The sequence below is a fragment of the Pedobacter psychroterrae genome, assembly GCF_004331695.1.
Taxonomy (GTDB): Bacteria; Bacteroidota; Bacteroidia; order Sphingobacteriales; family Sphingobacteriaceae; genus Pedobacter; species Pedobacter psychroterrae.
This window is the reverse complement of record NZ_SJSL01000001.1, coordinates 346,028-403,698: the sequence shown is the minus strand read 5'-3', so window position 1 is coordinate 403,698 and position 57,671 is coordinate 346,028. Positions and strand designations below refer to the sequence as shown.

General features: G+C 39.1%; 51 protein-coding genes (2 of these 51 running past the window's edge). 44 read left to right on the top strand and 7 right to left on the bottom strand.

The genetic code is table 11. The annotated features are described in order from the left end of the window. The 3 genes from EZ437_RS01735 to EZ437_RS01725 form a co-directional block, all read left to right on the top strand. Positions 1-241, top strand: the final stretch of a protein-coding gene (locus tag EZ437_RS01735) for a hypothetical protein (protein ID WP_131592634.1). The gene continues 470 nt to the left of window position 1, outside the view; only the last 241 of its 711 coding nucleotides appear in the window; its start codon lies beyond the left edge, outside the window; it ends in the stop codon at positions 239-241. Between the two features lie 28 nt (positions 242-269). Beyond that, on the top strand, positions 270-1,958 hold the full coding sequence (locus tag EZ437_RS01730) for a hypothetical protein (protein WP_131592632.1): 1,689 nt from the start codon (positions 270-272) through the stop codon (positions 1,956-1,958). A gap of 390 nt (positions 1,959-2,348) precedes the next feature. Beyond that, positions 2,349-3,455 carry a C1 family peptidase gene (locus tag EZ437_RS01725; protein ID WP_131592630.1) on the top strand — a complete coding sequence of 369 codons (1,107 nt, stop codon included), beginning with the start codon at positions 2,349-2,351 and terminating at the stop codon, positions 3,453-3,455. Between the two features lie 161 nt (positions 3,456-3,616). On the opposite strand, the gene EZ437_RS01720 is transcribed toward EZ437_RS01725, so the two are convergent. Beyond that, entirely contained in the window at positions 3,617-4,060 is a 444-nt protein-coding gene (locus tag EZ437_RS01720) for a helix-turn-helix domain-containing protein (RefSeq protein WP_131592628.1), read from the bottom strand. Positions 4,061-4,480: 420 nt separating this feature from the next. On the opposite strand from EZ437_RS01720, the gene EZ437_RS01715 reads away from it, so the two are divergent. The 5 genes from EZ437_RS01715 (at position 4,481) to EZ437_RS01695 (ending at position 12,614) form a co-directional block, all read left to right on the top strand. Then, positions 4,481-5,053: an RNA polymerase sigma-70 factor gene (locus EZ437_RS01715; RefSeq protein WP_131592626.1), complete on the top strand. Its 573-nt coding sequence runs from the start codon at positions 4,481-4,483 to the stop codon at positions 5,051-5,053. 88 nt (positions 5,054-5,141) lie between these two features. Then, complete coding sequence (locus EZ437_RS01710) at positions 5,142-6,281, top strand: FecR family protein (protein ID WP_131592624.1); 1,140 nt, start codon at positions 5,142-5,144, stop codon at positions 6,279-6,281. Positions 6,282-6,401: 120 nt separating this feature from the next. Beyond that, on the top strand, positions 6,402-9,923 hold the full coding sequence (locus EZ437_RS01705; RefSeq protein ID WP_131592622.1) for a SusC/RagA family TonB-linked outer membrane protein: 3,522 nt from the start codon (positions 6,402-6,404) through the stop codon (positions 9,921-9,923). 15 nt (positions 9,924-9,938) lie between these two features. Further along, positions 9,939-11,318 (top strand): RagB/SusD family nutrient uptake outer membrane protein, encoded by a 1,380-nt coding sequence (locus EZ437_RS01700; protein WP_131592620.1) that lies wholly within the window; start codon positions 9,939-9,941, stop codon positions 11,316-11,318. Beyond that, the gene (locus tag EZ437_RS01695) at positions 11,319-12,614 is read left to right on the top strand and encodes a TlpA family protein disulfide reductase (protein ID WP_131592618.1); all 1,296 of its coding nucleotides are present in this window, start codon (positions 11,319-11,321) and stop codon (positions 12,612-12,614) included. It begins immediately after the preceding gene. Between the two features lie 63 nt (positions 12,615-12,677). Here EZ437_RS01695 and EZ437_RS01690 read toward each other — a convergent pair whose 3' ends face one another. The 3 genes from EZ437_RS01690 to EZ437_RS01680 all read right to left on the bottom strand — a co-directional run bounded on the left by EZ437_RS01690 (position 12,678) and on the right by EZ437_RS01680 (position 14,778). Beyond that, positions 12,678-13,055 carry a hypothetical protein gene (locus EZ437_RS01690; RefSeq protein ID WP_131592616.1) on the bottom strand — a complete coding sequence of 126 codons (378 nt, stop codon included), beginning with the start codon at positions 13,053-13,055 and terminating at the stop codon, positions 12,678-12,680. A gap of 10 nt (positions 13,056-13,065) precedes the next feature. Continuing rightward, positions 13,066-13,524: a MauE/DoxX family redox-associated membrane protein gene (locus EZ437_RS01685; protein WP_131592614.1), complete on the bottom strand. Its 459-nt coding sequence runs from the start codon at positions 13,522-13,524 to the stop codon at positions 13,066-13,068. 255 nt (positions 13,525-13,779) lie between these two features. Continuing rightward, positions 13,780-14,778, bottom strand: a complete 999-nt coding sequence (locus tag EZ437_RS01680; protein ID WP_131592612.1) for a helix-turn-helix transcriptional regulator — start codon at positions 14,776-14,778, stop codon at positions 13,780-13,782. Between the two features lie 323 nt (positions 14,779-15,101). On the opposite strand from EZ437_RS01680, the gene EZ437_RS01675 reads away from it, so the two are divergent. From EZ437_RS01675 to EZ437_RS01665, 3 genes are all read left to right on the top strand, one after another. Continuing rightward, positions 15,102-15,983 carry a LytTR family transcriptional regulator DNA-binding domain-containing protein gene (locus EZ437_RS01675; RefSeq protein WP_131592610.1) on the top strand — a complete coding sequence of 294 codons (882 nt, stop codon included), beginning with the start codon at positions 15,102-15,104 and terminating at the stop codon, positions 15,981-15,983. A 646-nt stretch (positions 15,984-16,629) separates the two neighbouring features. Further along, positions 16,630-17,271: a DUF6266 family protein gene (locus EZ437_RS01670; RefSeq protein ID WP_131592608.1), complete on the top strand. Its 642-nt coding sequence runs from the start codon at positions 16,630-16,632 to the stop codon at positions 17,269-17,271. A gap of 6 nt (positions 17,272-17,277) precedes the next feature. Then, a complete protein-coding gene (locus tag EZ437_RS01665) occupies positions 17,278-17,535 on the top strand; it encodes a helix-turn-helix domain-containing protein (RefSeq protein WP_131592606.1) in 258 nt (85 codons plus the stop codon). A 52-nt stretch (positions 17,536-17,587) separates the two neighbouring features. Here EZ437_RS01665 and EZ437_RS01660 read toward each other — a convergent pair whose 3' ends face one another. Beyond that, complete coding sequence (locus EZ437_RS01660; RefSeq protein ID WP_131592604.1) at positions 17,588-18,757, bottom strand: ATP-binding protein; 1,170 nt, start codon at positions 18,755-18,757, stop codon at positions 17,588-17,590. Between the two features lie 313 nt (positions 18,758-19,070). Here EZ437_RS01660 and EZ437_RS01655 point away from each other — a divergent pair, with 313 nt between their 5' ends. From EZ437_RS01655 to EZ437_RS01635, 5 genes are all read left to right on the top strand, one after another. Beyond that, positions 19,071-19,715, top strand: coding sequence for a DUF6266 family protein (locus EZ437_RS01655; protein WP_131592602.1), 645 nt, complete (start codon positions 19,071-19,073; stop codon positions 19,713-19,715). A 187-nt stretch (positions 19,716-19,902) separates the two neighbouring features. Then, a complete protein-coding gene (locus tag EZ437_RS01650) occupies positions 19,903-20,274 on the top strand; it encodes a hypothetical protein (RefSeq protein WP_131592600.1) in 372 nt (123 codons plus the stop codon). Beyond that, on the top strand, positions 20,253-20,831 hold the full coding sequence (locus tag EZ437_RS01645; protein ID WP_225869468.1) for a C40 family peptidase: 579 nt from the start codon (positions 20,253-20,255) through the stop codon (positions 20,829-20,831). Before EZ437_RS01650 ends, EZ437_RS01645 begins: the two co-directional genes overlap by 22 nt. Further along, positions 20,828-21,199, top strand: a complete 372-nt coding sequence (locus EZ437_RS01640; protein ID WP_131592598.1) for a hypothetical protein — start codon at positions 20,828-20,830, stop codon at positions 21,197-21,199. The genes EZ437_RS01645 and EZ437_RS01640 overlap by 4 nt, the downstream gene beginning before the upstream one ends. Before the next feature lie 2 nt (positions 21,200-21,201). Continuing rightward, positions 21,202-22,038, top strand: a complete 837-nt coding sequence (locus EZ437_RS01635; protein WP_131592596.1) for a hypothetical protein — start codon at positions 21,202-21,204, stop codon at positions 22,036-22,038. Position 22,039: 1 nt separating this feature from the next. On the opposite strand, the gene EZ437_RS01630 is transcribed toward EZ437_RS01635, so the two are convergent. Further along, the gene (locus EZ437_RS01630) at positions 22,040-23,008 is read right to left on the bottom strand and encodes an MraY family glycosyltransferase (protein ID WP_131592594.1); all 969 of its coding nucleotides are present in this window, start codon (positions 23,006-23,008) and stop codon (positions 22,040-22,042) included. Between the two features lie 67 nt (positions 23,009-23,075). Between EZ437_RS01630 and cmk the strand changes: the two genes are divergently transcribed. Further along, complete coding sequence (cmk, locus tag EZ437_RS01625; protein ID WP_131592592.1) at positions 23,076-23,756, top strand: (d)CMP kinase; 681 nt, start codon at positions 23,076-23,078, stop codon at positions 23,754-23,756. 19 nt (positions 23,757-23,775) lie between these two features. Here the strand turns inward: cmk and EZ437_RS01620 are convergent, their stop codons facing one another. Continuing rightward, the gene (locus tag EZ437_RS01620) at positions 23,776-24,501 is read right to left on the bottom strand and encodes a tyrosine-protein phosphatase (RefSeq protein ID WP_131592590.1); all 726 of its coding nucleotides are present in this window, start codon (positions 24,499-24,501) and stop codon (positions 23,776-23,778) included. A gap of 199 nt (positions 24,502-24,700) precedes the next feature. On the opposite strand from EZ437_RS01620, the gene EZ437_RS01615 reads away from it, so the two are divergent. The 27 genes from EZ437_RS01615 to EZ437_RS01485 form a co-directional block, all read left to right on the top strand. Further along, positions 24,701-25,471: a polysaccharide biosynthesis/export family protein gene (locus EZ437_RS01615; RefSeq protein ID WP_131592588.1), complete on the top strand. Its 771-nt coding sequence runs from the start codon at positions 24,701-24,703 to the stop codon at positions 25,469-25,471. A gap of 8 nt (positions 25,472-25,479) precedes the next feature. Continuing rightward, entirely contained in the window at positions 25,480-27,876 is a 2,397-nt protein-coding gene (locus tag EZ437_RS01610) for a GumC family protein (RefSeq protein ID WP_131592586.1), read from the top strand. 7 nt (positions 27,877-27,883) lie between these two features. Continuing rightward, complete coding sequence (locus EZ437_RS01605; RefSeq protein WP_131592584.1) at positions 27,884-29,185, top strand: nucleotide sugar dehydrogenase; 1,302 nt, start codon at positions 27,884-27,886, stop codon at positions 29,183-29,185. A 2-nt stretch (positions 29,186-29,187) separates the two neighbouring features. Next, positions 29,188-30,183, top strand: a complete 996-nt coding sequence (locus EZ437_RS01600) for an SDR family oxidoreductase (RefSeq protein ID WP_131592582.1) — start codon at positions 29,188-29,190, stop codon at positions 30,181-30,183. 6 nt (positions 30,184-30,189) lie between these two features. Beyond that, positions 30,190-31,377 carry a UDP-N-acetylglucosamine 4,6-dehydratase gene (locus tag EZ437_RS01595; RefSeq protein WP_131592580.1) on the top strand — a complete coding sequence of 396 codons (1,188 nt, stop codon included), beginning with the start codon at positions 30,190-30,192 and terminating at the stop codon, positions 31,375-31,377. After that, on the top strand, positions 31,377-32,519 hold the full coding sequence (locus EZ437_RS01590; protein ID WP_131592577.1) for a LegC family aminotransferase: 1,143 nt from the start codon (positions 31,377-31,379) through the stop codon (positions 32,517-32,519). The genes EZ437_RS01595 and EZ437_RS01590 overlap by 1 nt, the downstream gene beginning before the upstream one ends. Positions 32,520-32,540: 21 nt before the next feature. Further along, a complete protein-coding gene (neuB, locus tag EZ437_RS01585; protein WP_131592575.1) occupies positions 32,541-33,557 on the top strand; it encodes an N-acetylneuraminate synthase in 1,017 nt (338 codons plus the stop codon). Then, positions 33,554-34,657: a UDP-N-acetylglucosamine 2-epimerase gene (gene neuC, locus EZ437_RS01580; RefSeq protein WP_131592573.1), complete on the top strand. Its 1,104-nt coding sequence runs from the start codon at positions 33,554-33,556 to the stop codon at positions 34,655-34,657. Before neuB ends, neuC begins: the two co-directional genes overlap by 4 nt. After that, positions 34,654-35,700 carry a nucleotidyltransferase family protein gene (locus EZ437_RS01575; RefSeq protein ID WP_131592571.1) on the top strand — a complete coding sequence of 349 codons (1,047 nt, stop codon included), beginning with the start codon at positions 34,654-34,656 and terminating at the stop codon, positions 35,698-35,700. Before neuC ends, EZ437_RS01575 begins: the two co-directional genes overlap by 4 nt. 1 nt (position 35,701) lies before the next feature. Continuing rightward, a complete protein-coding gene (locus EZ437_RS01570) occupies positions 35,702-36,391 on the top strand; it encodes an acylneuraminate cytidylyltransferase family protein (RefSeq protein WP_131592569.1) in 690 nt (229 codons plus the stop codon). Beyond that, on the top strand, positions 36,378-37,658 hold the full coding sequence (locus EZ437_RS01565; RefSeq protein ID WP_131592567.1) for a lipopolysaccharide biosynthesis protein: 1,281 nt from the start codon (positions 36,378-36,380) through the stop codon (positions 37,656-37,658). Before EZ437_RS01570 ends, EZ437_RS01565 begins: the two co-directional genes overlap by 14 nt. After that, positions 37,655-38,644, top strand: a complete 990-nt coding sequence (locus EZ437_RS01560; protein WP_131592565.1) for a polysialyltransferase family glycosyltransferase — start codon at positions 37,655-37,657, stop codon at positions 38,642-38,644. The genes EZ437_RS01565 and EZ437_RS01560 overlap by 4 nt, the downstream gene beginning before the upstream one ends. 12 nt (positions 38,645-38,656) lie before the next feature. Continuing rightward, positions 38,657-39,772, top strand: a complete 1,116-nt coding sequence (locus EZ437_RS01555; RefSeq protein WP_131592563.1) for a CapA family protein — start codon at positions 38,657-38,659, stop codon at positions 39,770-39,772. Continuing rightward, positions 39,769-40,800 carry an ATP-grasp domain-containing protein gene (locus EZ437_RS01550; protein WP_131592561.1) on the top strand — a complete coding sequence of 344 codons (1,032 nt, stop codon included), beginning with the start codon at positions 39,769-39,771 and terminating at the stop codon, positions 40,798-40,800. Before EZ437_RS01555 ends, EZ437_RS01550 begins: the two co-directional genes overlap by 4 nt. A 1-nt stretch (position 40,801) precedes the next feature. Next, positions 40,802-41,953 (top strand): O-antigen ligase family protein, encoded by a 1,152-nt coding sequence (locus EZ437_RS01545; RefSeq protein ID WP_131592559.1) that lies wholly within the window; start codon positions 40,802-40,804, stop codon positions 41,951-41,953. A 30-nt stretch (positions 41,954-41,983) separates the two neighbouring features. Then, positions 41,984-42,598, top strand: coding sequence for an acyltransferase (locus EZ437_RS01540; protein ID WP_131592557.1), 615 nt, complete (start codon positions 41,984-41,986; stop codon positions 42,596-42,598). 100 nt (positions 42,599-42,698) lie between these two features. Then, positions 42,699-43,820 carry a glycosyltransferase family 4 protein gene (locus EZ437_RS01535; protein ID WP_131592555.1) on the top strand — a complete coding sequence of 374 codons (1,122 nt, stop codon included), beginning with the start codon at positions 42,699-42,701 and terminating at the stop codon, positions 43,818-43,820. Next, positions 43,795-45,906, top strand: a complete 2,112-nt coding sequence (locus tag EZ437_RS01530) for a bi-domain-containing oxidoreductase (RefSeq protein WP_131592553.1) — start codon at positions 43,795-43,797, stop codon at positions 45,904-45,906. Before EZ437_RS01535 ends, EZ437_RS01530 begins: the two co-directional genes overlap by 26 nt. Before the next feature lie 11 nt (positions 45,907-45,917). Next, complete coding sequence (gene wecB, locus EZ437_RS01525) at positions 45,918-47,021, top strand: non-hydrolyzing UDP-N-acetylglucosamine 2-epimerase (RefSeq protein WP_131592551.1); 1,104 nt, start codon at positions 45,918-45,920, stop codon at positions 47,019-47,021. A gap of 3 nt (positions 47,022-47,024) precedes the next feature. Then, entirely contained in the window at positions 47,025-48,911 is a 1,887-nt protein-coding gene (locus EZ437_RS01520; protein WP_131592549.1) for an alginate lyase family protein, read from the top strand. After that, complete coding sequence (locus EZ437_RS01515) at positions 48,908-50,146, top strand: glycosyltransferase family 4 protein (RefSeq protein ID WP_131592547.1); 1,239 nt, start codon at positions 48,908-48,910, stop codon at positions 50,144-50,146. Before EZ437_RS01520 ends, EZ437_RS01515 begins: the two co-directional genes overlap by 4 nt. After that, positions 50,139-50,741 (top strand): sugar transferase, encoded by a 603-nt coding sequence (locus EZ437_RS01510; protein WP_131592545.1) that lies wholly within the window; start codon positions 50,139-50,141, stop codon positions 50,739-50,741. Before EZ437_RS01515 ends, EZ437_RS01510 begins: the two co-directional genes overlap by 8 nt. 1 nt (position 50,742) lies before the next feature. Next, positions 50,743-51,351, top strand: coding sequence for an acetyltransferase (locus EZ437_RS01505; protein ID WP_131592543.1), 609 nt, complete (start codon positions 50,743-50,745; stop codon positions 51,349-51,351). Between the two features lie 139 nt (positions 51,352-51,490). Further along, a complete protein-coding gene (locus EZ437_RS01500) occupies positions 51,491-52,639 on the top strand; it encodes an aminotransferase class I/II-fold pyridoxal phosphate-dependent enzyme (RefSeq protein ID WP_131592541.1) in 1,149 nt (382 codons plus the stop codon). Positions 52,640-53,116: 477 nt separating this feature from the next. Beyond that, positions 53,117-54,550 (top strand): capsule assembly Wzi family protein, encoded by a 1,434-nt coding sequence (locus tag EZ437_RS01495; RefSeq protein WP_165500318.1) that lies wholly within the window; start codon positions 53,117-53,119, stop codon positions 54,548-54,550. A gap of 28 nt (positions 54,551-54,578) precedes the next feature. Next, positions 54,579-55,352, top strand: a complete 774-nt coding sequence (locus EZ437_RS01490; protein ID WP_131592537.1) for a polysaccharide biosynthesis/export family protein — start codon at positions 54,579-54,581, stop codon at positions 55,350-55,352. 18 nt (positions 55,353-55,370) lie between these two features. Then, positions 55,371-57,671: the 5' portion of a GumC family protein gene (locus tag EZ437_RS01485; protein WP_131592535.1), read on the top strand. It continues 36 nt past the right edge of the window; 2,301 of the gene's 2,337 nt are visible here — the first part of the coding sequence; its start codon is at positions 55,371-55,373; the stop codon falls past the right edge of the window.

Here is a 57,671-nt window from a genome sequence, read left to right as displayed (position 1 = left end):
CTTGTCATGGAAAGGTGTAGCGCCTTATCTTGGTTTGGGATTGTTTAAAAGTGTTCCTAAAAGATTGTTCAATATCAACCTTGACCTGGGAACCTATTTCCTGAAATCGCCTGAATCTACAGTAGTTGGTACAAAGCTATTGTCTGAAAACCAGCAGATGGAAACTCAACTGGAGAAAAACATGGAAAGCTATCGCTTCCTTCCTGTTATCCAGTTAAACTTCAATTTCAAAATCAAATAATTAACGTTCCTTTCAATCAAATATAAAAATGAAGAATTTCAATTCACTATATAAAGCAACTGCTTTAGGCGTTGCTATGGTTTTCGGTACATCTGTTCTGGTAATGAACGGCTGTAAAAACCCAGCACAAGATATAAAAGTAGCTATCGCAACTGAATCACTAAGTAAATCAGCCACCCTGATCCGCTTTGTAAAAGCTAATCCTACAGCTGGGGCGGCACTTCCCGCGACCATCACCGTAACGATCGGCGGTCCTGGTAAAGATTTTGTGCAAACAGACAATGGAGGAAAGGATTTCGTGGCCAGCAACGGGTTACTTCCTATCAGCCTAAACCGGTTCTCAAACCCAACTGTTGCCAGTCCGGTTGTATTTACTATCTCAGCGAATGTAACAGGTTATGCGCCAATATTTCAAAAATTCACCATTACAAGTGCAGACGACATCAACAATGTGGTAATTCCTTTGTTGTCCTATGCTAACCCTGCTGATGGAACTGCGGTATCTCAAACTGATAAGCCGCTGACAGGTGGTGCATCGGTAGCAGAAACAAAAATTGAAACCGCTGTGACTGCTACTACACCCCAAACTGTAGAATTGGCAATCCCAGCAGGAACACAGGTGTTAGATGCTAATAAGCAAGTGATCGCTGCAACTTCTTTGAAAACGACTATGGTATATTATGGTACCACTGATGTTGATGCATTGGATGCGGTAGCGCCAATGTTAACAGCTGTAAATCCAATCGGACCAAACAACCAGCCTATCACTGGGGAAGTAAGTTTCATTACTGCCGGTGCTGTTTCTATTGATATGACTGCAGGTAGTACAGCAGTTAAAAACTTTTCTAAGTCAATAACTGCAGAGATTGAGATCAATCCTGCGCTGATTAATCCAACAACAGCTTTGGCTGTTAAAGCTGGGGACGTGATTCCGGTTTGGAGCTTAGACGAATCAACTGGACAGTGGAAATATGAAGGTACAACTACAGTGTCAAATACAGGTGGTAAATTGGTGGCTTTGATCAACATCAATCACTTATCTACATGGGCATTAAACTGGTACACAAGTACTGAATGTTCTGGTAGTGTGAATATCTCACTAGGTGCTGATGAAGATACCTATGTGGGTTATCAGATCGTAATTGCTAGCGCGAGCGGACAGGTTCTTGCAGAACTGGCGCCTGATCTAAGTAGAGTAAGACGTGTTGTAGGAGCGGGAAGCGCAAGAGCGTTTTCACTACTAAGAAGAGGTCGTTTACTTCCAGGTAAAATAATTGTATATTCACGTAGAGGAGACCGTTCTTCTAAAGTTTTAGAAACTGCTGTTGGAGGCTGTACAGATGTAGCCATTACCATCCCTGCTCCTGCATTTACGGATTTCGTTGACACAGACATTATTTTCGTAGCAAAATGTACTAATAAGAACATCATCGCTTACCCTACTACATGGATGACCCTAAAAGATGCAACGGACAATAGTTCATCAGACGTTGAAATGGTAAACGGCAAACTGAGCCTTAAACTTAAAAATGGTCATACATACAGCATCAGTGCGGTATATGATGAGAAAACCTATACTTCTGAAGCAATTAAAATCGACAGAACGCAAAGTATCAGTGTTAGCAATGCAGCAGGCTTAAAAGTAACAGGCAGCTACAACGCCGGATCTAAAATCATGAACCTAGATGCAGAATTTGTAGTAACAGACTGTAAATAGTATTTATAAATTAATGCTCTTTGAAATCCCGCACATGATGAGTGTGCGGGATTTTTTTAGGCATCTATTTGTCGGATTTATTAACATTAATGTCAGTTTTGGTCAACATGCTTATCCTATTTTTGTTGAATAATTACAAGTCGTAAACCTATGGAAGAAGAAAAACTACTTTGGTCAAAGGCCTATAAAAAGTGCCCTTCCTGCAACGTGGGGGAGTTGTCCTCTCGCATTCCCAGGCCAGGCTATATGAAATTAATTTTTTGGAAACGCGTGAAGCGTTACAAGTGTGATAGTTGTGAGCGTAAGGTTTATTTATATGGGCGTATATAAATAGCAAGGTATGCCCTTAGGTCCGGGATTTTTTTTAATTTAGAGAGCTAACTCATCGTGATGAAAAGACTTACCTTACTTGCCTGTGCCCTGGGACTTGCCTGTGCCGCACTAGCCCAGCAACCAGTTTTAAAACCAATCGCCAATAACCCGGTTACGGGCATTAAAGATCAGGGACAAAGCGGTACCTGCTGGAACTACTCCACCACATCGCTCATTGAGTCAGAAGGGATCCGTAAAGGAATGGCTGAACTAAACCTCTCTGAAATGTTCACGACACGGAACGTCTATATCGAAAAAGCGAAGAATTATATCCTGCGCCAGGGTAAAGCACAGTTCGGAGAAGGCGGACTCGGACATGACCTGATCAATGCAACAGAAAAATACGGCGCTATGCCACAAGAGGTCTTCCAGGGTAAGAGCGGAGAGATCCCCGATCATACTGGCCTGGAAGCTGCCCTAAAGAACCACCTGGATAGCACCCTTAAACAGCGCCCGTTAAACCCAAACTGGCTTCGGGGCTATGAGCAGCTGTTGGATCAATACATGGGAACGCCACCTGCAACGTTCGACTACAAAGGAATAAACTATACCCCAAAGACTTTTGCCAAAGAGCTGATGAAATTTAAGGCGGCAGACTACATCAACATCAGCTCTTTTACCCATCACCCATACTACCAGCAATTTATTCTGGAAGCACCGGATAACTTTGCCAACGGCTCCTTTTACAACCTGCCCGTACAGGAAATGATCAGTTTAACCAAAAGCGCCTTAAAAGACGGTTATACCATAATGTGGGATGCAGATGTCAGCAACTCCGGATTTCAACAGGAAAAAGGATACGCCATGAGCTTTGCCGATGAAGCAGATGCTAAGTCAGAGAAATTGAGCCCGGAATCCAAAGAAGTTGAATACAGCCAGGAGTTGAGACAACAATTGTACGAAAACCTGACCACCCAGGACGATCACCTGATGCACCTGGTGGGCCTGGATCAAACAAGCTCCGGAAAATTGTTTTTTAAAGTCAAAAATTCATGGGGAAATGTCGGGCCATTTGCAGGTTACATAGAAGTGTCCGAACCTTACTTTGCCATCAACACCATCAGTCTGGTGGTACCCAAAGCAGCACTGTCCCCAGCCCTCAAAAAGAAACTGAATATTTTATAGAAACACCGCGGATACTGTTACTATCTTCAGCTCAAGTTTCTAAGAAGGCGAAAGCTGCTTCACAGCTTGTTTTAATTGTTGAAGTGATAATTCTACAGCGATCATAATACAAATTTTAACAATATTCATCACAATAACCATACCCTGGAATTGAGTGATTATTATTTAGCTTTTAATTTCTTCACTTCTTCTGCTAAGTCCAGTACAGCTTTGCTTAGGTTAGTAATGGATTCGGTTTTAACACGATCTTCCTGGATGAATTGTTCCAGAAGTTGTACTAATTTATCTGCTGCGTCATAAGTAATATTTGGCTGATAGTTGAGGCTATTCTGTTTTGATTCATCCCGATTTGTTTGAATATTATATATCGCCTTTTCTTCTTTGAAGTTTTTGATGAATTCCGCAGTAACACCTAATCCTTTAGCTAGCTTTTCCAATACGTCATCAGGAATATCTTCAGACTGTTCCCATTTAGAAATACTTTGCTGACTAAGATTGACTATCTCAGCTAACGTTACTTGTTTATAACCAACGATCTCTCTGACGCGTTGAACATTGTGACCAAGATGAACTTTAGTAGGGCTTTCCTGAAATTTAGTATCCATAAAGCAAATATAATTAAAAGCCGAGTGGTATTATACCATTCGAGGTGGTTTTTTACAACCCTTGTTATGTGTTTTACTTTGCGGGTTATAACTAGCTTCGTATAGTGGATATTAAAAATTAAATAATGTATACATTTGCAGCTCTCTTATTGAATCAATAGAGCACTGCTAAAACGAGCTTCGCAGCTAAATCTGGTAAATTTATCCAAGCGAGGTAAGTACAGCACTTGTTCCCTATACAAGCTATAGGGCGCGGTGCTTGCTTATTTCTTTACTTGGAGCCATCTTGAAAGAGATGGTTGGCCCACCAGAGCCAGGCTGTAGAGGAGAGCAAGTTGCTGTGCCCTATTGCTACTTAAAGGCATTCAACTTTTAATCCTTAATGAAGCTCAAAATATTAACGATTTAATATGATGAGCGATGCCGGACTACAAAACCTATTCTGATTCACAACTAACAGATCTTCTAAAAACAGCTGACCATGCTGCTTACACGGAAATTTACAACCGGTATTACCACTTGATGTTTGTGTTCGCATACAAGAAACTAAGAGACGAAGACCAGGCTAAGGATTTTGTGCAAGAACTGTTTACAAATCTTTGGGTCAAAAGAGAACAGTTGCAAGAAACGACTAATCTCACTGCATTCCTATACACGGCCTTAAGAAATAAAGTCCTGAATTACATTGCACGTCAAAAAGTCGAATCCAAATACATTCAATCATTAAAGGATTATACCAACACAGGCAGCATCGCCCATACAGACCATTTAGTGAGAGAGAAGCAGTTTCAAGATCATATTGACAAAGAAATTCAGGCATTGCCAAAAAAAATGCGGAAAGCATTTGAGCTTAGCCGGATCGAGCACCTCGCCAATCGCGATATAGCTGACAAACTGAATGTTACTGAAAACAATGTATCACAACATATCAATAATGCAATAAGAATCTTGAGAACAAAACTTAGCGCTATTTTTGTATTGCTGCTGTTTTAATTACTGCGGATTAAAAAAAACTTTATTTTTTTTCTGATTTTCTATAAGGTCATTTTGTTATCTTCATATACATTTACCTTAGTAGGAAATGACAAACGAAGAAGCTAAAGAATTAATTGCAAAATATAACGCAGGTCAGTGTACTGACTCTGAGAAAGCACTGATTGAGGATTGGTACATGCAATTATCCAACCATGAGCACGATCTTTCCGACAAACGAATAGAAGAAATAGGCCAGGAAATTTTACAACAACTCCCAAAACCTGATCCTGAAGAAAGAATAGCGCCATCCAGAGAGGAAGCAGATTCCAATCCACCCCGGATAGAAAATCCTAAAACCGTTAAACTTATCAAAGTTATTTCCGGAATTGCGGCAGTCCTGTTACTGTGGTATGGAAATTATATGTACATCACTGCCAACCGTACTCCAACAAACCAGGAAACAACCAGCATAATACAGCCGGGTAGTAACCGTGCTACGCTTACATTATCCAATGGTAAAAAGATCAACCTGAGTGATGCTAAAACAGGGGTAATTATTGATGTCAATGAATTAACATACAATGATGGTACACCAATTGAAAACCCTGGTGAGACAATCGGAACCCAAACACTAAGCACCCCAAAGGGAGGCCAGTATCAGGTCGTTTTTAAAGACGGTACAAAAATATGGCTCAACGCCGCCTCAACGTTAACTTTCAAAACCAGCCCTTCATACCTGGCGACTAGAGAGGTCTCGTTGAGCGGTGAAGCCTACTTCGAAATAGCTAAGGATAAAAACAGGCCATTTAAGGTTTTGACTAGTGGTCAGGTAATAGAAGTACTCGGTACCCACTTCAATGTCAGCGCTTATAAAGACGACGTAACTACCAAAACTACTTTAGTAGAAGGCTCCGTCAGCGTTAACCAAAATATCATCCTCAGCCCAGGCGAGCAAGCCAACTTGACTGGTTCAAAAATCACGGTTCAAAAAATTGATACAGACAATGCAGTTGCCTGGAAAAACGGAGAATTCATGTTTCTTAAAGAAAAGTTAAGAGACATCATGCCCAAGCTGTCAAGGTGGTACGATGTGGAAATAGCTTACCAAAATGAAGACTTAGCAAACAGGCAGTTCAGCGGTACGATTTCAAAGTTTGAAAATGTAGCTGAAGTACTCCGAATGCTTCAATTAACCGGAGAAATAAACTTTAAAATTGAAGGGAGGAGGATTTTAGTTATGCCGTAAAATTACTTGTAAAATGGTATAAGGCATAAAAAAAGCCAGAGGTGTTCTCACCACCGCTGGCCTAAAAGCCTGTACAAAAGATAAATCGAACAACCTATCAACTTAATACAAACCGAACAAATGTATATATTTTATGCCAATATTTTGGGTATGTGGAGATCACATATCCGTAAAATCCTGTTTATAATGCGGCTAACCACTGTACTCATTTTGATCACAATGATGCACGTCAGCGCATCCACCTCCGCACAAAAGATCACTTATGTCCAAAAGGATGCAACTTTAGTCCAACTTTTTAAAGAAATAAAGAAGCAGGCCGGATACAATGTAGTCTGGAATGATGACAAATTCGACGCTACGAGATCAATAAATGCAAATTTCAAAAACACGGATCTGAAAGAAGTAATGGAAAAAGGCTTAAACGGCCTCCCCTTTACCTACTCCATGACAAAGAAGACCATCGTCATCAAAGAAAAACCCAGTAGCTTGCTGGATCGTATCCTGGATCATTTTGCCGATATTGATGTGCGTGGTATTGTCCATGACGATCAAGGTCTGCCTCTGGCCGGAGTTACGGTAACCGTAAAAGGTAACAACAGGTCGACAAAGACAAATGAAAGCGGTGAATTTTCGGTTGAAAACGTGGATGAGAAAGCTTCATTGATCATCTCCTATTTGGGATTCGAAAGCCAGGAAATAAACGTAACGCAAGACATCGGAATAGTGAGGTTAAAGCTTTTTTCTCAGGGCCTTAACGAGATCGAAGTGGTTAGCACAGGTTATCAAAATCTCTCAAAGGTCAACGCAACAGGGTCCTTTGTAAAGATCGACAGTAATCTGCTAAATCGATCTGTCTCATCTGATATACTGGCGCGACTGGACGGCATAGTGAATGGCCTGTATGTTGACAAAAGACTTAGCGGGAGGTCCATAATGAATGTCCGTGGTATAAATACCCTGGGCGGCAGCGCAATAGGCGCATTGATCATAGTAGATAATTTTCCTTACGAAGGAGATCTTGCGAACATTAATCCCAATGATGTAGAAAGCATAAGTATCCTAAAAGATGCAGCCGCTGCCTCGATATGGGGAGCCCGGGCTGGAAACGGGGTAATTGTAATCACCCTTAAAAAGGGGAAATTCAACTCAGACTTGCGCGTTACAGTAAACAGCAGTTTAAATTTAGTTGAAAAGCCAAACCTTTTTTATCATCCGCAGATGAGTTCATCTGATTTCATAGACGTAGAGCAATTTCTTTATCAAAACAACTTTTATCAGAATGACTTGACAGTGGGGAATTCATCGCGCCCGGTAATTTCGCCCGTTGTAGATCTATTGGATAAACAAAGCAAAGGATTAATTTCAGCTACAGAGGCAACAAATCAAATCAACGCCTTGCGAAACATTGATTATAGAAATGACGTAAACAACCATTTTAATCAAAAAGCAATCCATCAGCAATACAGTCTCAATTTAAATGGAGGAAGTAAGGTCAACAGCTATTTAATTTCCGCGGGCTATGACCATAACAGAGGCACACTCGTTGGAAATGCAAATTCAAGATACAGCATTAGGGCATCCAATAATCTGCGCCTCATTAAGAAACTCGAATTAAGAACGTCATTTTCACTCGCGCAGGTAAATTCAGAAAGCAACGGTCTTAGCAATATTAAAACCAGAAAGGGAATATACCCATATATGCAGCTATGGGATGCAAATACCGGCGCACTTGCAATACCGGAAACTTACAATAAAAATTATACAGATACCGCTGGTGCAGGCCGCTTGCTAGACTGGTCGTATAGGCCACTGGAGGAGATCGGAATAAACGACAACACTTTAAATGTGCAGGATATAAACTTCAATGCAAGTTTAAAGTATCAAATTTTAGATGGCCTTGATGCAGAATTGTTATATAGATACGAGCGGCAGATTTCTACGGGAAGAAAATACAACAGTCCTGAAAGCTATTTTACACGTAACCTGATCAATCAGTTTACCCAAATTACCGGTGCCGGGACGAAAAGAATCATTCCGATGGGTGGAATTCTTGATCGCTCTTTTTCGAATTTAAAAGCCAATAATCTTCGTGGTCAGATCAACTACAACAAGATCTTAGATAGCAAACACCAATTGAACATACTGCTCGGATCTGAATTGTCTCAATCACAAGTATTGTCTAATACTGACCGCATCTATGGGTACAACGATGAAATCCTATCCTATGCGAATGTAGATTTTGTCAACCAATACCCGGTATATGATAACCTCCTTACAGACAACAATGGGTACATTCCTAATAACGTCTCATTTTCCGGCGCTTTAAACAGGATGGTTTCTTTGTACAGCAATGCGGCTTATACATTTAACAAACGTTACACCCTATCCGGGAGCGCCAGGAGAGATGCTGCCAATGTGTTTGGGGTAAACACCAATCAAAAATGGAAACCGCTCTGGTCCATGGGCGCAAGCTGGGATATATCGGCCGAAAAGTTTTATGCCATTGGCTGGCTCCCCTCTTTAAGAGCCAGAGCTACCTATGGCTTCAGTGGAAACGTAAGTCCTGGGGTAATAACTAAGCCTGTTATCTATTATGTGAACGGCCCTGCGCAGTTCACCAATTACAAATATGCATTGGTTAATACACCGCCAAATCCTGATGCCAGATGGGAGGAGTTGAGGATGATAAATTATGGATTGGACTTCGCTTTCAAAGGAAATTTCCTCACAGGATCATTAGAATATTTCACTAAAAAAACGGATGACCTGTTTGCAAGTACGCCAATTGATGCAACCACTGGGTTTAATATTGCAACAAAAAACGTAGCCCAGACTAGGGGAAGGGGTTTTGAGCTGACCCTCAATTCAAACAATATTGACCTTCAGCTAAAATGGACGACGTCTGCATCTATTGCCTACGTAAAAGATATTGTTTCAAGGTTCTTCAATAAACCGCTCTCAGCCTCTTCTTATGTAGGTAACGCAATTTCCATAGCTCCGCTTGAAAATTATCCTTTATACCCGATGTTTAGCTATAAGTTTTATGGATTGGACCCTCAAACCGGCGACCCGATCGGTATATTTAAAGGAGAGAACAGCAAGTCATATTCAAGTCTGACTACCGACTCGCTGAAAAATCTGACGTTTCACGGTTCAGCAATTCCGCTTTATACCGGATTCCTAAGAAATACTTTCAGTTGGAAAGGCATTGAACTATCCTTCAACATTACTTATAAACTGGACTATTATATCCGCAGACAGGCGATCAACTATAGCAGTCTTTTTAACAACTGGAGAGGAGATGATGATTATTCCAGGCGCTGGCAGAAACCCGCGGATGAGCTGAATACGACTGTACCCTCTATGGTTTTTCCGGCAAATACCCAAAGAGACAGTTTTTATGCAGGTTCTGAAGTAAATGTAGACAGAGGAGATCACATCAGGCTCAATGACATTATTCTTCGGTATAACTTATCGCCGGCAGCATCGAATAAAATCTTCAAGAATCTGCAATTCTCACTCACTGCGTCCAATATTGGCATAATCTGGAAAGAAACCAACCAGAAGCTCGACCCGGACTATCCATATTCTATGACCGGATTACAAAAAGGGCTCGCCTTTGGTTTTAAAGCAAATCTTTAATTAAAAAACTACTGCATGAAATACCTAAATAAAACTTGCTCGTTAGCCATTTGCATCCTGATGCTAACTACCATATTGTCCTGCAAGAAATACCTTGATGCGAAGCCTAACCAGTCGCTGGTGACCCCTTCATCCCTGGAGGATTTGCAAGCGCTCCTTGATAACAACGAAGGACTCAATTTGGGTAATTATCAGGGACTATCTGAACTAGGCGCGGACGACTATTATGTGTCATATAGCGCCTATGCATCCAGACAAGACTATGACCAGAAATGTTATATATGGAATGATGCTGCTTCCGAAGTTACCCTTGCAAATTGGTATTATAGTCCGGTCTTTATCTGCAATACCGTCTTGGATGAAATCCCTAAAATAACGGAAAAGAATGGTGCAACATTAGCAGCTAATCACATAAAAGGTTCGGCATTATTTTTTCGGGGCTTCTCGTTTTACTGGCTCGCTCAAAGCTTTTGCAAACCTTACAGCCAAAATGATTTAAATGCAGAACCGGGGATTCCGCTGAGGCTCAGTCCAAATTTTAATGTTCCCTCGACAAGGGGCACGGTGCAACAGACTTACGACCAAATCATCTCAGATTTTAAATCAGCCAGCACTTTGCTTCCTCTTACGTCAGATAGCAAAATGAGGCCAAATAAGGTAGCTGCGCTGGCAGCCCTTGCAAGGACTTACTTAGCAATGGAGGATTATGACAAAGCTGGTACCTACGCAGATTCAGCTTTGCAGATTAATAAGACCTTAATAGATTATAATCAATTCAATGCCAGTTCTAATAATCCGTTTCCAGTTTTCAATGAAGAAATGATTTTTTATGCTGCAAGTGGTATTTCCACATTGCTTTCGGCAAGCCGCGCTTTTATTGATTCTACACTTTATCAAAGTTACCATGTCAATGATGTCCGAAAAACGCTGTTTTTCCGGAGCAGAGGGGCCGGCAAATATAGCTTCAAAGGCTCATATGGAGGTTTCGAAAGTATTCCGGTTTTCAACGGTTTTGCTAATGACGAATTGTACCTGATCCGGGCAGAATGTCTTGCCCGAAGTGGTAGCGCGGAAGCTGCTATTAAGACCCTCAATGAGCTATTGGTCAAGCGTTGGAAAACCGGAACATTTGTGCCCTTTTCAGCTGCTAATCCCGATCAGGCTTTAAGCATCATCCTGCAAGAAAGACGAAAGCAATTGTTATTTCGGAACGCCAGATGGACAGATCTAAGGAGGCTAAACAGAGATCCAAGGTTTGCCAGGACTTTAAAAAGAGTGTTGGTTAACGGTGCGAATACGATGACCCATACCTTGCCTCCAAACGATTTGCGGTATGTTTTTCTATTACCGGCTGATGTCATCTCACTAACAGGAATGCCACAAAATCCAAGATAAATGAAAACACGGAATATAAATTTTTTTAAGACGCTGCTCTCGCTGGCAGTGATGGTCATGTTGTGCGCTAAAGGCATGGCCGGGGATGCTGAGACACCAGCTATCGGCTCCAAAGTACCAAACTTAATGCTTCAGAAAATCTTAAACTATCAAGGCACACATACAAATTTGTACGATCTAAAAGGGAAATCGGTGCTTTTTGATTTTGGCACAACATCCTGTAAACCCTGCCTGGAAGCATTAACCTTACTAGATAGCATTCAACATCAGCAAAATGGAAAAATCCAGATCTTTATGGTCACCTTTGAAAAGAAAGAAGTAGTTGAAGCGTTCCTCAAAAAGCGTCCAAATATGAAAATTCCGATCATTGTGGAAGATACGCTACTTTCCAACACCTTTAAGCACAAATCCTTTCCTCACGAGGTCTGGATTGACCAGCACAAGGTGGTAAAGGCCTATACCGGGAGCTCACAAATCAGCTTTAAAAACGTCTTCTCATTAATTAATGGTGAGAAACTGGACTGGCCCGTAAAAATGGACCTTGACTATGATGTAAGCAGCCCTATGGTGGTGTTAAACAACGAGAGCTTTGATCCAAAAAGTCTTCCCAAAAGCGTATTGTTTCAGTCTACATTAACCGGCAGGGCTCAAGGCGTTGATTATTCAATTTATAAAGAGACAGTAGATTCATTAAGTGGAAACATAAGAATCAGCATAATTAACCTTTCAATCATAGAGCTATATTTGAAATTGTCTGACAGGGTTTGGTACTTCGGCTTCCCAGCAAGCCATGTTATTACAGATAACGGCAGAAAGAGCCGGTATTTTCATGATAAAAGCTTCGGATCGAAGGAATCATGGAGGGAAAATAACACGTATTGTTATGAAGCAATCTTTCCCATCAACTTAACCAAAGAAGAACGGAAAGAGATGATATGGTCAGATCTTAGCCGGTATTTTAATATCAACGTTTCAATCCGGCAGGAAATAATGCCATGTTGGATCATTAAGAAATTGGACACCGGTCCGATCACACCCCCTATGCCTTCAGGGGAAAAAGGAACGCCGATTAGCAGCTTCGTGAAAAATATGAACTGGATTTATTCCAATCCGCCGGTCATAAATGAAACTGGTTCAGGGTCATCGGGGGCTGGTAATATTAGGTTGAATGTTCCTGACGAAGTCCTTCGGCATTTTGATCCATTGCGGGCATGCTTGAACAAGCAGGGTTTTGATCTGATAAAGGGAGAGAGAAAAATAGAGGTATGTATGATAAAAGACTTAAGCGTATTATAACAATCTGCGCCTAATTTATTTAGGCCAGATTAGGTGCTTTGATCTAATCCGGCCTAAATATTATTATTGCTCTCTAAAGCTTAAAACCGTTTCGTTTGTCGTCAGAGGTATAGTAGCGAGGGCAGCATTGATTCGGTCTAATACGGTGGTAGTTGGCGTGAAGCCCGGCACGATCGCATTCAAATCTATACCACCGCCAGCAGCCGTTGGCGCATTCACGATACATACAGTCTCCTTTACTATACCACAATACGTGGTGCCGGAATCATAATCACCCGGGTCTTCGATATCAGTGCCTGAGAAATTCCAACTAGCAAATGCAACTCCATTTCTGATGACCACATTTTTTTCTGCATTTTTAAAAGCACTGAACCCTATCGCCAAGCCAGTAACTAAAAGGCTCAAAGCGAATGTTTTGATATTTATATTTAACTTTTTCATGTTTATTATTTTAATGTCTCTTTGCTCTCCCGAGCCACAACGCACTTATAACAAGGACTAAAAAGCCCATATTAAGCCATAAATGCTGTCCCCAGTCCAATTTTTCAATAATCAAATTACAGTTACATGGAAGTTTTTCCGCCCAAAATATCATGCTGCCAATATAGAGTGTAAATACACCCATAAGTCCTGTAAATCCCCATAGGCCCCATCTCTGGGTAGCAGGATTTATCAATAGCAAAGAAACTATGATTTTGGAAGCTGGAACAAAGTAGGAGATAAATACTGCATATTGCCCAACAAGCTTCACCCTCGAAAGCCCCCTAAGAAACCTTTCGTGATCCACAATTTTTTCATAAGCCGAAATAACGAATAATGCTAAACAGATTAAGCAAACGATGAAAGCTGCAATTTGCCTTATGTTTTCATTAATCTGCACTATTCTTATGTTGCTGACTGTGGTTTTCATTTTAGTATTTCGTCATTAACTGTTATAGATATATTGTTTTGCCTATTAGGTACGCACCCCGATTACCACCATATACTATAGATGTGGAGTAGTCCAGTAAGGTCTCGGGAATGGGGCTCCTTTACGATCCCGAATAAAGCTTGCGTCGTTTATCGATCTCATGTTGCTTATTAGATGATGAACCAAAATTAGTTCAAGTGCTAAAAAAAGGTACTAACACCTTTTGACAAAATCACCTAACTTTTTTTGACATTTTTAGATTCGGGGATTAGGATGATTTACTGCATCACTCGGAGAATAATTGAAATGATTCCTGAATTTGCGGGAGAAAGACTGAGGGTCGCCATAGCCCAACCTCTGCGAAACATCGGTCACTGATAAATGATCTTTTGCCAGTAAATAATGAGCGGCATCCATTTTTTCTTGGGTGATAAAATCCTTTAAGGTAATACCAAATCTATTTTTAAACTCACGCAGCAGTGTGCGATGACCAATGTGGTGATGATCTGCTATCTCTTCCACCTTGGGTAGCGGACCGAGTATAGCATGATCTCTAATGTATTCATAAACTCTCATCGCAATTTCCAGGGTACCCACGCTTGAATATTGATGTCTGTTTAATTGCTGTAACTGTGTCTCCAGCAGTTCACTGAACATTGCCAGGATAGCCGATTCAGTTACGAGTTTTCTTTGTTGCTGGTAACTGCCCAGTTTACGGAGTTGTACCTGCATCGACTTACTGATGTTGCAAACATGGTACAGCCTAGGTTCTGGATCCTGTTGGAGTAAGTTGTTAAAGGCCGGGTGTAGCTCCGGATAATCGCCAAAGATTTTCGCAACTAATCTGGGATGCAGTACGAAATAAGCAAGGGTGCATTTGCCTGGTAACCACGGAGAAGAATATACTCCTGCCGGAACGTAAAGGATAAAGCATTTTCCCTGATCTATGACGACTCTTTCAGGCCGTCCCTGCATCTGAAAGCTTACTTCGCCTTTCATTACATACATGAATGCCACAAAAGCTTCTTTGACGATGGTATTTACCATCACCTTTCTGGCAACACTGCCATACAGCAATGCTGTGAAGATATTGGTGCCGCTGTAGAGCTGTTTTAAGACACTTAAGTTGGCCATGACCTGATAACTCACCTTTGCATAAGAGATCTTAGGTTCAAAATCAAGTGGACATTCCTCAGAATAACTTAAATCGTTCAGTAACTCAGTCGGGTATTCAAAATCAAAAGGCTCCTTCATAAAAATAGCTTGGGTAAGAGATATTAATTTTAGTAGATATTGTAAAAGAGCTTTCCAGCAGCCGCCCTCTGAACTACTCTTTATGAGATCCGCATAAGTTTTCTCAGGGCAAGTGATGGCTTTCTTTCATAGCCGAAAGTAAACTGGCCATTTCCTAAATAAAATTATTCGCCCAGGTATTTTCGCGGCTAGTCGCAACCGGTCGCGACCGGTCGCGACTAGCCGCGACTGGAATGATTGTTCAACAACAAATATTTTATTGTATATTAACTTTTGTTAATGTTATTACATTTGCAACAACTTATATTTCGATCTAAATTAACATGGAACTAAAATCTAAATTCCAGAGAAAAGAAAAGTATAAAGATTTTTTTCTCCCTGTTGCCTCCTCTCTAGTAGCAGCTCACACAATTGTGTGTTACAAACAATCGGAAAATCCACTTGAAGTAGTATTTGTAAACGGCTATTTTCTGTCTTTGACATTTAGCTTCACGGTAGCACTGGTGCTTTTTTATGTGATAAACGTTATAAGCTGGATATTGGATAGTTTCTGCCCCTGGGAGCATTCAAAGTGGAAAAGGTTCTGGCTGCAGCTTACATTTGGTGTAGGCGGTACCATGTTGCTCCATCTGATCGTCAGTGGGAAATATTTATATAACCAGGCCAATGATATTTCCCAATCGGTATACTTTGACCAGTATTTATTTATGATGCTTAGCTTTGTCGTTGTGGTCAACATGTACTATAATGCTGAAGCAATGGTGTACTGGAAGTACTTTGGAAAACTCCCACTAAACAGGCCAGATTTGGGATTAACTATTGAGCATTACGAAACACCCCAACTCGTTGAAACTCCAATGGAGGCAATAGAAACAGAACTTACCCCAGCACTTAGGGCAGGAATACTAAAAAAGTTGAACATGTATAACATTGCACTTTTCTATTGCGAACAGGAAATTGTCTATATCAAAGAAACATCCGGCAAGATCACAGTTTGGGCTTATAGATTAAGTTCTACCATGAAAGTTCTGGATCCAAATAAATATATCAGGGTCAGCAGAACCCATATTGTGAGTCGGGACGCCATCTTGAGAGTAAACAATGAGCCGATGAAAAATAAGGCGACCATATTCCTCAAGCCTCCTTACAACGATATAATCTTTATAACAAGAAGCAATATTCATGACTTTAATGTCTGGTGGTAAAATAGGGAGCCCTCGCTCCCTATTAATCATTCGACTACTTTAAATCCTTAAACAGCTTTTCTGGCAGACCCATATATTCGCAAAATTCTTTGACGGTAATATAATGATGTTTTTCCTTTTTTAGTGCTTTACGGGCTTCTCTTAGTTTCCGCTGTGCTTGTCTAGTCCCTATTCTAAGGGGCTTACATAGATCCTTGGGATAAATGCATACTCTACTCATGTCATGGTTTGTTGTACCGCAACAGATCAGTGGCGACTGCATACCGACCCTAATCGGCATGGAACCTACGTGGCAGCAGGTTTATAAATGGTTTATTAGCTAAGATAAACATTTTCAGTGCTTTATATCGAAAAAACGACATAAAGTTCATTTTGCGACATAAAGTGCTAAATGCGACATAATGCGACATAAGGTTCAAAATGCGACATGTGCTATTTTTTTCCTTTTTACTTTCGTTCTGTGCTTTGGCTGACACCCTTTCAGCTTCGGATGAGCTTCGGGCCAGCTTCGGCTCAGGTTCGGCTCAGGTTCGGAAAAACCCGACTGTGGGCCGGTGCTGGCCCGTTGGTAGTCCGCTGTCCATCCGTAGCAGGCAGGTACACAGATTTAAGACAAATAGAACACAGATAAAAAGAAAGACTAGTTATGGCAAGATTAAAAGATGGATTATTAGGAGGGCTCTCCGGAAAAATCGGTGATGTGATCGGTTACATCCGGTATGGCAAGGCTTATGTAAAAATGAAGACCTTGAAACCCAAAAAGGAAGCAAGCTCCGGCCAGCTTGCTGAAAGAGAGAAGATGAAACTGGTTAATAATTTCATTAATTCCATGACGGAGTTTGTACGGATCGGCTTTACGCTGGAGGCTTCCGACAAGAGACATTCGGCAAATGCAGCGGCTAAATCTTATCAGATGAAGAACGCGATAAGCGGAGTGTACCCTGCTCTCGGGATAGAATATTCCAGGGTACTGTTGTGCAAGGGGCTTATTGATCCACCCCTAAATGTTTCTGCCGCAGTGCTGTCAAATGGTCTGCAGTTCAGCTGGCTACTGAGCAACCGGACGGAAGTATATCATAAGCGCAGCAGGGTGATGCTGTTGGTGTATGCACCTGCATTAAACAAATCATTCTATTCGCTGAGCGGGGCAAGGATTATGGAAAAGACGGATTTCCTGGAGTTGCCCCTAGCATTCAAAGGCCAGTTGCTCCACCTATATGCGGCTTTCCACAGCGATGACAGCAAGCAGATCAGCAACAGCACATATGCAGGAACCACTAATTATTAGACAGCCATGATCAGAAGTTTATTAATTATTATCGCTTTACTGCGGGAGTTCATCCAGCTCTGGAAAGCACATCATGAGGAGATGAGAAAACTGGCTGAAAGAGAGGTCTGGCATGACACAGCAACGGCTACGCGAATGCTTCGTGTGGGAGAGCGCACACTGAACAATTACGTACGGAGCGGCAAACTGGAAAGTAAGAAAATCGGCAAAGCGAATCTGTATCTGGAATCAAGTCTTCTGGAGGTGATGGAGAAGAAGAAATGAAGTACTCTTCATCTGGCAAAATCGCTATTATGAAGTAGCGGATGAGTGAGCTTTAAAGCCCGTTCAACGTATGCTCAAGGAAGAACCGTAAACCGCTTACCGTTGTGGTTTCATTCAAGGCATATTGCTTTTCCCCTGGCGTAATCACAAAGGCTTTTTCGATCTTCAAATCTTGCAAAATAGTATAAAACCCTCTGGAAAGTGAAGGAACAGCGGCATATTTAATTTCTATAGCTACTACGGGTTTAAGTCCGTCAACCAATATGAGATCACATTCAGCACCATTGTGCGTCCGGTAATAATACATCTCCAGATGTCTTGGCTTTAACTGATAAATCTGCTCAATGACATAACCTTCCCAGGAATCGCCGACGATTAAGTTGAGCGGCAGCTCTCTGCTGCTCCGAATCCGGTTGAGCTGGTGCAACAACCCGCTATCACGGATATACACCTTGGGTGCCTTGACTACGCGCTTTTCTACATTGATGTACCATGCAGGGAGCTGCCTGACCATGAAAGCCCCTTCCATAAAATCAAGATATCTTTTAATCGTATTGCTGGTAACGCCCAAAGCCTTAGAATAACTCTCCGCAGTCCAGATACTTCCTGTATTCGCCGCGAGCATATACCAGAAATTGCGGATCAGTACCTCAGAAAGGTTCACCCCGAACAAAAGATTAAGATCGCGCTCTATATACGCTTTGATAAAGTTTTCTGCCCATAAGCTAAACTGTTCATCTGTAGCGCTGGTCAGCGCGTCAGGAAAGCCACCCCTAAACCAGTGTTGTTCCTGCGTAATACCGCTGCTTAGGGCTTCTAATAGATTGATCGGAGACATTTCGACAAAGGCAATGCGGCCTGCCAGCGATTCAGATACACCTTTTACTAAGGCCGGGGAGGCTGAACCGGTAAGGATAAACCGACCCGCCCTCCGGTGTTGATCTATGATTGGCCGGAGCTGACGAAAAAGATCTGGCATACGCTGAATCTCATCAAGCACAATGCATGCATCCCGATACTGTTCAAACAAAAATGCAGGGTTCTGCATACGAACAATATCGTCGTCATTTTCCAGATCAAAGTAAATCACCTCGTTTATGCTGCCTTTCAATAATTCGCGTGTAAGCGTTGTTTTTCCAACTTGCCTCGGCCCCAGCAAGGCTACCGCCGGAAATGTACTCAGCATTAAAGCCAATTCTTTTTCTATTCCACGCTTGATCATGATCAAAAATACAAATTAACCATGAAAATCTGCAATATGATTTCAGATTTTCATGGTTAATTAAGGTTAATCGTCCTATAATAACAAGAAATGATTTCCTGATCACGGAAAAGTGTCGGAAAATACCGGAAACAACCTATTGGTTATTAGGTAATTACAAGATCTGTTTTTACGTTTGACCCGTTGACTTGCAAGAACAATGGCCATCTGGAGCTTCTTGAAGACTTTAAAAAACACGTAAAGTGTCTGGTCTGAAAAGAATGTGAAAGATGGGTAATTAACAGTTTTTTTAATTTTTTAAACACTCATTATTATGGGAAAATTATCAAGAGGATTCCTGGGAGGATTCCAGGGACAATTAGGAACAGCATATGGCTGCTTCTGGAGACTGATGGACTTAATCAAGGCCATGCCAAGGAAAAGTAACAAACCGCCTACGGCTAAGCAGCTCAATGTGCAGTTGCGCTGGGCACTGATTACAGACTTTTTAGGCTGGCTGGCACCGGTGATCAAGGTAGGCTATCAGAACAAGCCGAGCAACCAGTCGGCGATGAATGCTGCTGTGTCTTTTAACGTGAAAAATGCGGTGACCGGTGTGGCACCTAACTACATGATTGATTTCACAAAGTTACAGCTGAGCGAAGGGGTACTTGAAGAGGCTTCAGGCTACACGGTAGCAACTGCGATAGGCAGCAAACTTGAAGTCAGCTGGTTGGCCAGTGCCGCAGGTGCGGTAAATAGCTATGTCACGGATAAGGTCAGCATTATGGTGTACAACCTGGACAAGCACAAGTTTGTGATGCTGAAAGATGTGGCCACACGTGATGACCTGGAGTACAGCGTGCAGTTGCCTTTAGACTATTCAGGCGATACGGTACACTGCTATCTGACGCTGACAAGGGACGACGATAAGATGGTAAGTACAAGTCAGTATGGTGGTAGCTATACGATAATTTAAAATTTTAGCATTACTCCTCTGGCTCTGCATTCCTTAGGCGCTCTGAAGGGAGCGCAAAGGACGCTAAGGAGCCTTCGGAGAACGCAAAAATTTTTGTTACTAAGTATAGCTGGGAGGAGAGCAATTTCTCTCCGGCAGAGGCTGTGGACTGCAGCCTCTGCTTTAATCAATTTTTAAAATAAAAGATATGAAGAGTATAAATTTAAATAAACCGGCAGACTCCGGTTTGGAAATATTGAAAGTGGTGATGCTGTTTGTGGTACTGGCATTATTGTGGCCGCTGGCGCAGGATATCGTGCTGAGCATAGACCCGACGTCAGGTTATGTGGACCGGAGCATTCTGATTTTGGTGCTGCTGGCTTTGATCTGCTTCCTGGGGATGATCGGTTTGTGCTGGTGGTTATTGAAACGCTTTTGGATGGCATTGGGGCTGCCTGAACTGGGCGGTATGGTTTTACAATTTAATGAGCTTTTGTTATGGCAACAATTAGGATTTTACTGTGCATCATTTGCTTTGCTGTTATTGGCAGGTGTGGGATGTCTGGCAGCGATGTGTTAAAAGAACGCTTTCCTTTTGACATTACAAGTTTGCCTTTCGATACTTCCCGGTTCAGTCCATTACGATATTGGATGGGAGATAAAATGTATCAGCAAAGCAGCACATTCTTTAAGCCTAAGGTTTACAGTAAGCTGGTAGCGCTGGCGCAAGGTGAGCTTTGGGTAAGGGAGAAAACCGGCAACAATGATGGGGAAAGGGTAGAAGGGTATCTGGCTTCTGTAGGGTTGGAAAAGGGGCAGCCCTGGTGCGCTGCGTTTGTCTCTTTTATTTTTAAGCAGGCGGGGTATTCTGCTCCGCGTACAGGCTGGTCTCCTTCGTTGTTTCCTTTGCAACGTTTAGTAAAAGCTGCGGCTCCTGGAAATGTATTTGGTATTTACTTCCCGGCATTGAAAAGGATCTCCCACTGCGGTTTTGTGGAGCGGAAAGATGGAGATTGGATTACTTCGATTGAAGGAAATACGGGAATTGGAGGTGGTCGTGATGGTGATGGAGTATATCGTAGGAAAAGACACAAAAGGACTATTTACAAATATGCGGATTGGGAGAAAAAGCTATGAAACCACTATACCTACTCACAATCATCCTACTCTCAAGCTGCTCTTTGTTTAAAAAAACTACAAAAAGCAGTGCAACGAGCAGCTTCGACCTTTCTAAGCAAATAGAAGAAAACCAGCTTGCGCTAACTACAACGCAAAAAGAAACAAAGATTTATTCCCTTTGGAAGGACAGCGTCTTTTACCAATACCAGCTGATCAAAGAACAGGTAGACAATGCAAAAGCAGGTACGGTGAAAACACAGGAAAACCAGCAAACTAAACAGGAACAAACTACAAAAGAAAGCAAACCTGTTGAAACATGGATTTACGCTGGGATCATTCTGGGTCTGATCGGCTTCATCCTAATCTTTAAAAAACTAAACCTTTAATCATGAGAACACATACCACTTCAACACTTAAAGCACTAATTCTAAACGATATGGATCCTTCAAAACATACAATGACAAAACAAGAGATTGATACCTGGATTCAAATGATTCCAGGCATCTTTGGGGATATGGTGAAAACCATAAATATGTTTACCTCTATAATGAGTACTAAAACAATGGCCTGCAAGCAGATCAACCAGATTCAGCGGGAGTGTACTGTTTTGCTGGATGGCATATTTAAAGCACCTAGAATAGATAAAAACATGATCATGCTGCAGACCGCCATGTCAGGTTGCATTACCAATATTTTGAAATTAATAGAGTCTGATTATGAGAATTACATGGACTACACGGTTTATATGCCCCTGATGCATGTGAAAGGGGAAGCGGTCCAAATTGAGAGTAACCTTAAAAAGATTGTAGCAGGCTTTGAGCAGCATAAGGTCGATCAGGTATTGCAGGTAGCAGTCTTTCATTGCATGAAGGAGGTGATCCGGTTGAGAAGAATAAGTTACAGCAGAATGCGCTATGTCCAGCGGTTACAACGCCTGGTAATAGGAGAGCTGGATAATTATAAGGGAGATCTGAATGAGAAAATTTGCTCCTTGCTTTTTGATGAAGACTATAATTTCAAAGGTTTTACAGATTATTATCAGGGTTGGATCAGGAAACAATATGCAGAAGAATCAATTGAAACGAAGTACCATTTGATGATTAGCTATAAGCAGTTTTTTGAGAAGTTGGTGGCCAGAAAGGGCGTTACGCGTTATGATGATAAAAAAATGGCAACCCATAAAATCATGTATGAATTCATGGATTTGGAACTAAAGGGGAAGTAGCTTATAAAAGCAGGTAGAATAGTGTCAGCACGGAAACCTGTGCTGAAGTTAAAAGCAGACTGGCTTGAACATGAGATAACCCATAGTTTAAGAGTACGTGATGAAGATGATTTTTATCGGCCTTAAAAGGACTTTGTCTTTTCATTATACGAATGACGATAATTCTAAAAGTATCGAGGAAGGGGACGAAAAGGACTGCCGTAGTAAATAAGATCTTTTTTTCGATGTTTAGTAAGTAAGGTATCTGGCTTGAGGTAGCCGCTAGAAAACGTAGTGTTAACAAGCCAATGATCAACCCGATGGTTAGTGACCCACAGTCTCCCATGAAGATTTTATTGTTTTTTTTGGATAAGTTGAATCTTAAGAATGCAGTTAGGACACCTATTGTGATGATGCTAAGCAGGAAGAAAAACAGATCATTGTTTGTGAAAAATAACCACGCATAGGTACTGGATGCTACTATTCCGATCATTGCAGCCAGTCCGTCTATCCCGTCGATAAGATTGTAGGCATTGATGATGAGAATTAGCAGACAGACTGAGGCTAGTATGGATATGAGGGGATGAATGGTAAAGTTGTCAAAGAATCCATGAAATGAGATCCGAAAGTTGGCTGAGTGTACGACTATCAGGCCAGCTGCTACTTGCCCTGCTAATTTGACTTTTGCACTGGAATGAACCAAATCATCCTTTAGGCCGATCATGAATAGGATGGAGGTGGCTGCGATGATATTATAACCAATTGATTCATTGAGTATAACCTGGATAAATGAAATGAGCACAATAAAAATTATGTAAAATGCCACTCCGCCAAAGGGCGGGGTGCTGGATTTATGGGAACTTCTTTTGTTTACTGGGGTGACAAGTCTTTTTTGAAAAGAGACCCAGATAATAATAGGTGTCAGAATACTAACACTGATAAATGAAATAATGCTGAGAAATAGGGAAGCAAGGAGTTGGAAGTTGCTCATTGGCAAAATTATTTATTTAATGACCACAGACATTATATTTTGCTCAACTATTTATAACTTGGCTTCCATGAGGAAAAACATGGTTGTAGCCATCGATGGCTATTCTTCTTGCGGTAAAAGCACGCTTGCGAAGGCTCTGGCAAAAACACTGGATTTTATTTATATTGACAGTGGTGCGATGTATCGTGCAATAACACTGTATTTTATTAGAAACCAGGTGGATTTAAATGACTTTAAAGCAGTAGATGACGCCCTCAGAAGTATAGAATTGAATTTCCACTCAAAGGATTATGAATCACATATCACTTTAAATAACGATGAGGTATCGGAAGAGATAAGGCTAATGCATGTTTCTGACAAAGTAAGTGAGGTTTCTGCAATTAAGGAGGTCAGGTTAGAAATGGTGAAACAGCAGCAAAGGATGGGGAGGTCTAAAAATATTGTAATGGATGGGCGGGATATTGGTACAGCAGTGTTTCCTGATGCACAGGTTAAATTCTTTATGACGGCTGATCCAGGCATAAGGGCACAGAGAAGACATAAAGAAATGCAGGACAAAGGCGAAACCCAAATTACGCTTGAAGAAGTCTTTGATAGCCTGGCGCACAGAGATTATGCAGATACCACCCGTGTCGAAAGCCCACTGGTTCGCGCTGAGGATGCGATTGTTTTAGACAATACAGACCTTTCGCCGAAAGAACAGTTAGATTTTGCCTTAACAATGGTACACAGGCATATGCCTGTATAGCCTATGTTTAGATTTGATTTTAGAAGGACTGATTTTTAAGCAAACCACTATCGACTAAACGAGTGAAAAATTTAGATTCAGGCACACGCTTAAGGATCTCCAGATGCCGTACGTGGTGGATGTCTGTCCCAATGAAATCTATCATGTCCTTTTCAATTAGCTTCTCGGCAATGGAACGGATGTTTTTACCATAGTGATCTGTGAGAGACAATGCATTGACTTGTAATTCTACTCCCATCTCTTTTAATCGCGTGAAATAAGTGAATTGTTTATGAAAAAACAGGTATCGCTCGGGATGAGCAAGGATGATGTTATATCCTTTTATGCCTAAATCGAAAATTACTTCTTCAAGATCGTGTGGTCGGGAAATCTGACTAAATTCGATTAGCAGACGATTGCCTGGTAAAGGCATTACTGTTCCTTCTCCGACTTGTCTACCAAATTGTTCATCCATATAGTATTCAGAAGAAAGGTCAAGGCTAATTCCATCAGGTAGTAGACCGTCTAGCAAGGCGTGCGCCGTTTTTAATGTTTCGTGGGTGTTTGGATGGATATCCTGCAAGGTATGAGGAGTTGTGTAAAGTTTAGTGAATCCTAACTCCTTTAAGCCATTTATAATTTGTATACTATCCGCTACATCTTTTGCTCCATCATCCACTCCGGGTACTAGATGCGAATGCATATCTACACCAATATTACCAAAATCTTTTAGTTTAGATTTTCCTGAACGTTTAAAAAAGATCATTTATGCCGTTTAATTTGATTCCAGCACTAAGTTAGATATTTTTCTTAATCTGTGGCATCTTTTTTGCAGTTGGCGCTGAAATGTAACGTTGTTAGGATAAATTTATACAGGAATGCCACTTATTTAACTTTAAAATAATGTTGGATTCGATGTAAATACTATCTTTGCACCAACAAATAAATTAAACGTCTACGAGCCTATGAGACAATATTTCTACCTATTGCTCGCAACAGTGCTATTGAGCAGTTGCGGAGTAAAATATAAATCTGTTCCTTATTTTACGGATTTACCATTGGATAGCACAGTACAGGAACAGATAAGGAACCAGACGGCATTGAAAATTCAGAAAAATGATATTCTAGCCTTAACCGTCACTAGTTTAAATCCTGAAGCGAGTGCTATTTTCAATATGGGTAGTACAAGTTCTGTACAGGGTAATGGTAGTAGCAATCCTACAAATAATGCAAACGGATTTTTAGTTGATGAAAACGGCGCAATCCAGCTTCCATTGATCGGGTCGGTACCCGTGGTAGGATTGAGTACTGCTCAAGCTAGATCAGCGATTGAAAAGAAATTGTTGCAGTACCTCAAAGAACCTGTGGTAAGCTTGCGTGTCGTTAACTTCAGAATTTCTGTTTTAGGAGATGTAGCGAGGCCTGGAGTTTATCCTGTAAACAATGAACGCGTTTCTGTTGCGGAAGCGTTAAGTATGGCTGGAGATCTGACTATTACTGGTGTTAGAAATAACGTTCTTTTGATCCGCGAAGACCGGGGTGTCAGGGAATACATTCGAATGGACTTGCAGCGTAAAGATTTATTTAATTCCCCGTATTATTATCTTCAAAATAATGATGTATTATATATCCAGCCAGGTACGGCAAAATACGCAAGTGTGGATTCATCATATAGAAATGTTAGTATAGTTTTGTCCGCTTTATCGGTAATCGCGTTAATAATTAGCCGTTTTTAGTAGTAATAATGAATAAAGTAATAGATTCACATCAGGTAGAAGCAGAGGCAGAGTTAAAAGAAGTTAACATTCGCGAACTGCTAGGAACATATTTATATCACTGGCCAGTATTTATACTTGGCGTAGTATTGGCGTTAACTATAGCATTTTTATACCTTCGTTATACAAAGCCGATTTATGAAGTAAGTAGTACTTTGCTCATAAAGGATCAAAAACAGGATGGTATGTCAAAAGACATCCTGAGTGAATTGGATCTTTTTGGCGGCTCAAAGGTCGTTGAAAATGAAATCGAGGTTCTGCAATCAAAAACGCTGATGGCTACTGTTGTCAAACGTTTAAATTTGAATATAACTTTAAATGCTCAAGGAAGGGTAATTAGTACTGATCTTTATTTGGAAAGACCAGTAAATTTTCAGACTTTCGAAATGAAGGAAGATTATTTTGGTAAAGAGTGGAAGTTATCTTTTCCGAATCAAAGCCAATATATTTTAGAGGATCCTAAAACCGGGAGAAAAGTAAGCGGGCCGCTGAACCAGTTACAGCGTAATTATATAGGTACTTATAAGGTAGATAAGTCTGCCTATTTTAATAAGTATAAATCTCAAACTTTCTCATTGTTCTTTAATGACCCAGTAAAAGTAGTGAACAGTTATCTTTCTAATCTTTCTATTGCTGTAACTAATAAGCAATCTACAGTTTTGAAACTAGTTTTTCAAACGACGGTTCCTTTGAGAGGAAAGGATGTTTTAAATACATTAATACAGGTTTATAATGAAGCCTCTTTGACTGACAAAAACCGTACTACACAGAGTACGCTAGATTTTATTGATGAAAGACTAAAATTAGTAACAGGAGAGTTGGTTGAAGTTGAAAAGGATGTTGAAGGCTTTAAGAGCAGCCAGGGTTTGACAGATATAAGTAGCGAAGCAAGTTTGTATTTGGAAAATGTAAAGGCAAATGATGCTAAGATGAATGAAGTCAATTTGAAATTGAATGTCATTAAAGATATTCAAAGATATGTTGACTCGGACAGTCCACAGGAAAAGCTCCCCAGCACGTTAGGTATCGATGACCCAGTTTTATTAGGTCAGATTAATCAATTGAGTGAATTACAATTAAAGAAAATCAATTTATTAGCAACAACTCAACCTGATAATCCCATTTTTGAGTCGATTAATGAGCAAATTGACGCCACCAGAGCTGGAATAAGAGCTAATATTAGAAATATTGAGGCGTCTTTAGAAAGTAATAAAAGAAGCCTAAGCTCAAATAATGCACAATATGAAAGTTCGATCAAAAAAATTCCTGGACAGCAAAGACAGTTTATCAGTATCCAAAGACAGCAAACGATAAAAGAGAGTTTGTATTTATACTTACTTCAAAAGAAAGAAGAAGCAGCTTTGTCATACGCTTCTGCTGTCGCAGATAGCAGAGTTGTAGACCCGGCATACTCAACGACAAGTCCAATTAAGCCGAAAATTCCCTTAACTTATCTAGTAGCCTTGCTTGCAGGTATCCTTTTACCGTTCATTTATATTTATTCAAAAGAGCTATTAAATAATAAGGTGACTTCTAACAGTGATATATCAAAGGTCACTACTGCGCCAATTTTAGGGGAGTTAATGTATAACGAGGGTGACGAACAAATTGTCGTGCAAGCAAACAGTCGAAAGGCAATTGCAGAGCAGTTTAGGGCTATTAGAACTAATCTACAATATGCCCAGGGTAGTAGAGGGAATAAAAAGGGTGTGGTGACATTGCTTACTTCCAGTATGTCGGGAGAAGGAAAAAGTTTTGTGGGAAGTAATATAGCTGCGGCGCTTGCAATTAGTGGAAAAAAGACAGTGCTATTGGAATTGGATTTACGTAAGCCTAAAGTAAGTAAATATTTAAATCTAAGTAACAAAAACGGTTTGAGTAATTTTATGATAGGAAAGGCTACAGCATCTGAGATAATTCAAAATACTAGTATCTCCGATAACCTCAAAGTAATTGGTTCTGGTCCTGTCCCACCAAATCCTTCTGAACTGTTAATTGGTAAAGAGATAGAGGAACTCATAGATTATTTGAGAGACAATTTTGATGAAATTATTATAGACACACCTCCTGTAGGTTTGGTAACAGATGCCCAGATTATATCCCGGCTTGCTGATGTTACAGTTTATATTGTAAGACATGGAGTTACGTTTAAACAGCAGATTAGTCTGTTGCAGAACCTTTATAAGTTAGGTAAGTTTCCAAAAATGAATATTATCCTTAATGGTATACAGGTGACAGGAAGTTATGGCTACGGTTATGGATATGGATATGGCTATGGATATGGCTACGGATATTACTCTGATGACAACAAAACTAAAAAGAAAGGTCTAAGGACTTTCGTTAAAGATTTTTTCAACCGTTTTTAATAATAATATGCAGTTCAATATTGAGAGTTCCAAAATTGCCGTTATAGGCCTTGGTTATGTAGGCCTACCTTTAGCAGTAGCCTTTGCTAAAAAATATCCTGTGTTAGGATTTGATATAAATCAACAGCGTATTGATGCTTTACGAGATGGTGTAGACCACACCTTAGAAATCAGTGAGGATGAGCTTCAATCTGTGACAGTAAAATCACCTAACTTGAAAGGTTTTTATTCAACTAATCAGCTTGAAGATATCAGAGCCTGTAACGTTTTTATAGTCACTGTTCCTACTCCAACAGACAAAAATAATCGTCCCGATTTAACTCCTCTATATAAAGCCAGTGAAACTGTCGGTAAAGTGTTAAAAAAAGGGGATATCGTCATTTACGAATCAACTGTTTATCCCGGGGTAACTGAAGATGAGTGTATTCCTGTGCTAGAGAAGATCAGTGGACTTGTGTATAACGAGGACTTTTATGCAGGGTACTCTCCCGAGCGAATAAATCCTGGAGATAAAGAGCATACCGTTACTAAAATTTTAAAAGTAACCTCTGGATCAACCCCAGAAATTGCGGAGGTTGTTGATCAGCTTTATAAGTCAATAATTGTTGCGGGTACGCATAAAGCAAGTAGCATTAAAGTTGCCGAGGCAGCCAAAGTTATTGAGAACTCTCAACGGGACATAAATATTGCCTTCGTAAATGAGTTAAGTAAAATTTTCAACAGAATGGGTATTGATACTCATGAAGTATTAGAGGCTGCAGGCACGAAGTGGAATTTTTTGAAATTCAGACCCGGGTTAGTAGGGGGGCATTGTATTGGTGTAGATCCTTACTATTTGGCTCAAAAGGCGCAAGAGTTGGGTTATCACCCTGAGATAATATTGGCCGGTCGACGTTTAAATGATGACATGGGAGCATATGTTGCTCAAGAAGTTGTTAAACTGATGATCAAAAAAGATATCAGAATTAAAGGCTCGAAAGTTTTAGTCTTAGGTTTTACTTTTAAAGAGAATTGTCCTGATGTCCGTAACACAAAAGTTATTGATATCATCAACGAGTTAAAAACTTATAATGTAGACATTGATGTTTATGACCCTTGGGCAAAACCTGCCGAGGTATTCCATGAATATGGTATAGAGACGCAAAACGATTTTGAATTAATTCGACAAAATGAATATGATGCAATAGTTTTAACAGTAAGTCATGATGAATTTAAGCAATTGGATCTGTCATTGCTTAAGTGCGCTAATTGCGTGATATATGATGTAAAAGGGTTTCTTAATAAAGAATTGGTTGATTCAAGGCTATAGAGATGTACGAAAGCAAATACCATACTGAAGATCTCTCAGATAAAGCATTTCTAATAACAGGTGGGGCAGGTTTTATAGGTTCAAATCTGGTTGAATATCTATTAAAATATGGCGCTGGAAAAGTTAGGGTTCTAGATAACTTTTCTACAGGTTCTCATGCAAATATTGAAGAATTTAAAAAGTATCCGGCTTTTGAGCTCATCGAAGGTGATATCAGAAATCTTAAGGATTGTGAGAGGGCTGTGGACGGGATAAACTATGTTTCTCATCAGGCTGCATTGGGTTCGGTTCCAAGATCGATCAACGATCCCATAACAACTAATGAAGTCAACATAAGCGGGTTTCTGAACATGTTGGTTGCGGCACGAGATGCAAAAGTGATGAATTTTGTCTATGCGGCAAGTTCCAGTACGTACGGTGATCATCCCGGATTGCCAAAAGTTGAAGATCAGATTGGAAATCCTTTGTCACCTTATGCTGTAACAAAGTATGTTAATGAGTTGTACGTATCAGTGTTTTCCAGAACCTATGATTTTCATAGCATTGGTTTGCGTTATTTTAATGTTTTCGGGCCCAGACAAAACCCTCGCGGGCCTTACGCTGCCGTAATACCTCTCTTTATCGAATCAGCAATTAATGGGCAAGCACCATATATAAATGGTGATGGGGAGACAAGTCGTGATTTTACATTTATTGAGAATGCAGTTCAGGCGAATGTGAAGGCGATGCTTACTACTAACCTTCAAAAAGATGAGGTTATTAACATCGCTTTTGGCGAACGCACAACCTTAAATGAACTTTGGCTTAAGATTGCTACTAAAAGCGGATTGGATTTGAAACCGGAATATCGTGAAGAAAGAAGGGGAGATGTTAAACACAGCCTGGCTAATATTGAGAAGGCTGGCAGTTTAATTGGCTATAAACCTGAAATTTCGGTGATAGAGGGACTTGAAATAGCATTGGAATGGTATAAAGTAAATCTGATATATTTAAAATAAAATTACGTGGATATACTTAGTTTAATTGGTCGGAACAGAGAGCTATTCCAAGAAGATATCTCCAGGTCTGAAATTGAGTTGTTGCGGATTGTAGGGCAATCTAAGTTCTTGGTGATTGGCGGTGCTGGCTCCATAGGTCAGGCAGTGACAAAGGAGATTTTTAAGAGAAATCCTAAAAAACTTCATGTTGTTGATATTAGTGAGAATAACATGGTTGAGCTTGTTCGTGATATCAGAAGTTCATTTGGGTATATTGATGGAGATTTTCAGACCTTTGCTTTAGATATCGGTTCTGAGGAGTACGACGCTTTCATCGAAGCCGATGGATGCTACGATTATGTTCTTAATCTTTCCGCTTTAAAACATGTAAGGAGTGAAAAAGATCCTTTTACACTAATGCGGATGATTAATGTGAATGTTTTTAATACAGATAAGACCATTCAGCAGTCAATAGATAAGGGGGTTAAGAAATACTTTTGCGTCTCCACAGATAAGGCTGCAAATCCTGTTAATATGATGGGTGCTTCTAAAAGGATCATGGAGATGTTTTTGATGCGCAGGAGTAAAGATATCAGCATTTCGACAGCACGTTTTGCCAATGTTGCGTTTTCAGACGGATCTTTATTACATGGTTTCAATCAGCGGATTCAAAAGTTACAGCCAATTGTGGCCCCGAATGACATTAAAAGGTATTTTGTTATCCCAAAGGAATCTGGGGAACTATGCCTCATGTCCTGTATTTTCGGTGAAAATCGTGATGTGTTTTTTCCGAAGCTTAGTGAAAGTTTGCATTTAATTACTTTCGCTGATATCGCTGTTAAATACCTCAAAAATTTGGGATATGAGCCTCATTTATGTGAAAGTGAAGATGAGGCCAGAGAATTGGTTAAAACATTACCTCAGGAAGGTAAATGGCCTTGCTTGTTTACAAGTAGTGATACTACAGGTGAAAAGGACTTTGAGGAGTTTTACACCGAAAATGAAGTGTTGGATATGGATCGATTTCATAACCTAGGGGTAATCAAAAATTCGTTTGAAGTTAATGACAACCTGTTAAATTTGTTTTCATCAAGAATTGAGGATTTGAAAGCAAGCAAAGCCTGGTCGAAAAAGGATATTGTTGAATTGTTCTTTAAAATGATTCCAGATTTTGGTCACAAAGAGACTGGCAAATATTTAGACGCAAAAATGTAATGAAAGATATTCAAGACATTATATCATTTGTTCAGGGAGCTTTTGGTACTAAAGAGTTCATTCCCTTACATGAGCCAAGATTCAGGGGAAATGAAAAGAAGTATGTCATGGACACGATCGATTCTACATTTGTTTCTTCTGTAGGGGCTTATGTCGATAAATTTGAGGAGCTCATGCAGACCGCTACGGGCACACAGAAAGCAATTGCAGTTGTAAACGGTACTGCCGGATTGCAGGTCGCACTTAGGCTTGCCGGAGTTAAATCCGGAGATGAGGTGATCACTCAGGCATTAACCTTTATTGCTACTGCTAATGCCATCGTCTATAATGGGGCCAACCCTGTATTTATAGATGTCGACCTGGATACTATGGGACTTTCTCCTGAAAGTGTTGAGTCATTCTTAAGTGAAAATGCTGAGCTCAGAGATGACGGGTGTTATAATAAAAAGACGGGTAGTCGGATTTCTGCATGTGTGCCCATGCATACGTTTGGATTTCCAGTACATATGAATGAACTTCTCAAAGTATGTCACAAATGGAATATTCCGATAGTAGAGGATGCGGCGGAATCTCTTGGAAGTGAATACCATGGCAAACAGACTGGAAGCTTAGGCCAACTAGGTATTTTTTCTTTCAATGGAAATAAAACGATTACAAGTGGAGGTGGAGGCGCGATTGTAACCAATGATCTGCAAATTGGAACGAAAGCAAAATATTTAACCACCACAGCAAAAAAACCCCATCCATATGAATTCTATCATGATGAATTAGGTTACAATTTTAGAATGCCAAATTTGAATGCCGCATTAGCATGTGCTCAGCTGGAACAACTTGATACATTTTTGAAGAATAAGCGTGTGCTTGCCAGGGAGTATGTCGATTATTTTAATTCAATCGGTGTTAACTTTAGACAAGAATTACCTGATACAAAGGCGAATTATTGGCTAATGTGTGTAGAGTTGGAAAACAGGGATGAACGTGATTCATTTTTGAAACATACAAATGAAAGCAAAGTGATGACAAGACCAATCTGGCAATTGATGTTCAGGCTTCCTATGTTTGAAAATTGTATGAGAGATGAACAAAAGAATGCACTTTTTTTGGAGGATAGAATTGTAAATGTACCTAGTAGTGTCAGATAGATATAGAGTTTGAGAGAACATATGAATAGAAATAAAGTAGTGATAATTGCAGAAGCTGGTGTAAACCACAATGGAAATATCCAAAACGCTTTTGCGTTGGTCGATGCTGCTGTAGCTGCCGGTGTTGATTACGTTAAATTTCAGACATTTAAGGCAGATCAACTAGTTTCTGTAAATGCAAAAAAGGCCAATTATCAGATTCAAAATACCAATAATGATAAAGAATCTCAACTAGAGATGCTGAAGAAATTGGAGTTGACTAGTGAAGACCATGAGCTGATTATTCAATATTGTATTTCTAAGAATATTCAGTTTTTCTCGACAGCATTTGATTTAGAATCGCTACAATACTTATCAACCATAGGGCTCGAAATTGTTAAAGTCCCATCGGGTGAACTTACCAACCTGCCTTATTTACGGTTGGCAGCTACTTTATTCAAAGAGATAATTATTTCTACTGGAATGGCCACGACAGCTGAAATCAGTGATGCTCTCGACGTTTTTACTAATGCAGGCATTTCTAAAGATAATATTACAATTTTGCATTGTAATACAGAATATCCTACACCAATGGAAAGCGTTAATCTAAAGGCCATGCTTCATGTTGGTCAGGAATTCGGCACATCAATTGGATATTCAGATCATACACTTGGCATAGAAGTCCCGATTTCAGCAGTTGCACTTGGAGCGTCAATGATAGAAAAGCATTTTACATTAGATAAAATGATGGACGGCCCGGATCATAAAGCTTCGTTAGAACCTAATGAGTTAAAGGCGATGGTTACGGCGATCCGTAACATAGAAGTCGCTATTTCCGGATCAGGTTTGAAAGAACCATCAGAATCAGAAATGAAAAATATCGCGATTGCAAGGAAAAGTATTGTTGCAAAAATCGCAATTAAAGAGGGAGAAGTTTTTACATCGGATAACATTACAGCAAAACGTCCTGGTAATGGGATAAGCCCTATGAAATGGGATACAGTGATTGGTAATGTCGCTACAAGAGATTACGTAATGGATGAACTAATTGAAATATGAAAATTGGTGTATTAACGAGTTCCAGAGCAGATTACGGCATTTATCTATCGCTATTAAAGCGACTGGAGCAAGATCCTATATTCAATTTAGAGATTATAGCATTTGGAACACATCTCTCCAGATACCATGGATATACGCTTGATCTGATAAAGCAAGATGGATTTAAAGTTATCCACGAGGTATCTTCTCTATTAACGAATGACGATGAGTCTTCGATCTCTACAGCTTTTGGATTAACAGCACTCAAGTTTGCCGATTTCTGGACCGTCCACCAGTTTGATCTGGTCTTCTGTTTGGGCGATCGCTTTGAAATGGCAGCAGCAGTACAGGCAGGCATCCCGTTTGGAGTAAAGTTTGCACATTTGCATGGAGGCGAGACTACATTGGGTGCGATTGATAATGTTTATCGCCATCAAATAACGCTGGCATCTAAACTCCACTTTCCTGCTACCAGCCATTTTGCTAATAGAATTAAAGATTTGTTAGGGAATGCAGATAATATTTTCACAGTTGGCTCTTTATCGATAGATGAATTAAATGAGATGCCAATCTCTTCTGAGGAAGAGTTTCGGTCTAAATACGATATAAAGGGAGATTTCGCTTTACTTACGTTCCATCCTGAAACAGTTTCACCGAAGGAAAATGCGCAACATGCAGACTTTGTTTTTGAAGCACTACATAAAATATCTCAAAAAATATTATTGGTAATAACAATGCCTAATGCGGATACGTTTGGTACGGTATATCGCAGTGCTCTTTTGAAGCTTAAGAGTATTGCTGAAAGCAGAGTAGTGCTAGTTGAAAATTTCGGGAAGCTGAATTATTTCGCCGCTATGCGGTATAGTAAATTACTTATTGGCAATACCTCAAGCGGTATAATAGAGGCTGCTTCGTTTGGTAAGTATGTAATTAATGTTGGTGATAGGCAAAAAGGTCGAGCCCAAAGTGGAAATGTATTTGATATACCCTTTTCAACGGAAAAGCTAACGGATTTATTGGACACAATACTAACACGAGGGGACTACACTGGAGAGAATATTTATCATATGCCCGGGACTGTAGAGTTGATAATTGACAACCTTAAAAAGTTAAGAAAATGAGAAATTATAAAGACCATCTAATCCCATTAAATAGTCAAATTATTCAGGCGCTAGTTCAACTAGATTTTCTTGCTAAAGACGCTATTCTCTTCGTGGTGGATGAAGATGAAAAACTGGTAGGTTCACTTACAGATGGTGACGTTAGGCGGGGATTGATTAAAGGAATGGCGACCTCAGATCCAGTAAGTAGTATAATTCAGTCCAGTCCGCGATTTCTGAGAAAGGGCGAAATGGATCTTAACAAAGTTATTGAGTATCGTGAGGGTAATTTTCGAATTCTACCAATTCTGGATAAAGGGGATAAAGTTGTTAATGTGATTAATTTCAGAGAAACACGATCTTATTTACCTGTTGACGCTGTAATTATGGCGGGAGGTAGAGGAACCAGACTCAAACCTTTAACAGACCTAACTCCCAAACCATTGCTGAAAGTTGGAGATAAGCCAATTATGGAGCATAATTTAGATCGGCTAGCTTTGTATGGAATCGACGATTTTTGGTTTTCAGTTAAATACCTAGGTGAGCAGATCGAAGATTATTTTGGAAATGGAGAGAAGAAGAATGTTCAAATCAGGTATGTATGGGAAGACGAACCTTTAGGTACTATAGGTGCGGTTTCCAAAATAGAGGATTTTGAACACGACTATATTTTAATCACGAATTCTGATGTCTTAACTAATTTGGACTATGAACACTTCTTTATGAATTTCATTGAGAAGAATGTTGACTTCGCTGTCGTCACAATCCCTTACGAAGTCAATATTCCATATGCAGTTTTGGAGACTTTAGATGGTCAGGTCCAAAGTTTTAAGGAGAAGCCGACATATACATATTATTCTAATGGAGGTATTTACCTTATGAAGAGGGAAGTACTAAAATATCTACCTAAGGAAGCTTACTTTAATGCCACGGATTTGATGGAAAAATTGCTTTCTGACGGATACAACGTCTTATCTTATCCGTTAGCGGGATATTGGTTAGATGTAGGTAAGCATGAGGACTTTGAAAAAGCACAGAGAGATATCAAGCAAATAAAATTTTAGAATGAAGCCGTTAGTAATAATACCCGCGAGAGGAGGTTCTAAAGGAGTTCCAGGAAAAAACATTAAACTGTTGAATGGAAAACCATTAATCCATTATTCTATCGAGGCTGCAATTGAAAATTTCGAGAAGGAAATAATTTGCATTTCAACTGATAGCCCAGACATTAAAAGTTGTGCTGAGGCAACAGGCATTGAAGTGCCGTTTTTAAGACCGGGTGATCTAGCTACAGATTCAGCTACAACATATGATGTTTTGCGGCATGCGATCTCATTTTATGAGAGCAACGGTTATAAACCAGATGTGCTAATTTTATTACAGCCTACATCGCCTTTTAGGACTGCGAACCATATTTCTGAAGCTTTGAATGTTTATTTAAACTCTACAAATATTGATATGGTGGTTTCGGTAAAGGAAACCAAGGCTAATCCATATTACCTGCTTTTTGAAGAGGATGCGGAAGGGTTTCTTCACAAATCAAAAAAAGCGAATTTTACCTCCAGACAAGAATGCCCGAAAGTGTGGGAATATAATGGAGCGATATATATAATGAACATTCAAAATTTAAAGAAGCAGGGTTCATTAGGATTTGAGAGAGTTGTTAAATATGTCATGGATGAATTTTCATCGCTGGATATTGATACGCCATTCGATTTTAAATTAGCTGAAAGTATGTTAAATGAAAAATACTAAAGTAGCAAAACTTATAGTCGCACTCAGAAATGGTAAGGTTGCGAGTAAATACATAGGTTCCGGTTTGTTGAAAACAGCTGCCCAGGCAATTTCAGGGCTAATTGTCTTAAGATGGCTTGAACCAGAAAGTTTGGGCACTTGGCAAAGCTATACGGTATTTGTCGGATACCTGCATATTCTCACTCTTGGAGTTACAAGTGGGTTGAACAGAGAATTGCCCTATTGGCTCGGAAAAGGTGACGTTGAGTTGGGAATGGAACGTCTTAAAACTGCTGGTTATTTTACCACTGTTTTAAGTTTCAGCTTAATGTTATTGATAAGTTTAATCGCCTCTGTTTTATATATAACTAACGTTTTTAACTTAAACCAGGCAGTTATGATGGTGCTGGCTTTCTCTACTGGGGCATTGGCTATTCAAACCAATTTCCTTGGGGCCACCTATCGTTCAGATCAGGCCTTTGACAAACTTGCCAAAATTCAATTGTATATCAGTTTGTTATATTTCGCACTGATACCGCTGGTTTATTTTTTTGAACTTTGGGGCTATATTGCTTATGAAATAGCTTTGGCGGTAACACTCTATGTAGGATACCAATTTTTCAGACCCTATAGAGTTGCCTATCGCTTTTCCACAATTCAGTTAAAGGAGTTGATCAAAGTCGGCTTTCCGATGTACTTTTGGAACTATTTAGCTGCAATGAGCAGAACAATACCCAGACTAATTTTGGTTTTATTTGGGAATCCGTTACTGGTTGGATTGTTCGCTCCCGCTTCAAGTATCAACGCTGCAATGCTTAATCTACCGGATTATATCAATAGATATCTATTTCCAAAAATGTCCTACAAGTTTGGAAAGAACAATGATAAAAATGAAATATATAAGTACACCATTAAAGCAGCAATTTACTTGTTTTTTGTTATGATGTTTGGCGGTGTTGTATTGGCGTTGATCATTCCCTATGTCTTTCCTATCTTTTTTCCAAAATATGTGGATGGTGTTCTTATAGCACAAATTGTAATTTTTTCCGGGGTTTTTTACAGTATTAATGCACTTTTTCATAATGCGTTGAATAGCGTCAAAAGTTTTAAGCCCTTTAAATTCATCATTGTCCTACGTGTGATTTACATTGCTGGATTCACAATGTTGGCTTATTATTTCTCGAATGATTTATTATTGTCAGTTTCTATAGGAGCAGTGTTCGCTGAAATTTTCAATACAATGAGTTATTTGTATTTTTTTCAAAAAATTAAACTTCCAAATCAATGATTTTGATCGTAATCTTTACTCCACTTCAGTTTATCAATGCTTTGCAATTCATCGATAAGCATGATGAACCGTGTAAATTGGTAGTATTGACAGATTCACGAACAAATATTAATCAAATTAAGGAGATTGATAAAAATAACATTTGTCATTTTCCTTTTGGAAGTATGACTTCCCTCGAGAAGAATTTAATGTGGTTCTTAAAATTATCCTATGCTTCCACTTTTTCTATTGGATCGTACAGTAAAATAGTAATTGGGAATTTTAATAACATTGTTGGTTATTTTCTTGGTCTAAAATTCCATCGAAATGGAAAGAAGGTTGTTTTAATAGATGATGGACTAGCCACATTTAGAATTTATACATCCCGGAATATTCAAAAAGAGTTGACTAATGACTTTTTATTTGGAGGTGTTGCTGTAAATCTATTAAAAAAACTATTTGGAATTTCAAATAAAGAGGTAGTTTCAAACCTTACATTTTTTACCTCTTATGAGCTTAATTCGATAGCTCCACCTACAAGTGATCAGGTGGAAATGTTTATGTTAAACTCTGAAATAAATAACGCAGATTTAATTGATAAGGATGTAGTTTGGTTCATAGGATCTCCTTTGGTCAAATTAAGAATAATTGAATATGAGCTATTCAGTAAAATATTAATGGAAGTCAATAAGGCATTAGGCCAGTCTGGTAAAAAGTTAAAATACGTCTTGCACCGATCTGAAAATCCTTACAAAGATTTGGATATTGACTTCATAAGGTTTGACAAGCCACTTGAAGAGATATTCTTAAATCCAGACGGGAATCTGCCTGGAACAGTGATTTCATTTTATTCAACTGCCTTATTAAATTTAGTTAGTTTTGCTAAACACACTACTTGCTATTATATAGATATTACTAAATACCCACACAAGCCCATTACAGATATAAAGCAAGTTTACGACTATTTTAGGACGGTTCCTGATTTAAAAGAGTATGAAATTAAATAATTATATTGTCCAATGAAAATTCTAATTACTGGTGATTTTGTCATCAACAAGGATTATCCTATTTCCAGCATCAGCAATGAGATTGTTCAAACATTTGCTGAATCTGATTACAACATTGTAAATTTAGAGGCTCCCGTAACTGAAAATGACCGTGAAGTCTTCAAAACTGGCCCGCATTTAAAATCGGATAGTGAAAGTACGTTAATTGCGTTAAAGAGCTTGAAAGTCAATCTTTGTACTTTAGCTAATAACCATGTTCTGGATTATGATGAGCAAGGCGTATTGGATACAATTGATTTTTGTAATAATAATGGCATTAGTACAGTTGGAGCAGGTAGGAACAAGCAAGAGGCCAGTAAGATTTTTTATATAGATACAGAAGAAGGTAAAATTGCCATCATAAATGTAGCCGAAAATGAATGGGCATCTGCGACAAAAACCACTGCAGGAGCTAATGGAATGGATCTGATCGACAATGCAGCACAAATTAAAAACGCAAGAGAAGTCGCTGATTATGTTTTTGTGATCGTACACGGCGGTCATGAATATTATAATTTACCAAGCCCACGTATGCAAAAACAATATAGGTTTTATGCAACTCAGGGAGCCGATTTAGTAGTTGGTCATCATACCCACTGTATTAACGGGTACGAAGAATATAATGGAGTCCCTATATATTACAGTTTAGGAAATTTTTTATTCACGAAAGTGAGTAATAAAGAGGATTGGTATGTGGGACTTTTGCTAAATGTTGAAATTCTTGATGGTAAAATAAAGGCATTTCTTCGACCAGTTGGTCAGCAAAAGGAGAGTTTTAAATTGGATTTTTTAGATGATAGCCATGAAAAAGCTATTATGAATCGGGTGAAGAAATATAGTGATCTTATAAAAGAAGAAGAAGCTTTAGAAAACGAGTGGAACAAATATGTCGAATTAAAAGCAAGATCGTACGTCAATTGTTGGTCTCCAGTTGTATATTTAAACTACAAGTACTTACCAGCAATTTTTAATAAGCTAAAGCTAACTGTTTCTAACAAACGGGGAGCATCATTGTTTTTAAACCTGATGCGTTGTGAGGCTCATTACGATATCTCAAAAGAAGTTATAACAAAATATTTGAAAAAATGAAAATAGCAATACATCATAATAATTGGCCTTCAAGTTTTTCAACATACTGGATACAGTATTGTGTAGAAAATGGTATTGATTACAAGATTGTGGACTGTTTCAGTACTGACATAGTAAGTGACTTACATGATTGCAACGCACTTATGTGGCATCATAGTCATGATACTTTTATGGATGCAATAGCCGCTAAAAAAATTTTATTCGCGATTGAGCATTCAGGCAAAATAGTGTTTCCGAGTTTTAATACAGATTGGCATTTTGACGACAAGGTCGCTCAGAAATATTTACTAGAGGCTGTGAATGCCAGCGTTGTACCTTCATCTATTTTTTATGATAAAAAGAAGGCTTTAGAATGGGCTAATACAACCACTTTCCCAAAAGTTTTTAAACTTAAAGGCGGTTCCGGAAGCAAAAATGTCCAATTAGTTGGTTCAAAAAGTAAAGCCGAGACATTGATAAATAAGGCATTTGGAGGTGGTTTTTCGCAGTTTAACCGTGCTAATCACTTCAATTACTATCTTTTGCGGTACAAAAAAACAAAACAAGTGTCTCATATTGTTAAGGCATTCGGAGGACTGATTGTAAAGTCCAAATACGGCAAAATGCAACATAACGAAAAAGGTTATGTGTACTTTCAAGAATTTATTGAAAACGATGGATTTGATTTACGTATAATAATTGTTGGTGACAAAGGATTTGGACTAAAGAGGCTTGTTCGTGAAAATGATTTCAGGGCGTCTGGAAGTGGGAACATTATTTATGACGTCACACAGATCGATGAGAATTGTGTGAAGATGGCTTTTGAGATAAACAAAAAAATTAAATCTCAAAGTATCGCGTTTGATTTTGTTATAGACAAAGTAACTAACGTACCATATATAGTAGAAATAAGTTATGCCTACGCTGCAGATGCTTATAAAGCTTGTGAGGGTTATTGGACAGACGATTTAAAATTTCATCCTGGTAGTTTTAATCCACAAGGTTGGATGGTAGAAGATATTATAAAGCAAATTAAGATATCTGGTTAAGATGAAAAGACTCATTCAGGTAGACGCTATAATTTTTTTATTATTTGCCTTGTATCTTTTGGGCGGAGTGTTGTACCCTTATGAATCCATTCTTCGTCGAGGTTTTCAGCTTTTAATACTTGCTATCTCACTTGTTTTTTTTATTAAGACGATGCTAATTAAGAGGAAAAGTACGGTCTACAAAGCTTGGACAGCATTACTATTTCTAAATATTTTAGGCTTCCTATTTACTGCAGACTTTAACAGTAAGAGTCATGTTGGCTTAATTTTAATTATTTTCACAAACTCTCTACCATTCTACCCGATCTATTATTTGTCATACAAGGAAAAAATAAAGCCACGAGATTTATTAGTATTTTTCCTACTAATTTTACCAATAGCTATCGGGAGCTTTTATTTTAACAAAGCTCAAGTAATGATGGAATTATCTGCTGATAATATTGTTAATAATTTTGCATACTTGTTTGTCTTTTTACTCCCATATACTTTACTATTTAAAAACAGAGTGATGGCCATATTAGCTATTGTTGTTTTGATTTTTTTTATTGTCCAAGGTGCTAAAAGAGGTGCTGTGGTTTTGGGCGCAATTGGTCTATTGTATTTCTGCTATTATCAATTCAGAACAATTGAAAAAAGAAATCTCATTAAAGGGTATTTAATCGCTGTATTGGGGGTTTCAGTATTAGCATACTATACCTACGATTTCCTAGCTTCTAATGAATATCTGCTACAAAGACTTGAGGTAATTAATTTACAGACTGGAGAGGGTACGAGTGGACGTAATATTATATATAGTGCAATTTTGGAAGGTTGGTATAGTAGTGACAATTTTTTACGGTTATTATTTGGATATGGTTTTGCTGGATCTCTATTTTTGACCGGAGGGAGTTTTGCTCACAACGACTGGCTTGAGTTATTATCAAATTTTGGATTGCTTGGAATATCTATATACATTATACTGTTTATTACAACACTAAAATACACGCTGAAATTAAAGAATCAGGAAGATAAATTAATTATGTTGTGTATAATAACGATATGGTTCGTTTCTACAATGTTTTCTATGAATTATATACATGGTTTTTCTTTTTTTCAATCTATCATTCTAGCATATTTTTTGGGAAGCACTACTAGAAAGATTCAATTTTCATAAGTTGACTATCAATATTAAACAATTAAGACAATGCGATTAGCGGTTAATTTCTTCAATTTAATTTGGAAAATTTTAGATAGGATTTACATGTTATTATGTCGGTCCAGCTTCAACAAACTAGGAAAAAATGTAATTTTTCATCCGATGAATTCGAAATTTACATATAGTAATATAACGATTGGGGATAACGTATCAATTGGAGAAAATGCTTTTTTTAATGCTACAGTTAGTCACATTTATATTGGTAACAATATTGCAATCGCACCGAACGTAACGATTAGGGGGGGGAACCATAGATTCGACATTATTGGGAAATGGATAACGGATTATAAAAAAAGTGACAAAAGAGTTGAAGATGATGAGCCCGTTTTTATTGAGAGTGATTGTTGGATTGGAACAAATGTTACTATTCTTAAGGGAGTGACAATAGGGCGTGGATCAATAGTGGCTGCGGGTTCAGTCGTTAATAAAACTTGTGCGCCCTACTCTATCGTAGGTGGTGTGCCCGCCAAGGTGATTAAATTTAGATGGGATAGTTGTGAAGAAATTTTAGCACACGAAGAGATGTTATATAAAGAATCAGATCGCTTGAGAAAGGAAGATATTGAAAAAGCTATGAATTACTATCACAGCAAAAAGAAGTAAGATACTTGCATATTACATCACAGGAGGAAATTTTCAACAATATAGTAGAAGAATGCTTTTCAGAGAGCACAAAATGTTAAATCAAGATGAGGAAAAATAAATGAAGAAAAATCTGAATGTTTTGTTCGTCGGTGCATTCAATCGAGGTACTAAAGATGGTAGTTCAGGTGGTCAGTTATTCGCTTGTACATCCTTAATTGAGTCCGATTTAAAAAATAGCATTAATTTTATTAAGCTTGACACTACTGCAGAAACAGTACCTGCACCTCCTGTATACAAGCGCATTCCAAAAGTTTTTTTACGTCTGTCAAAATTTTTGTATTCAATTTTGTTCAGGAAGATTGATGTAGTGTTAATTTTCTCAAGTGCAAAGTTAAGTTTTATTGAAAAGGGCTTGATGGCATATTTAGCAAGTGTTGTCTCAAAAAAAGTTATTTTTGCACCTAGATCAGGCTTGATATTGAATGATTACGAGCGAAGTAAATTTATGAAGAGTTTTATTCCTTTCGTAGTAAGATCGTCAACATATATTCTTTGTCAATCAACAAATTGGAAGGAATTTTACAAAAGTGTAAGTGGGGAGAAAGACGAAAAATTTGTGATTGTAAATAATTGGATTGATATAGCTCCTTACCTTCAAAATAAGGAAACTCAAATTAATAGCACCTTAGAGATAGTCTATTTGGGATGGTTAGAAGAATATAAAGGAATTAGAGATCTATTGACAGCCTTGAAAATTCTTTCACAAAAGCAATTGAACGTAGATTTTAAATGTACTATTTACGGGAATGGCAATCTGTTCGAGGAAGCTAGTCAATTTATTAAAGATAATGGTCTGGAGCAAGTTGCCTTTTTAAAAGGTTGGGCTAATAAAGAGGTCAAGATGAACGCATTTAGAACAGCGGATATTTATATTCTCCCTTCGCATTATGAAGGCTTTCCGAATGCATTATTAGAGGCTATGGCTTCACAACTGCCAGTTGTTGTCACTCGTATTATGTCAGTTGCTGACATTGTTCAGCATGGTGTAAACGGTATGATTGCTGAATGTAAGGATCCAGCATCTCTGGCCGAACAACTGGAGAAGCTTTTGCTTGACGAGAATTTGAGATTAGAAATTGCTAAAAATGCAAGAGAAACGGTTATAAATAAATTTACAATACAAACTGCCATTCAAAAATTGGAAAAGATATTTTATGAAACAAATCATACAATCCTTTAAAACAGGAGAAACTATATTAGAAGATATCCCAGCGCCTCAAGTAGCCAGAGGATCGGTTTTGATCCAGACAACCAGAAGTTTAGTTTCGCTTGGCACTGAACGAATGTTGGTAGAGTTTGGAAAATCAAATTTGATTTCCAAAGCTCGTCAACAACCTGACAAGGTAAAACAAGTGCTTGACAAGATCAAAACAGAAGGCCTTATGCCCACCCTTGAAGCAGTATTTAATAAGTTAGGTGAGCCTCTTCCTTTAGGTTATTGTAATGTTGGTAAAGTGATCGCTGTCGGTGAAGGTGTGAGTGAATTCAATGTTGGCGATAGAGTTGCTTCAAATGGCCAGCATGCGGAATATGTTAATATACCTAAGAATTTAGTAGCCCATATTCCCGAAAATGTAAGTGATGAGGAAGCAGCTTTTACCGTTGTGGGATCAATCGGTTTACAGGGTATTAGGTTATGCGATCCTACATTGGGAGAAACTATAGTAGTGGTTGGTTTGGGTTTGATCGGTTTGTTAACCGCCGAACTCTTGGTCGCTAACGGCTGTCGGGTTATTGGAGTTGATTTAGACGCCAAAAAGATTGAGCTGGCTCAGGCTAAAGGGATTATTGGTATCAATCCTAGAGCTGGTGATGATGTTGTCAAAAGTGTATTAGGGATTACTAATGGCATCGGGGCAGATGGAGTGATCATTACTGCATCAGCAAAAAATAATGAGATTATTTCTCAGGCTGCTCAAATGAGCAGAAAAAGAGGGCGTATAGTTCTTGTCGGAGTGATTGGCCTGGATATTAGCCGGGCAGAGTTTTATGAGAAGGAACTGTCATTTCAAGTGTCTTGCTCATACGGGCCAGGTCGATATGATGAGGATTATGAAAGAAAGGGAATAGATTATCCATTATCTTTTGTAAGATGGACTGAAAAAAGAAATTTTGAGGCAGTGTTAAATGCAATTTCAACAGGCAAACTAGAGGTGAAGTCCTTGATAACCGAGCGGGTTGCTTTGACGGACTTTAAAGATATCTATGACAATATTAGTGGGCAGGGATCGATAGCATCGATTTTGGAATATCCATTGGAGAGCGACTCCTCGAATACTGTAGTATTAAATTCAAATTCTTTTGTGAATGGTAAGGGAGGGATAGGAATAATTGGTTCTGGGAATTTTACAAAAATGACGATGCTTCCCGCTTTGAAAGCTGCAAATGCTGATTTGATTTCTATAGCGAGCGCGGGAGGAGTCAGTGGAACTGCAATGGCTAAGAAATATGGGATTGCGAAAAGTACTACAAATTACAATGAAATATTTGATGATCCTTCAGTTGATTTAGTGCTTATAACAACAAGACATAATCAACATGCCCAGATGGTTGTGGAGGGCTTAAATAAAGGGAAGCACATATTTGTAGAGAAACCACTTGCTCTAACAGATGCGGAACTGTCAACAATTGTTGAAGCTTATAAGGGAAGCAAAACCCTGACCGTAGGATTTAACAGAAGGTTCTCACCACATATTCAGAAGATTAAAAAGTTGGTGGGTAATTCGCCAATGAATGTAATTGCCACCATGAATGCCGGTCATATTCCTGCAAATGTCTGGATTCACGATATGAAAGTCGGGGGGGGCAGGATTATCGGTGAAGCTTGCCATTTCATTGATTTAATCACTTTCTTAACTGGCAGTAAAGTTAAAGCTGTGTGTATGAATGCAATGGGTCCAAACCCTCAGGAAAATACCGACAATGCTTCGATTTTGTTAGAATATGAAAACGGCAGTACTGGAGTAATCAACTACTTTTCAAATGGTTCAAAAGCTTATTCTAAAGAACGGATTGAAGTTTATTCTCAGGAGAGGACCGCTATTATGGATAACTTTCGTGTAACGACAGGATACGGATTTAAGGGATTTTCTAAGTTAAAAACGGGATTAGATAAAGGACATAAGGAGCAGTTTAAATTGTTGATAGATGTTTTAAAAGATGGAGGTAAGCCTTTAATTCCGATTGATGAAATTATAAATACGACTAAAGCTAGTTTCGCAGCTATAGAGAGCTTAAAAACAAAAAGTTGGGTAACGATCATATAACTTATTTTCAAATGCAAATTACAATTATTGCTGGTGCCAGGCCAAATTTCATGAAGATAGCGCCTATTGTCCATTCTATTCAAAAAGCCAAAGCAGAAGGTAGAGATATAGACTTTCGACTGATCCATACTGGGCAGCATTTCGATAAAAAGATGTCCGGAGATTTCTTCGAACAGTTGGGAATTCCTGAACCTCACGCAAATCTGGAAGCTGGTGGCGGCACTCAAGCTGAACAAACCGGCGCTATAATGGTTCGTTTTGAACAGGAGCTAATAGCCAATCCTACTGATTTAGTATTGGTAGTTGGAGATGTTACATCTACAATGGCTTGTGCTGTAACAGCCCAGAAATTACGGGTGCCTGTAGCACATGTAGAAGCAGGAATTCGTTCAGACGACTGGACTATGCCCGAAGAAATCAACCGCTTGGTAACTGACAGTATCACAAATTATTTTTTTACCACTTCTGAAGTGGCAAATGATAATCTGAGAAAGTCTGGGGTTGAAAATGAGAGAATATTTTTTGTAGGTAATACTATGATTGATACACTGCTTAAGAACAGGCCGAGATTTATGGCACCTCCAATATGGGATGAGGCGCAGCTAACGGAGAAAGGATATATAGTACTTACTTTGCACCGACCAGCAAATGTGGATCAGGAGCAACAGCTGAAATTGCTCATGGAAGAAATTATTGTTAACAGCAACGGTACTCCTATTATCTTCCCGGTCCATCCCAGAACTGCAAAAAATATGCAAGGATTAGGAATCGAAGCTTCCAATTTGTTTTTTGTTGAGCCTCTAAGCTACCTCGAGTTTAACTACCTGGTAGAAAGAGCTAAATTAGTCGTAACAGATTCAGGGGGAATCACTGAAGAGACTACTGTATTGGGAGTGCCATGTATTACGTTGCGAAATAATACTGAGCGACCGGAGACCATTTCAATTGGTACCAATGAACTTATTGGTACTGATCCAAAAGCAATTAAACCAGCTTTTGCAAAATTGTTTAGTGGCGGGTGGAAGAAAGGTGGTATTCCGCCTCTCTGGGATGGCCATACCGCAGATCGTATCGTCGATAGTTTATTAGAAATAGCTACAAAAAAAGGCAATTAACAAATGTTACAGAAAATTCAGAAGGCGGTTCAATTAATTGGAAACATGGGCTGGAGATATATTTTCTTTAGGACTGGCTTTGAATTGAAAAAAAGAACCGGCTTTCTAAAGACCAAATTTCCTGTAAATCCTGCAGCCAAAGCTTATTACTCGCTAAATTCTTGGAAATTATCTGCCAGACCATTTTTTTTTCAAAGTAAGGAAGAGATAGTAAATGAAAAAAATCTTTCGCAAGAGCTTCAAGACAGCTACAGAAAAATATCCGAATTCAGATATTCTTTTTTTTCAAGTCTTGAATATGACTTGGGAGCGAATTTTGATTGGGTGACCAATCCTGATACTGGGTTTCGTTACGACCCGACCCTGCATTGGTTAGATATAAATGACTATGATCAGCAAGCCGGAGATATAAAATTTGTATGGGAACCGTCTAGATTTTCTCACCTGTACACAATCATCCGATACGACTTTCATTCCGGAAATGATTGTTCTGATCAAGTATTTAAGGAAATTGAGCGATGGATTGATGCGAACCATATTAATCAAGGTCCAAATTTCAAATGTAGCCAGGAAATCTCGTTAAGAGTAATGAACTGGACTTTTGCATTGTATTATTATAAAAATTCTCCTAATCTTACCCAATCAATATTTGATAAGATACAGCATTATATTTACTGGCAGGTGGAACATGTTTACCAAAATATAAACTTTTCAAGAATCGCTGTACGAAATAACCATGCCATTACAGAAACACTGCTGTTGTATGTTGCAGGTCTTCTATTCCCAGAGTTCCCGGAGTCTAAAAAATGGAAAAAAAATGGGAAGCGCTGGTTTGAGCAAGAGATTGCCTACCAGATTTATGAAGACGGAACCTTTCTTCAGTTTTCAATGAACTATCATCGGGTGGTAGTACAATTATTGACATGGGCTTTGAGGTTGGCTGAATTGAATGGAGAGGCTTTTCAGGATGTGGTTTATTTGAGAGCTAAGAAAAGTGTATCATTTCTCCTCAATTGTATGGAAAATGAATCAGGCTGGCTTCCAAATTACGGAAACAATGATGGTGCGCTTTTCTTTAAATTAAATGACCAGCATTATAGAGACTATCGACCACAGCTTGAAGGATTAAGTTACTTACTAAACATGAAGTGGGCTCATCCACAATTTGAAGATGCTTCATGGTATGGACTGAAAAGTGAGATGCGATCTCCAGAGAATGAGATGGAAGTCGGTAGTTCGAAATATGAAATTGGCGGATTTTACACATTCAGAAAAGAAAATTCGCTGACATTTGTTCGGTGTGGGAATCATAAGGATCGACCTGCGCAGGCGGATAATTTGCATTTGGATATATGGTATGAAGGCAAAAACATGCTGCATGATGGTGGGACGTATAAGTACAATTCGAATCAAAATGATTTAAAGTATTTTATGGGGACCCATTCACATAACACCGTTATGTTAGGAGATTACGATCAGATGGAAAAAGGATCTAGATTTATATGGTATCATTGGACTCAGTGTGTTGAAGTAGATCTTAATGAGGATAAAGACAGCTACATATTTGAAGGCACAATAAATGCTTTTCAACATATTGACGAAAGAATTTTACATACCAGACGTGTTAAAGTTTCGAAAAATGCACCCAGGTGGGAAGTGACTGATCATATTATAAATAAGCCGGACAATTTGCCATTAAAACAGTTGTGGCATACCTCGGTTCTGGAACAACTCAATTTTTCTGCTATGTTGCCGTCAGGAGAAGCAATATTACCAGCTATAGGAACTGGCTATTACTCTTCCTTTTATGGGGTGAAAGTTGAAAGTACTGAGTTAGTGTTTTCCACGGATAGTAATTCAATCACTACAGTAATAACAGTTAAACCATGAGAATACTTTTACTTCATCAATATTTTTTAGAGCAAGATGATCCTGGAGGGTCGAGATTTAATGAGTTGACTGCTCAATGGACAGATCAGGGGCATGAGGTTACGGTAATTGCCGGAATGATGCATTATAATGGACACGAGAAAAGAGATATTTATAAAGGGAAATGGTTTGTTAAAAAGCAGCAAGGCAATGTGACTGTTTGGAGAACACACGTTTCCGAAAGTTATAATTCTGGATTTGTCGGTCGACTTTGGGGATATTTCTCTTTTGTTTTTTCCGCTCTATGGGCTGGCCTGTTTAAGGTTAAAGGAAAATACGATATTGTTCTGGTAACGTCACCTCCTTTATTTATTGGGATAACGGGATATTTGTTGTCACGCATCAAAAACAGGCCATTTGTTTTTGAGATCAGAGACCTATGGCCGGAATCTGCAATAGACACAGGAGTGGTTACAAATAAAATGATTATTAAGTTGGCCTATGCTTTGGAAGCCTTCATTTACAAAAAGGCCAAAAAAATTAATGTGCTTACACCAGCATTTAGAAAAACTTTGATTGAGAAAAAGCACGTTCATCAGGATAAAATAATCTTTATTCCTAATGCTGCAGACTTTAGTTTGTCAGATCATTTGCTGGATTCTTTTGATGTGGATGCATTTAGAAAAATACATAATTGGGAGAATAAATTTGTGGTAACCTATGTGGGTGCGCATGGGGTTGCCAATCATTTGGATCAGGTATTAGAAACAGCAGATCTGATGAGAGATACTAATGTGTTATTTGTGCTTATTGGTCAGGGAATGCAAAAGCGCCAGTTACAAGATTTAGCGATAAAGATGAAATTAGAGAATGTACTGTTTTTAGATCCTGTACCTAAAGCGGAGGTCTTTAAATTTATTTTTGCCTCTGACATGGGTGCTTCCGTTCTTAAAAATGTTGATACATTTAAAACAGTTTATTCAAATAAGACCTTTGACTATATGGCTTGTAAAAAGCCGATTTTTATGGCTATTGACGGCGTTTCGAGGGAATTGGTGGAGGAGGCAGATGCAGGTGTATTTGTTGAACCTGAAAATCCCCAGGATTTTGCATCGAAAGTGAGAATGTACATGGAAAACCCAGAATTGATGATCAGGCAGGGTGAAGCTGGGTACAGGTTTGCTAAGGGAAGTTTTGATCGAAAGGTATTGGCCGATAAATATATTGAACATTTGAAAGCAGTAAGCAATGTATAGAGGCTTTTTTAAATATTTTTTTGATGTTTTAACTGCTATTTCTGCATTGGTAATTCTTATTCCTGTTCTTATTCCAATTACAATTTTATTATTGATAGCAAATAATGGGAAACCATTTTTTTTTCAGATTAGGCCGGGAAAAAATGGGCAGCTCTTTAAAATCATCAAGTTTAAGACTATGAATGATAAACGAGGAACAGATGGGCAGTTACTTTCAGATGCTGTTCGCCTAACTCCTGTTGGTGCGTTTGTTCGTAAGACTTCAATCGATGAGATCCCGCAGTTACTAAATGTTATTAACGGTGATATGAGCCTAATTGGACCAAGACCGCTATTACCTGAATATTTGCCGTTGTATTCAAAAGAACAAATGCGCAGGCATGAAGTGAAACCAGGCATCACGGGATGGGCGCAGGTAAACGGTAGAAATGCGATTGGTTGGGATCAGAAGTTTAAACTGGATGTGTGGTATGTTGACAATCTAAACTTCTTGTTAGATTTAAAAATTATATTTTTGACTATTAAAAAGGTAATAGTGAAAGAAGGTATCTCATCAGATACTTCTGCAACTATGGAAAAATTTACAGGAAAGTGATATGCATATTATAGGCGCAAGTGGACACGCGAAGGTTATTGTTGACATACTGCTGGAATTGGGGGTTGAAATTTCAGGAATATGGGACGAAAATTCTAGAATCGAAGCTTTGATGGGCTACCCAATAAAGGGTAATTTTGAAGCGTTCAAAAAAATACAGGTAGAAAATGTCATTATTGCGATTGGAAACAATACCATAAGGAAAAGAATTTCCCTGGAATTAGCGGGCAATAGCTCGGTTGCTATTCATCCTAAAGCGGTTATATCCCGTTTTTCAAGTGTCGGAGTAGGGACAGTAATCATGGCCAATGCTACAGTAAATGTAAGTGCTTTGATCGGTAAGCATTCCATTATCAATACCAATTCATCGGTTGATCATGATTGTATACTTGAGGATTATGTGCATATATCGCCTCAGGCTGGTCTTGCGGGTAACGTATTCGTTGGAGAAGGCACCCATATCGGTATTGGGGCGAGCGTTATACAGGGGGTTAAAATTGGAAAGTGGGCTAACGTTGGAGCCGGAGCAGTGGTGATAAGAGATGTCCCCGATTATGCGGTCGTGGTTGGTAATCCTGGAAAAGTAATAAGATATAACACTCCGGCATAATAAAATTTTCAAATAAAAATGATATATTGTTGTACTCAAAGTGGTATTAAAATTGGTAACTTTGAACATTGACAATTAAAGAGCGAAAGTCATTGAGCGTAAAGACTCTATGATGATCAAATATATTAATAAGAGCAAAATGAGCAACAAAATCTGGCTTTCATCACCACATATGGGTGGGATGGAGCAAAAGTACGTTGAAGAGGCTTTTCGTACTAACTGGGTAGCACCCCTTGGTCCTCACGTGGATGGGTTCGAACTGGATTTGGCCACTTATACCAATGCAAAATATGCTGCTGCCCTAAGTTCAGGTACTTCAGCACTTCATTTGGCATTGATCATGCTTGGTGTTAAGCCAGGGGATGAAGTGATTTGCCAGTCTATGACTTTTTCTGCAAGTGCCAATCCCATTGCTTATTTAAACGCTATTCCGATTTTTGTAGATAGTGAAAAAGATACCTGGAACATCTGTCCCAAGCTCTTGCGTGAGGCTATCGTAGACCGTATTAAGAAAGGTAAGAAACCTAAAGCGATCATTCCTGTACATTTATATGGTATGCCTGCCAAAATGGAAGAAATCATGGAGGTAGCCAATGAGTTTGGAATTCCGGTTGTGGAAGATGCCGCAGAAGCATTGGGGTCTACGCTCAATGGCAAAGCAATGGGGACTTTTGGCCTGATGAGTATTTTATCTTTTAACGGGAATAAAATCATCACTACTTCAGGTGGAGGTGCTTTGATCTCAAACAATGAAGAGTATATTAAAAAAGCAAGATTCCTTGCTACACAGGCAAGAGACAATGCCCCGCACTATCAACATTCTGAAATAGGCTATAACTATAGAATGAGTAACATTTGTGCTGCTATAGGTAGGGGACAAATGGAAGTCCTTGATGAAAGGGTAGCTAAAAGGCGAGAGAACTTTAGCTTCTATAAATCCTCATTCGCTAAAATGGATGGAGTAAGCGTGGTTGAGGAGCCACTTGGATTTTACTCTAACAGATGGCTTAGTACTATACTTATAGATAAATCGATGACATATGGTATAGATCGCATGATCATTGCAGAAGAGTTATTAAAAAATAATATTGAATGCCGTCCACTTTGGAAGCCAATGCATATGCAACCGGTATTCTCGAATGCACCTTACTATGGGAATGGTGTTTCTGAAGAACTTTTTGAAAAAGGATTATGCTTACCGTCCGGATCTAACCTAAGCCAGGAAGATTTAAACCGGGTTGTTGCTGGAGTATCTAAAGCACTTAAAAGTAGTAAACTTACCGCATAGCGTCAGCTTTTCTTGCTGACTGATTTTTTTGAATTGCATTTAAATTAAAGACTGATTTATCGGTCTTTTTTTGTATTTATAGTTTTTTACAGATAATTTTTGATTTTATTCCGTTTTTTCTTAGAATATCAGGTTATAATTCAAATTATTGACCATAGATGAGTTGATTTTTATATAAATATTGAATTCTGTTCACATTTTCTAGTAAAAAGAGTTATATTTGTCGTAGTTTATAGCTGTTGGTTCATTATTATTTGATTTTATAGTGTAGAAACGAAAATATTTATGGTTTTTGCTGATTTTAGGATAAAATTTTGGTATTTATTTTGTTTTTATTTGGTGATAATGTTTTTTTTATCAAATTTAATTACAAACAATGTTTCAGCTCAAGCTATTCCAGTTGGTATATCGGAAAATATAGAGGGCCAATTTCGTCGGAGCCAAATCCTTGGGACTGATAGTTCCCTTGTCTCTTATATGATAAGGCCGATCAACTCAGGAGCAACTGTTAATATTAAAAAGTCATTTTCAATCTTACCAATTCTGTGGCGTCAGCAATACAATACCAGCAGTGCTTATGGAACGAATGACGGTGCCATAGTACCAGCCAAAGGATACCAAACCTTATTGTCAGCTGGCGTATTTGCGAAATATGGAATATTGAGCATACAATTTCGGCCTGAGTTTGTGTTTGCTGAAAACAGGGATTACAGAGAACTGCATGAGACAAATAATGGACAGGCTTTTCAAAATTCCGTGTCTTCCAGACTCAATCGTATTGATCTGCCCTCACGTTTCGGTAAAGATGTATACCATAATTTAAGTTGGGGACAAAGTAATATCAAGTTAACACTGGATCCGGTTGCGATCTCTTTGTCAAATGAGAACTTGTGGTGGGGACCTGGGATGTTTAATTCTTTATTAATGAGCAACAATGCTCCGGGCTTTAAACATTTAAGTCTCCATACTTCAAGACCTGTAAAAACCCCGCTTGGCTCGATCGAAATGCAATTGATCGGAGGGAAACTGGAAGGTTCAAATGTGCATGATTTGGAAGGGACGGTATTTACAGCGAAACCAGGTGATTGGCGGTATTTCTCCGGAATTGTAATGACCTGGCAACCGAAATGGGTTCCCAATTTATTTCTCGGATTTGACAGGTCATTCATTATCTATCATAACGATATGGCTAAAGGCATCGGGGCTTACCTCCCTGTGTTTGGTGGAATTGAAAAGAAAAGCTTTAACAACGATGATGATACCACTAATGATGAGGATTCGAGGAGACGGGATCAGTATTTTTCATTGTTTGCAAGATGGTTGATGCCGGAGAGTAAGTCGGAGGTATATCTGCAGTATGGACGAAATGATTTTGCCTGGGATTTGAGAGATATGCTGGTGGAGCCTGAGCATTCAAGGGCTTATATAGTTGGATATAGAAAATTGATTGGAATTAACAGACCTGATGAATACATCCAGCTAGGAATTGAGCTTACTCAAATGTCAGGATCAAATACCGGCAAAGTGAGGGATCAGCCATCATGGTATATCCATTCGCAGGTTCCTGCCGGATATACTAATAAAGGACAGGTTCTTGGTGCAGGAGCAGGAATCGATAATGATCAGCAAAGCCTGGATATAAGCTGGATTTCTGGTTTGAAAAGGGTTGGACTGACATTCGTTCATATCATGAATGATGAGAATTTATCGAGGAATGTAACAGGTGAGCGTAAGAACTGGACAGACCTCGCCTTCATAGGGAATTATGACTGGACTTATAAAAATTTCATCGTCAACAGCAGGTTAGGGTTCGTCAGATCCAACAATTATTTGTACGAAAACAAAGAAAATAATCCTAACAACAACTTGAACAACATGCATCTACAGCTTGGGCTATTATATAATTTATAAACTATCTACGAAAAATATGAATGTAAATATGAAAAAAAACCTGAAGTATTTCTTGCTATTAAGTACGGTGTTTTTATACTCCTGTGCCTCCAAAAAGAGCACTGTATATTTTAACAACCTAGCAGATACTGTTTTGTCTACTCATGTAAATATGGCTAAGTTCACTGAGCCAGTGATCCAGAAGGATGACATCTTAGCCATTACCATCCAAACCATCGATCCGAATACTTCTTCTGCAAATATGCAAATGCCGACTACCGCAAATACTGGCGGAATCCAGGCCCAGCAAAATATATCCGGATACCTGGTCGACAATGATGGCATGATTGAGCTTCCAATGATTGGTAAACTGAAACTAGGTGGACTCAATACCTATGAAGCTAAAAAACTGATCGTGGAAAAGGCTTCTAAGTATTTGAAGGATCCGGTAGTGCAGGTCCGTTTTGCTAACTACAGAATTACGGTAATTGGAGAGGTTAGTAAGCCGGCGACATTTACCGTTCCAAGTGAAAAGGTCTCTATTCTGGATTTGTTGGGAATGGCCGGTGACTTGACCATATATGGCCGCCGTGACAACATTATGTTGATCCGAGACCATGGCGACAAAAAGGAAATTGCCAGGCTGAACCTGTCTTCCTCAGATATAATGGAATCTCCTTATTTCTATTTGAAACAGAACGATGTCATCTATGTAGAGCCTAATAAAGCTAAAATGTCTGTAAATAATACAGAGCGGTTTAGAATATTAAGCGCTACGCTATCGATCATATCGCTAGGCATTGTCATATTAACCAGATTTTAGTTCGCTCATCATATCCATATGTCCAAAATAGAAAAAGAGAATACAAAGATCAGTTACCTTTTACCTAAGCTATTGGAAAAATGGTATTGGTTTGTTATTTCAGCTATTGTATTCGTTTCATTGTCTTACTTATACCTAAAATATCAAACCCCAATCTATAAGACTACGGCAAAAGTTCTCATCAATAATGGGAAAAGCGGGGGTGCCTCAGAACTTCAGGAATTGGGGGGGCTGATCAATAACAGCAGAAACATTGATGATGAGATGGTAATCCTGAAAACTTACTACTTAATGGAAAAGGTAGTAAAGGAACTGAAAGCAAACATCACTTATTTCAAAGAAGGAAGGCTGAAGCCAGTAGAGTTGTATGAGCCGCCTTTCATATTCAACATATTGGAAGGTCCTGAGAAAATTGTTTCTGGTTTGTTTAAGATTGGCTTTAAGGGGAATAAGATTTCTTTTGAACATGGTGATAAGGAACGCCAGATCAAATTTTATGAACCATTCATGATTGAAGGAATCGGAAAGGTACAAATAGAACGCCGGCCTGATCAGCCCATATTGGATGAGTCTTATATGGTGAGTGTGAGCTCAATTGAGGCCAAGGCAAATTCCTTTGTAAACAGTTTGGCAGTTGCATTAACGAACAGTAAGGTCAATATTTTAGACTTGAGCTTCAACGCTGCACTTCCAAGGAAATCTGTGGATGTGTTGAATAAACTGGTAGAGAAATACGCGGAAGTTAACATCAATGATAAAAATAGGATTGCGGACAGTACTGTCGCTTTTATTGAGGAACGCCTGGCTTACGTGGGTAGCGAATTGGGTAGTGTGGAAGGAGATATCCAAAGATTTAAACAAGGAAGAAAAATCGCTGATATTTCTGCTCAGTCGAGGATGTTGATTGAAAATTCCGGGGATTATGTGAAGGAGCTGAGTAAGGTGGAAACCCAGTTAAGCATTCTTAGTTCCCTGGAAAAGGAACTACAGGAAGAGAGCAAAAATAAAAGGATATTCCCCAGTAGTTCTTTGCTGGATGACCCCTCTTTTGGATCGCTTATCGATAAATATAACGTAGTGGTATTGGAAAGAGAACGGCAATTGCTCACTTCCACGGAAAGTAATCCATATATCATCAATCTTGACCAGCAGATAGCCGGGTTAAGAAGGGATATGATGACCAGCCTTCAAGGAACGCTAAAGGCGTTGAACGTGAGCAAGTCACAGCTGAATAAACGCGGACAGCAAATTGAAAGTGGTATCATAGGGGTTCCTGAAACGGAGCGTAATTTTCTGGATCTTTCCAGGCAGCAGCAGATCAAGCAGGAATTGTATATATTTTTGATGCAGAAAAGAGAAGAGACCGGAATCTCAAAGACGGCGAACGTCTCTAATTCGAAGGTTATCGAATTTCCGAGAACAGGGGGCACACCTATCAGCCCGAATAACAACACCATTCTATTGATGGGTTTTGTAATCGGTCTGGCCCTTCCCTTCTCCTTTATCTACATTAAGGATGTCTTGAATACCCGAATAAACGGGAAGGAAGATGTTACGAATAAGACTTCGGCGCCAATTATCGGTGAGATCGGAAACAGTGATTCCAGTGATATTGTGGTCGTATCCAGAGGTTCTAGATCGCCTATCGCGGAACAGTTCAGGGCTTTGAGAACGAACCTTTCGTTCATATTGAAAGGGGATGAAAAAGTCATTCTGATTACGTCAAGCATGTCTGGTGAAGGAAAGTCGTTTGTGGCGCTGAACCTGGCCAACACGCTGGCCATATCTGGTAAGAAGGTATTAGCCATGGAGCTTGACCTGAGAAAACCCAACTTATCTAACAAGCTGGATCTAAACAGGAACATGGGCTTCACGAATTACATAATAGATGAGAACATAGCCCTGGAGAGTATCATCCAGCCTTCTGGAAGCGATGAAAATATGTTTATCATTTCTTCAGGTCCACTTCCTCCAAATCCGGCGGAGATTATCCTTAATGAAAAAGTAGCCGGCCTGATGGAGAAATTAAGAGGGATGTTTGACTACATCATCATCGATGCACCACCAGTTGGTTTGGTGACGGATGCGCAATTGCTAAGCAAATATTCTGATGCGACGCTTTATCTGGTGAGGCAGGGATATACCTATAAAAACCAAATTGCTATTACAGAAGAGATTTACCAGAACAAAAGGATGAAAAGCCTGTGTCTGGTAATCAATGATATTGACTTAAAATCTGGGGCATATGGTTATGGCTACGGCTATGGTTACGGCTACGGATACGGCTATTATGACGGAAGTACTGCCAAGCGCGGGATC

Excerpts from the sequence above, each read along its gene's own strand:
- EZ437_RS01730 (WP_131592632.1), top strand. The coding sequence starts at position 270 with ATGAAGAATTTCAATTCACTATATAAAGCAACTGCTTTAGGCGTTGCT.
- EZ437_RS01725 (WP_131592630.1), top strand. The coding sequence starts at position 2,349 with ATGAAAAGACTTACCTTACTTGCCTGTGCCCTGGGACTTGCCTGTGCC.
- EZ437_RS01720 (WP_131592628.1), bottom strand. The coding sequence starts at position 4,060 with ATGGATACTAAATTTCAGGAAAGCCCTACTAAAGTTCATCTTGGTCAC.
- EZ437_RS01715 (WP_131592626.1), top strand. The coding sequence starts at position 4,481 with ATGCCGGACTACAAAACCTATTCTGATTCACAACTAACAGATCTTCTA.
- EZ437_RS01710 (WP_131592624.1), top strand. The coding sequence starts at position 5,142 with ATGACAAACGAAGAAGCTAAAGAATTAATTGCAAAATATAACGCAGGT.
- EZ437_RS01705 (WP_131592622.1), top strand. The coding sequence starts at position 6,402 with ATGTATATATTTTATGCCAATATTTTGGGTATGTGGAGATCACATATC.
- EZ437_RS01700 (WP_131592620.1), top strand. The coding sequence starts at position 9,939 with ATGAAATACCTAAATAAAACTTGCTCGTTAGCCATTTGCATCCTGATG.
- EZ437_RS01695 (WP_131592618.1), top strand. The coding sequence starts at position 11,319 with ATGAAAACACGGAATATAAATTTTTTTAAGACGCTGCTCTCGCTGGCA.
- EZ437_RS01690 (WP_131592616.1), bottom strand. The coding sequence starts at position 13,055 with ATGAAAAAGTTAAATATAAATATCAAAACATTCGCTTTGAGCCTTTTA.
- EZ437_RS01685 (WP_131592614.1), bottom strand. The coding sequence starts at position 13,524 with ATGAAAACCACAGTCAGCAACATAAGAATAGTGCAGATTAATGAAAAC.
- EZ437_RS01680 (WP_131592612.1), bottom strand. The coding sequence starts at position 14,778 with ATGAAGGAGCCTTTTGATTTTGAATACCCGACTGAGTTACTGAACGAT.
- EZ437_RS01675 (WP_131592610.1), top strand. The coding sequence starts at position 15,102 with ATGGAACTAAAATCTAAATTCCAGAGAAAAGAAAAGTATAAAGATTTT.
- EZ437_RS01670 (WP_131592608.1), top strand. The coding sequence starts at position 16,630 with ATGGCAAGATTAAAAGATGGATTATTAGGAGGGCTCTCCGGAAAAATC.
- EZ437_RS01665 (WP_131592606.1), top strand. The coding sequence starts at position 17,278 with ATGATCAGAAGTTTATTAATTATTATCGCTTTACTGCGGGAGTTCATC.
- EZ437_RS01660 (WP_131592604.1), bottom strand. The coding sequence starts at position 18,757 with ATGATCAAGCGTGGAATAGAAAAAGAATTGGCTTTAATGCTGAGTACA.
- EZ437_RS01655 (WP_131592602.1), top strand. The coding sequence starts at position 19,071 with ATGGGAAAATTATCAAGAGGATTCCTGGGAGGATTCCAGGGACAATTA.
- EZ437_RS01650 (WP_131592600.1), top strand. The coding sequence starts at position 19,903 with ATGAAGAGTATAAATTTAAATAAACCGGCAGACTCCGGTTTGGAAATA.
- EZ437_RS01645 (WP_225869468.1), top strand. The coding sequence starts at position 20,253 with ATGTCTGGCAGCGATGTGTTAAAAGAACGCTTTCCTTTTGACATTACA.
- EZ437_RS01640 (WP_131592598.1), top strand. The coding sequence starts at position 20,828 with ATGAAACCACTATACCTACTCACAATCATCCTACTCTCAAGCTGCTCT.
- EZ437_RS01635 (WP_131592596.1), top strand. The coding sequence starts at position 21,202 with ATGAGAACACATACCACTTCAACACTTAAAGCACTAATTCTAAACGAT.
- EZ437_RS01630 (WP_131592594.1), bottom strand. The coding sequence starts at position 23,008 with ATGAGCAACTTCCAACTCCTTGCTTCCCTATTTCTCAGCATTATTTCA.
- cmk (WP_131592592.1), top strand. The coding sequence starts at position 23,076 with ATGAGGAAAAACATGGTTGTAGCCATCGATGGCTATTCTTCTTGCGGT.
- EZ437_RS01620 (WP_131592590.1), bottom strand. The coding sequence starts at position 24,501 with ATGATCTTTTTTAAACGTTCAGGAAAATCTAAACTAAAAGATTTTGGT.
- EZ437_RS01615 (WP_131592588.1), top strand. The coding sequence starts at position 24,701 with ATGAGACAATATTTCTACCTATTGCTCGCAACAGTGCTATTGAGCAGT.
- EZ437_RS01610 (WP_131592586.1), top strand. The coding sequence starts at position 25,480 with ATGAATAAAGTAATAGATTCACATCAGGTAGAAGCAGAGGCAGAGTTA.
- EZ437_RS01605 (WP_131592584.1), top strand. The coding sequence starts at position 27,884 with ATGCAGTTCAATATTGAGAGTTCCAAAATTGCCGTTATAGGCCTTGGT.
- EZ437_RS01600 (WP_131592582.1), top strand. The coding sequence starts at position 29,188 with ATGTACGAAAGCAAATACCATACTGAAGATCTCTCAGATAAAGCATTT.
- EZ437_RS01590 (WP_131592577.1), top strand. The coding sequence starts at position 31,377 with ATGAAAGATATTCAAGACATTATATCATTTGTTCAGGGAGCTTTTGGT.
- neuB (WP_131592575.1), top strand. The coding sequence starts at position 32,541 with ATGAATAGAAATAAAGTAGTGATAATTGCAGAAGCTGGTGTAAACCAC.
- neuC (WP_131592573.1), top strand. The coding sequence starts at position 33,554 with ATGAAAATTGGTGTATTAACGAGTTCCAGAGCAGATTACGGCATTTAT.
- EZ437_RS01575 (WP_131592571.1), top strand. The coding sequence starts at position 34,654 with ATGAGAAATTATAAAGACCATCTAATCCCATTAAATAGTCAAATTATT.
- EZ437_RS01570 (WP_131592569.1), top strand. The coding sequence starts at position 35,702 with ATGAAGCCGTTAGTAATAATACCCGCGAGAGGAGGTTCTAAAGGAGTT.
- EZ437_RS01565 (WP_131592567.1), top strand. The coding sequence starts at position 36,378 with ATGAAAAATACTAAAGTAGCAAAACTTATAGTCGCACTCAGAAATGGT.
- EZ437_RS01560 (WP_131592565.1), top strand. The coding sequence starts at position 37,655 with ATGATTTTGATCGTAATCTTTACTCCACTTCAGTTTATCAATGCTTTG.
- EZ437_RS01555 (WP_131592563.1), top strand. The coding sequence starts at position 38,657 with ATGAAAATTCTAATTACTGGTGATTTTGTCATCAACAAGGATTATCCT.
- EZ437_RS01550 (WP_131592561.1), top strand. The coding sequence starts at position 39,769 with ATGAAAATAGCAATACATCATAATAATTGGCCTTCAAGTTTTTCAACA.
- EZ437_RS01545 (WP_131592559.1), top strand. The coding sequence starts at position 40,802 with ATGAAAAGACTCATTCAGGTAGACGCTATAATTTTTTTATTATTTGCC.
- EZ437_RS01540 (WP_131592557.1), top strand. The coding sequence starts at position 41,984 with ATGCGATTAGCGGTTAATTTCTTCAATTTAATTTGGAAAATTTTAGAT.
- EZ437_RS01535 (WP_131592555.1), top strand. The coding sequence starts at position 42,699 with ATGAAGAAAAATCTGAATGTTTTGTTCGTCGGTGCATTCAATCGAGGT.
- EZ437_RS01530 (WP_131592553.1), top strand. The coding sequence starts at position 43,795 with ATGAAACAAATCATACAATCCTTTAAAACAGGAGAAACTATATTAGAA.
- wecB (WP_131592551.1), top strand. The coding sequence starts at position 45,918 with ATGCAAATTACAATTATTGCTGGTGCCAGGCCAAATTTCATGAAGATA.
- EZ437_RS01520 (WP_131592549.1), top strand. The coding sequence starts at position 47,025 with ATGTTACAGAAAATTCAGAAGGCGGTTCAATTAATTGGAAACATGGGC.
- EZ437_RS01515 (WP_131592547.1), top strand. The coding sequence starts at position 48,908 with ATGAGAATACTTTTACTTCATCAATATTTTTTAGAGCAAGATGATCCT.
- EZ437_RS01510 (WP_131592545.1), top strand. The coding sequence starts at position 50,139 with ATGTATAGAGGCTTTTTTAAATATTTTTTTGATGTTTTAACTGCTATT.
- EZ437_RS01505 (WP_131592543.1), top strand. The coding sequence starts at position 50,743 with ATGCATATTATAGGCGCAAGTGGACACGCGAAGGTTATTGTTGACATA.
- EZ437_RS01500 (WP_131592541.1), top strand. The coding sequence starts at position 51,491 with ATGAGCAACAAAATCTGGCTTTCATCACCACATATGGGTGGGATGGAG.
- EZ437_RS01495 (WP_165500318.1), top strand. The coding sequence starts at position 53,117 with ATGATAAGGCCGATCAACTCAGGAGCAACTGTTAATATTAAAAAGTCA.
- EZ437_RS01490 (WP_131592537.1), top strand. The coding sequence starts at position 54,579 with ATGAAAAAAAACCTGAAGTATTTCTTGCTATTAAGTACGGTGTTTTTA.